59 protein-coding genes (2 of these 59 running past the window's edge) are annotated in these 57,671 nt (G+C 33.9%); 35 read left to right on the plus strand and 24 right to left on the minus strand.

Features of this window, described 5'->3' with window-relative positions:
• The 3 genes in view from ACFSJT_RS09815 to ACFSJT_RS09825 are tightly spaced (each overlapping or abutting the next) and all read right to left on the minus strand, a layout consistent with a single transcriptional unit that may run on beyond the window.
• On the minus strand, positions 1–110 hold the beginning of the coding sequence (locus ACFSJT_RS09815) for a carboxymuconolactone decarboxylase family protein (RefSeq protein WP_378320080.1). The gene continues 241 nt to the left of window position 1, outside the view; only the first 110 of its 351 coding nucleotides appear in the window; the start codon lies at positions 108–110; the stop codon falls past the left edge of the window.
• Positions 107–943 (minus strand): twin-arginine translocase subunit TatC, encoded by an 837-nt coding sequence (tatC, locus tag ACFSJT_RS09820; RefSeq protein WP_378320081.1) that lies wholly within the window; start codon positions 941–943, stop codon positions 107–109. The genes ACFSJT_RS09815 and tatC overlap by 4 nt, the downstream gene beginning before the upstream one ends.
• A complete protein-coding gene (locus tag ACFSJT_RS09825; RefSeq protein ID WP_378320082.1) occupies positions 943–1,926 on the minus strand; it encodes a KpsF/GutQ family sugar-phosphate isomerase in 984 nt (327 codons plus the stop codon). Before ACFSJT_RS09825 ends, tatC begins: the two co-directional genes overlap by 1 nt.
• Before the next feature lie 216 nt (positions 1,927–2,142).
• Between ACFSJT_RS09825 and ACFSJT_RS09830 the strand changes: the two genes are divergently transcribed.
• On the plus strand, positions 2,143–4,347 hold the full coding sequence (locus tag ACFSJT_RS09830; protein ID WP_378320083.1) for a RecQ family ATP-dependent DNA helicase: 2,205 nt from the start codon (positions 2,143–2,145) through the stop codon (positions 4,345–4,347).
• Between the two features lie 64 nt (positions 4,348–4,411).
• Here the strand turns inward: ACFSJT_RS09830 and ACFSJT_RS09835 are convergent, their stop codons facing one another.
• From ACFSJT_RS09835 to ACFSJT_RS09855, 5 genes are all read right to left on the minus strand, one after another.
• Complete coding sequence (locus ACFSJT_RS09835) at positions 4,412–4,594, minus strand: hypothetical protein (protein WP_378320084.1); 183 nt, start codon at positions 4,592–4,594, stop codon at positions 4,412–4,414.
• Between the two features lie 102 nt (positions 4,595–4,696).
• Entirely contained in the window at positions 4,697–4,912 is a 216-nt protein-coding gene (locus tag ACFSJT_RS09840; RefSeq protein ID WP_378320085.1) for a hypothetical protein, read from the minus strand.
• Positions 4,913–4,989: 77 nt separating this feature from the next.
• Positions 4,990–5,232, minus strand: coding sequence for a class I lanthipeptide (locus ACFSJT_RS09845; RefSeq protein ID WP_378320086.1), 243 nt, complete (start codon positions 5,230–5,232; stop codon positions 4,990–4,992).
• Between the two features lie 196 nt (positions 5,233–5,428).
• Entirely contained in the window at positions 5,429–8,116 is a 2,688-nt protein-coding gene (locus ACFSJT_RS09850) for a CHAT domain-containing protein (protein WP_378320087.1), read from the minus strand.
• 121 nt (positions 8,117–8,237) lie between these two features.
• Positions 8,238–8,783 (minus strand): hypothetical protein, encoded by a 546-nt coding sequence (locus ACFSJT_RS09855; RefSeq protein ID WP_378320088.1) that lies wholly within the window; start codon positions 8,781–8,783, stop codon positions 8,238–8,240.
• Positions 8,784–8,884: 101 nt separating this feature from the next.
• Between ACFSJT_RS09855 and ACFSJT_RS09860 the strand changes: the two genes are divergently transcribed.
• From ACFSJT_RS09860 to ACFSJT_RS09880, 5 genes are all read left to right on the plus strand, one after another.
• Positions 8,885–9,451: an RNA polymerase sigma factor gene (locus ACFSJT_RS09860; RefSeq protein ID WP_378320089.1), complete on the plus strand. Its 567-nt coding sequence runs from the start codon at positions 8,885–8,887 to the stop codon at positions 9,449–9,451.
• Complete coding sequence (locus tag ACFSJT_RS09865; RefSeq protein WP_378320090.1) at positions 9,448–10,257, plus strand: tetratricopeptide repeat protein; 810 nt, start codon at positions 9,448–9,450, stop codon at positions 10,255–10,257. The genes ACFSJT_RS09860 and ACFSJT_RS09865 overlap by 4 nt, the downstream gene beginning before the upstream one ends.
• Positions 10,258–10,342: 85 nt before the next feature.
• Positions 10,343–11,275: a peptidylprolyl isomerase gene (locus ACFSJT_RS09870; RefSeq protein ID WP_378320091.1), complete on the plus strand. Its 933-nt coding sequence runs from the start codon at positions 10,343–10,345 to the stop codon at positions 11,273–11,275.
• 242 nt (positions 11,276–11,517) lie between these two features.
• A complete protein-coding gene (locus ACFSJT_RS09875; protein ID WP_378320092.1) occupies positions 11,518–12,315 on the plus strand; it encodes a hypothetical protein in 798 nt (265 codons plus the stop codon).
• Positions 12,316–12,317: 2 nt separating this feature from the next.
• On the plus strand, positions 12,318–12,833 hold the full coding sequence (locus ACFSJT_RS09880; protein WP_378320093.1) for a YfiT family bacillithiol transferase: 516 nt from the start codon (positions 12,318–12,320) through the stop codon (positions 12,831–12,833).
• Here ACFSJT_RS09880 and ACFSJT_RS09885 read toward each other — a convergent pair.
• Positions 12,830–13,357: a GNAT family N-acetyltransferase gene (locus tag ACFSJT_RS09885; protein ID WP_378320094.1), complete on the minus strand. Its 528-nt coding sequence runs from the start codon at positions 13,355–13,357 to the stop codon at positions 12,830–12,832. The genes ACFSJT_RS09880 and ACFSJT_RS09885 overlap by 4 nt on opposite strands.
• A 3-nt stretch (positions 13,358–13,360) precedes the next feature.
• Entirely contained in the window at positions 13,361–13,918 is a 558-nt protein-coding gene (locus tag ACFSJT_RS09890) for a thioredoxin family protein (protein ID WP_378320095.1), read from the minus strand.
• A 93-nt stretch (positions 13,919–14,011) separates the two neighbouring features.
• Between ACFSJT_RS09890 and ACFSJT_RS09895 the strand changes: the two genes are divergently transcribed.
• Both ACFSJT_RS09895 and ACFSJT_RS09900 read left to right on the plus strand, forming a co-directional pair.
• Positions 14,012–14,476 (plus strand): Mpo1 family 2-hydroxy fatty acid dioxygenase, encoded by a 465-nt coding sequence (locus ACFSJT_RS09895; protein ID WP_378320096.1) that lies wholly within the window; start codon positions 14,012–14,014, stop codon positions 14,474–14,476.
• 144 nt (positions 14,477–14,620) lie between these two features.
• A complete protein-coding gene (locus ACFSJT_RS09900) occupies positions 14,621–15,367 on the plus strand; it encodes an alpha/beta fold hydrolase (protein WP_378320097.1) in 747 nt (248 codons plus the stop codon).
• A 107-nt stretch (positions 15,368–15,474) separates the two neighbouring features.
• Here the strand turns inward: ACFSJT_RS09900 and ACFSJT_RS09905 are convergent, their stop codons facing one another.
• The 3 genes from ACFSJT_RS09905 to ACFSJT_RS09915 all read right to left on the minus strand — a co-directional run bounded on the left by ACFSJT_RS09905 (position 15,475) and on the right by ACFSJT_RS09915 (position 20,305).
• Entirely contained in the window at positions 15,475–17,988 is a 2,514-nt protein-coding gene (locus ACFSJT_RS09905; RefSeq protein ID WP_378320098.1) for a M14 family metallopeptidase, read from the minus strand.
• A gap of 96 nt (positions 17,989–18,084) precedes the next feature.
• Positions 18,085–18,468: a PUR family DNA/RNA-binding protein gene (locus tag ACFSJT_RS09910; protein WP_378320099.1), complete on the minus strand. Its 384-nt coding sequence runs from the start codon at positions 18,466–18,468 to the stop codon at positions 18,085–18,087.
• A gap of 79 nt (positions 18,469–18,547) precedes the next feature.
• A complete protein-coding gene (locus ACFSJT_RS09915) occupies positions 18,548–20,305 on the minus strand; it encodes an ABC transporter ATP-binding protein (protein WP_378320100.1) in 1,758 nt (585 codons plus the stop codon).
• A 141-nt stretch (positions 20,306–20,446) separates the two neighbouring features.
• Between ACFSJT_RS09915 and ACFSJT_RS09920 the strand changes: the two genes are divergently transcribed.
• From ACFSJT_RS09920 to yajC, 4 genes are all read left to right on the plus strand, one after another.
• On the plus strand, positions 20,447–21,544 hold the full coding sequence (locus ACFSJT_RS09920; RefSeq protein WP_378320101.1) for a Glu/Leu/Phe/Val family dehydrogenase: 1,098 nt from the start codon (positions 20,447–20,449) through the stop codon (positions 21,542–21,544).
• Between the two features lie 117 nt (positions 21,545–21,661).
• Positions 21,662–22,606 (plus strand): transcription antitermination factor NusB, encoded by a 945-nt coding sequence (gene nusB, locus ACFSJT_RS09925; protein WP_378320102.1) that lies wholly within the window; start codon positions 21,662–21,664, stop codon positions 22,604–22,606.
• Positions 22,607–22,654: 48 nt separating this feature from the next.
• Entirely contained in the window at positions 22,655–23,134 is a 480-nt protein-coding gene (locus tag ACFSJT_RS09930; protein WP_378320103.1) for a DUF1573 domain-containing protein, read from the plus strand.
• Between the two features lie 6 nt (positions 23,135–23,140).
• Positions 23,141–23,440 carry a preprotein translocase subunit YajC gene (gene yajC, locus ACFSJT_RS09935; RefSeq protein ID WP_378320104.1) on the plus strand — a complete coding sequence of 100 codons (300 nt, stop codon included), beginning with the start codon at positions 23,141–23,143 and terminating at the stop codon, positions 23,438–23,440.
• 90 nt (positions 23,441–23,530) lie between these two features.
• Here yajC and pepT read toward each other — a convergent pair whose 3' ends face one another.
• Positions 23,531–24,778, minus strand: a complete 1,248-nt coding sequence (gene pepT, locus ACFSJT_RS09940) for a peptidase T (RefSeq protein ID WP_378320105.1) — start codon at positions 24,776–24,778, stop codon at positions 23,531–23,533.
• Positions 24,779–25,079: 301 nt separating this feature from the next.
• Here pepT and ACFSJT_RS09945 point away from each other — a divergent pair, with 301 nt between their 5' ends.
• The 3 genes from ACFSJT_RS09945 (at position 25,080) to ACFSJT_RS09955 (ending at position 29,745) form a co-directional block, all read left to right on the plus strand.
• A complete protein-coding gene (locus tag ACFSJT_RS09945) occupies positions 25,080–27,959 on the plus strand; it encodes a TonB-dependent receptor (RefSeq protein WP_378320106.1) in 2,880 nt (959 codons plus the stop codon).
• Positions 27,960–28,083: 124 nt separating this feature from the next.
• Positions 28,084–29,106, plus strand: a complete 1,023-nt coding sequence (locus ACFSJT_RS09950) for a quinone-dependent dihydroorotate dehydrogenase (protein ID WP_378320107.1) — start codon at positions 28,084–28,086, stop codon at positions 29,104–29,106.
• 6 nt (positions 29,107–29,112) lie between these two features.
• Complete coding sequence (locus ACFSJT_RS09955) at positions 29,113–29,745, plus strand: LysE family translocator (RefSeq protein WP_378320108.1); 633 nt, start codon at positions 29,113–29,115, stop codon at positions 29,743–29,745.
• Between the two features lie 102 nt (positions 29,746–29,847).
• Here the strand turns inward: ACFSJT_RS09955 and ACFSJT_RS09960 are convergent, their stop codons facing one another.
• On the minus strand, positions 29,848–30,672 hold the full coding sequence (locus ACFSJT_RS09960; protein WP_378320109.1) for a TerC family protein: 825 nt from the start codon (positions 30,670–30,672) through the stop codon (positions 29,848–29,850).
• Positions 30,673–30,809: 137 nt separating this feature from the next.
• Positions 30,810–30,995 carry a CsbD family protein gene (locus ACFSJT_RS09965; protein ID WP_378320110.1) on the minus strand — a complete coding sequence of 62 codons (186 nt, stop codon included), beginning with the start codon at positions 30,993–30,995 and terminating at the stop codon, positions 30,810–30,812.
• 226 nt (positions 30,996–31,221) lie between these two features.
• Here ACFSJT_RS09965 and ACFSJT_RS09970 point away from each other — a divergent pair, with 226 nt between their 5' ends.
• From ACFSJT_RS09970 to ACFSJT_RS10060, 19 genes are all read left to right on the plus strand, one after another.
• Positions 31,222–32,088 carry a hydroxymethylglutaryl-CoA lyase gene (locus ACFSJT_RS09970; protein ID WP_378320111.1) on the plus strand — a complete coding sequence of 289 codons (867 nt, stop codon included), beginning with the start codon at positions 31,222–31,224 and terminating at the stop codon, positions 32,086–32,088.
• A gap of 14 nt (positions 32,089–32,102) precedes the next feature.
• Positions 32,103–32,564, plus strand: a complete 462-nt coding sequence (locus ACFSJT_RS09975) for a heme-binding domain-containing protein (protein WP_378320112.1) — start codon at positions 32,103–32,105, stop codon at positions 32,562–32,564.
• A 162-nt stretch (positions 32,565–32,726) separates the two neighbouring features.
• Positions 32,727–33,971 carry a DUF4856 domain-containing protein gene (locus ACFSJT_RS09980; RefSeq protein ID WP_378320113.1) on the plus strand — a complete coding sequence of 415 codons (1,245 nt, stop codon included), beginning with the start codon at positions 32,727–32,729 and terminating at the stop codon, positions 33,969–33,971.
• Positions 33,972–34,077: 106 nt separating this feature from the next.
• Complete coding sequence (locus ACFSJT_RS09985; RefSeq protein WP_378320114.1) at positions 34,078–35,193, plus strand: imelysin family protein; 1,116 nt, start codon at positions 34,078–34,080, stop codon at positions 35,191–35,193.
• A gap of 14 nt (positions 35,194–35,207) precedes the next feature.
• The gene (locus ACFSJT_RS09990; protein ID WP_378320115.1) at positions 35,208–36,569 is read left to right on the plus strand and encodes an HTTM domain-containing protein; all 1,362 of its coding nucleotides are present in this window, start codon (positions 35,208–35,210) and stop codon (positions 36,567–36,569) included.
• Entirely contained in the window at positions 36,550–39,018 is a 2,469-nt protein-coding gene (locus tag ACFSJT_RS09995) for a TonB-dependent receptor domain-containing protein (protein WP_378320116.1), read from the plus strand. Before ACFSJT_RS09990 ends, ACFSJT_RS09995 begins: the two co-directional genes overlap by 20 nt.
• Before the next feature lie 96 nt (positions 39,019–39,114).
• Complete coding sequence (locus ACFSJT_RS10000; RefSeq protein ID WP_378320117.1) at positions 39,115–39,627, plus strand: PAS domain-containing protein; 513 nt, start codon at positions 39,115–39,117, stop codon at positions 39,625–39,627.
• A 141-nt stretch (positions 39,628–39,768) separates the two neighbouring features.
• Positions 39,769–40,272, plus strand: a complete 504-nt coding sequence (locus ACFSJT_RS10005) for a ferritin (protein WP_378320118.1) — start codon at positions 39,769–39,771, stop codon at positions 40,270–40,272.
• Between the two features lie 447 nt (positions 40,273–40,719).
• Entirely contained in the window at positions 40,720–41,160 is a 441-nt protein-coding gene (locus tag ACFSJT_RS10010) for a thioredoxin family protein (protein ID WP_378320119.1), read from the plus strand.
• 7 nt (positions 41,161–41,167) lie between these two features.
• Positions 41,168–41,377, plus strand: a complete 210-nt coding sequence (locus ACFSJT_RS10015) for a DUF4266 domain-containing protein (protein ID WP_378320120.1) — start codon at positions 41,168–41,170, stop codon at positions 41,375–41,377.
• Positions 41,378–41,389: 12 nt separating this feature from the next.
• Positions 41,390–42,634, plus strand: a complete 1,245-nt coding sequence (locus ACFSJT_RS10020) for a DUF3570 domain-containing protein (RefSeq protein WP_378320121.1) — start codon at positions 41,390–41,392, stop codon at positions 42,632–42,634.
• An 88-nt stretch (positions 42,635–42,722) separates the two neighbouring features.
• The gene (locus ACFSJT_RS10025) at positions 42,723–43,568 is read left to right on the plus strand and encodes a bifunctional helix-turn-helix domain-containing protein/methylated-DNA--[protein]-cysteine S-methyltransferase (protein ID WP_378320122.1); all 846 of its coding nucleotides are present in this window, start codon (positions 42,723–42,725) and stop codon (positions 43,566–43,568) included.
• Positions 43,569–43,635: 67 nt separating this feature from the next.
• Positions 43,636–44,124: a DUF1203 domain-containing protein gene (locus ACFSJT_RS10030; RefSeq protein ID WP_378320123.1), complete on the plus strand. Its 489-nt coding sequence runs from the start codon at positions 43,636–43,638 to the stop codon at positions 44,122–44,124.
• Between the two features lie 378 nt (positions 44,125–44,502).
• Positions 44,503–44,931: a nuclear transport factor 2 family protein gene (locus tag ACFSJT_RS10035; RefSeq protein ID WP_378320124.1), complete on the plus strand. Its 429-nt coding sequence runs from the start codon at positions 44,503–44,505 to the stop codon at positions 44,929–44,931.
• Positions 44,928–45,827, plus strand: coding sequence for a TolB-like translocation protein (locus tag ACFSJT_RS10040; RefSeq protein ID WP_378320125.1), 900 nt, complete (start codon positions 44,928–44,930; stop codon positions 45,825–45,827). Before ACFSJT_RS10035 ends, ACFSJT_RS10040 begins: the two co-directional genes overlap by 4 nt.
• 176 nt (positions 45,828–46,003) lie before the next feature.
• The gene (locus ACFSJT_RS10045) at positions 46,004–46,348 is read left to right on the plus strand and encodes a YciI family protein (RefSeq protein WP_378320126.1); all 345 of its coding nucleotides are present in this window, start codon (positions 46,004–46,006) and stop codon (positions 46,346–46,348) included.
• 16 nt (positions 46,349–46,364) lie between these two features.
• Positions 46,365–46,706 (plus strand): YciI family protein, encoded by a 342-nt coding sequence (locus ACFSJT_RS10050; protein ID WP_378320127.1) that lies wholly within the window; start codon positions 46,365–46,367, stop codon positions 46,704–46,706.
• A 9-nt stretch (positions 46,707–46,715) separates the two neighbouring features.
• Positions 46,716–47,990 (plus strand): RNA polymerase sigma factor, encoded by a 1,275-nt coding sequence (locus ACFSJT_RS10055; RefSeq protein WP_378320128.1) that lies wholly within the window; start codon positions 46,716–46,718, stop codon positions 47,988–47,990.
• A 243-nt stretch (positions 47,991–48,233) separates the two neighbouring features.
• Positions 48,234–48,713 carry a hypothetical protein gene (locus ACFSJT_RS10060; RefSeq protein ID WP_378320129.1) on the plus strand — a complete coding sequence of 160 codons (480 nt, stop codon included), beginning with the start codon at positions 48,234–48,236 and terminating at the stop codon, positions 48,711–48,713.
• A gap of 463 nt (positions 48,714–49,176) precedes the next feature.
• On the opposite strand, the gene ACFSJT_RS10065 is transcribed toward ACFSJT_RS10060, so the two are convergent.
• From ACFSJT_RS10065 to ACFSJT_RS10080, 4 genes are all read right to left on the minus strand, one after another.
• The gene (locus ACFSJT_RS10065) at positions 49,177–50,250 is read right to left on the minus strand and encodes an acyloxyacyl hydrolase (protein ID WP_378320130.1); all 1,074 of its coding nucleotides are present in this window, start codon (positions 50,248–50,250) and stop codon (positions 49,177–49,179) included.
• Positions 50,251–50,660: 410 nt separating this feature from the next.
• Positions 50,661–51,515 carry a LamG domain-containing protein gene (locus ACFSJT_RS10070; RefSeq protein WP_378320131.1) on the minus strand — a complete coding sequence of 285 codons (855 nt, stop codon included), beginning with the start codon at positions 51,513–51,515 and terminating at the stop codon, positions 50,661–50,663.
• 122 nt (positions 51,516–51,637) lie between these two features.
• Positions 51,638–53,551: a basic secretory protein-like protein gene (locus ACFSJT_RS10075; protein WP_378320132.1), complete on the minus strand. Its 1,914-nt coding sequence runs from the start codon at positions 53,549–53,551 to the stop codon at positions 51,638–51,640.
• A 446-nt stretch (positions 53,552–53,997) separates the two neighbouring features.
• Positions 53,998–54,333 (minus strand): hypothetical protein, encoded by a 336-nt coding sequence (locus ACFSJT_RS10080; RefSeq protein ID WP_378320133.1) that lies wholly within the window; start codon positions 54,331–54,333, stop codon positions 53,998–54,000.
• A gap of 225 nt (positions 54,334–54,558) precedes the next feature.
• Here ACFSJT_RS10080 and guaB point away from each other — a divergent pair, with 225 nt between their 5' ends.
• Complete coding sequence (gene guaB, locus ACFSJT_RS10085) at positions 54,559–56,034, plus strand: IMP dehydrogenase (RefSeq protein ID WP_378320134.1); 1,476 nt, start codon at positions 54,559–54,561, stop codon at positions 56,032–56,034.
• Between the two features lie 118 nt (positions 56,035–56,152).
• Here guaB and ACFSJT_RS10090 read toward each other — a convergent pair whose 3' ends face one another.
• The 4 genes from ACFSJT_RS10090 to ACFSJT_RS10105 all read right to left on the minus strand — a co-directional run.
• On the minus strand, positions 56,153–56,668 hold the full coding sequence (locus tag ACFSJT_RS10090) for an OmpH/Skp family outer membrane protein (protein WP_378320135.1): 516 nt from the start codon (positions 56,666–56,668) through the stop codon (positions 56,153–56,155).
• Positions 56,669–56,755: 87 nt separating this feature from the next.
• Positions 56,756–56,995, minus strand: a complete 240-nt coding sequence (locus ACFSJT_RS10095) for a hypothetical protein (protein WP_378320136.1) — start codon at positions 56,993–56,995, stop codon at positions 56,756–56,758.
• Entirely contained in the window at positions 56,995–57,399 is a 405-nt protein-coding gene (locus ACFSJT_RS10100; RefSeq protein ID WP_378320137.1) for a GNAT family N-acetyltransferase, read from the minus strand. Before ACFSJT_RS10100 ends, ACFSJT_RS10095 begins: the two co-directional genes overlap by 1 nt.
• A 63-nt stretch (positions 57,400–57,462) precedes the next feature.
• Positions 57,463–57,671, minus strand: partial view of an SRPBCC family protein gene (locus tag ACFSJT_RS10105; protein WP_378320138.1) — the 3' end only. 244 nt of this gene lie beyond the right edge of the window; 209 of the gene's 453 nt are visible here — the last part of the coding sequence; the start codon falls outside the window, past its right edge — the gene reads right to left on this strand; the stop codon is at positions 57,463–57,465.

Consider the following 57,671-nt stretch of genomic DNA (forward strand, 5'->3'; position numbering starts at 1 on the left):
GCATTAGTATCGAGATTAAAAATTCGCTTTATGACCTTATTATTATCCTCTAGAATTCTTGAGTTCATCCTTTCTCTATAAGCATTGAACTCTTCCACTATATTACTCATTTAGTTTGTTTTTGTAGTTTTTTGTTTTCTTTTTTAATGACCATTTTAGAAATGAAAATACTTACTTCGTATAATACTAAAATAGGAATAGCAACTATTACCTGACTGGCAATGTCTGGAGGAGTAATGATAGCAGAAAGTATCAGTACTATTACCAGTGCAAATTTGCGATATTTCTTTAAGAATTCTGGAGTAACCAATCCTACTTTGGTAAGAAAAAACATGATTACAGGTAGTTCAAAAATTAATCCGCATGCTATAACAGACGCTCGTAGCAGTCCAATATAACTATCGATATCAAATTCATTAAGCACTTCTTTACTAACTTGATATCCCCCTAAAAAATTAATTGATAATGGGGTGATAACGTAGTATCCAAAAAGTACGCCTAAAAAGAAGAGGCAAGAGCATATAATGATAAAACCTTTAGAATATTTCTTTTCTTTGTCATACATAGCAGGAGCAATAAACTTCCAGAATTCATATAGAACATACGGAAATGCCAGAATAAAACCGGCCGTTATCGAGGTCCAAATATGAACAGAAAATTGCCCGGCTACTTTTCTACTTTGTACACTAAAAGGCAATTCCTTAAAGCATAAACTTTCATCTAAACCCATAAGCTTAGATAAGTTACACAGACCTTTATACGTTGGAAAGTCTGGTTTTTTTGGGCCAAATATGATTACATCAAAAATAAATTCTTTTGCAATAAATGCAACGATACCAGCGATAAGTATAGCCATGGTGGACCTTATCAGATGCCAGCGAAGCTCTTCTAGATGATCCAGAAAAGACATAGATTGAGGGTTCCTTTTAGTGCTTTTTGCCATTATAAAATACCTTCTCTTATTAGATCATGAATGTGTATTAGACCAGTGTATTGACCGTCTTTTTCTGCAAGTAACTGTGAAATTGAGTTTTCCTCTAATTTTTCTAAAGCGTCAACAGCCATAGCATCATCGTCGATACGTTTGGGGTCGGTAGACATAATATCCTTTGCTGTTAATCCTTCAAAAGAAGTATTTGTGGTAAGCATCCTGCGCAAATCCCCATCTGTAATGATCCCCAGAATAGTGCCATTATCGGTTACTGCGGTAGCGCCTAGTCTTTTTTCGGTCATTTCAACAATCACGGTATTGATATTAGAATCAGGGGACACCTGAGGTTTTTCGTTTCGGGAAGTAATATCACTCACACGCAGGTATAATTTCTTGCCTAGTGCACCTCCAGGGTGATATTTGGCAAAATCGTGACTAGAAAAACCTTGAAGGTGTAATAAACAAACCGCCAAGGCATCACCGATAACCATTTGTGCTGTGGTGCTCGTGGTCGGTGCTAAATTATTGGGACATGCTTCTTTTTCTACAAAAGCGTGCAATATATAATCTGCTTCTTTTCCTAAAAACGACTCTTTATTTGCGGTAATGCCAATAATTGTATTTTTAAAACTCTTAATTAAAGGGACCAATACTTTTATTTCAGGAGTATTTCCACTTTTAGATATACAAATAACAATATCATCTTCGAGGATATTTCCTAAATCCCCATGAATGGCATCTGCGGCATGCATAAAGACCGCTGGAGTACCGGTTGAGTTCATAGTCGCCACAATTTTGGTAGCGATAATGGCACTTTTACCTATTCCGGTTATAATAACTCTGCCTTTCGAATGATGTATGGTTTCTACTGCATTAGAAAATTCTTCATCAATTAACTCTTCTAAATAAGCAATTGCTTTGGCTTCTTCGGCAATGGTTTTTTTTGCGTAAGAGATTATAGTATCTTGGGTATTCAAAATTTGAAAAATTTGCATGTTATAACTAAAGATTTTATTATCTTTAATTTACGCAAAGGTATACAATACCTTATTAATTTTAAATACTGTCAAAAAAAAGCATATTAATTTAAGCTTTATTATCTTTGTCAGGCTAAAATTGAAACTGAAAACTTCCACTTAATCTGTATTGGGGAAACAGATTGTAGTGCTGGTGAATCTTTATTTAATTGGTATATAAAAGTTAAATATTTAATGAGTTTGAATGAAACTGACTTGCAAAGTGCTTTAAAGAAGCATTTTGGGTTTAGTCAATTTAGAGGACTACAGGAAAAGGTGATACAAAGTATTCTCGAGAAACAAAATACTTTTGTAATAATGCCTACAGGTGGAGGAAAATCCCTATGTTACCAACTACCTGCTTTAATGTGTGAAGGAACTGCTATCGTAGTATCTCCATTAATTGCATTAATGAAAAATCAAGTTGATGCCATACGCAGTATTTCTTCAGAAGAGGGAATTGCGCATGTATTGAATTCGTCTTTGAATAAATCGGAAGTAAAAAAAGTAAAAGGTGATATCACTAGCGGTATTACTAAACTTCTATATGTTGCTCCAGAATCCTTGACCAAGGAAGAATACGTCGATTTCTTAAAATCGCAAAAAATATCATTTCTTGCTGTAGATGAGGCACATTGTATTAGCGAATGGGGACATGATTTTAGACCCGAATATCGTAATCTAAGGAATATAATTAAAAGAATAGGCGAAGATATTCCGATTATAGGGCTTACCGCAACCGCAACCCCTAAGGTACAAGAGGATATACTTAAGAATTTAGGAATGAACGATGCAAGAACCTTTAAAGCATCTTTTAATCGTCCTAATTTATTCTATGAAATAAGACCCAAAACTAAAAATGTCGATGCAGATATTACCCGTTTCGTGAAACAAAATAGTGGTAAAAGTGGTATTATTTATTGTTTGAGTAGAAAGAGAGTCGAAGAACTTGCTCAAACTTTAGAGGTTAATGGCGTAAAGGCGGTACCTTACCATGCTGGATTAGATGCTAAGACAAGAGCAAAGCATCAAGACATGTTTTTGATGGAGGATGTCGATGTGGTGGTAGCTACCATAGCCTTTGGAATGGGAATTGATAAACCCGATGTGCGATTCGTGATCCATCATGACATGCCAAAAAGTATAGAGAGCTATTATCAAGAAACAGGTCGTGCTGGTCGTGATGGAGGAGAAGGGCACTGTTTGGCATATTATGCCTATAAGGATATCGAAAAACTCGAAAAATTCATGAGTGGGAAACCTGTCGCAGAACAGGAGATAGGTCATGCATTATTGCAAGAAGTTGTAGCCTTTGCTGAAACTTCAATATCAAGACGAAAATTTATTCTACATTATTTTGGAGAGGAGTTTGACGAGGTAAATGGTGAAGGAGCAGATATGGACGATAACGTTCGAAATCCTAAGAAAAAACATGAAGCCAAAGATGAAGTAAAGCTTTTGCTTGAAGTAGTAAGTAAAACAGGAGAGATTTATAAGTCAAAAGATCTGGTTAATACGCTTATAGGTAAGAGTAATGCGCTGATCATTTCGCATAAAACGCATCTACAATCTTTTTTTGGAAGTGGAAAATCAAAAGATGCTAAATACTGGATGGCTTTGGTGCGTCAAGTTCTGGTGGCCGGATATCTGCGTAAGGATATCGAAACGTACGGTGTTATCAGGATTACTGAAGAGGGAAAAAAGTTCATTAAAAACCCTGTAAGTTTTATGATGACCGAGGATCATGTATACAACGAGATTCGTGATGATTCTATTGTGACAGCAACAAAAAGCGGAGCTAAAGGAGGGGGCGATGATAAGTTGGCCGGAATGTTAAAAGATTTACGAAAAACAGTAGCTAAGAAGTTAGGAGTTCCTCCATTTGTAGTATTTCAGGATCCTTCTATCGATGATATGGCCTTAAAATATCCAATTACAATAGAAGAGCTTGGCAACGTACATGGAGTTGGAGAAGGGAAGGCAAAGAAATATGGAAAAGAATTTGTTGAGCTCATCGCAAACTATGTAGAGGAGAATAATATTATGCGTCCAGATGACTTTGTGGTGAAGAGCACCGGGGCTAATAGCGGGCTTAAATTGTATATCATACAAAATGTAGATCGTAAATTACCACTCGATGATATTGCTTCGGCAAAAGGCATGGATATGCCTGATTTTATTAAAGAGATGGAAGCAATAGTGTATAGTGGTACCAAACTGAATATCGCCTATTGGATTGATGAAATTCTGGATGAAGACCAACAAGAAGAGATTCATGAGTATTTCTTAGAGGCCGAAAGTGATAAAATTGATACTGCTATTGAAGAGTTCGATGGAGATTATGACGATGAAGAGTTACGTTTATATCGAATTAAGTTTATTAGTGAAGTGGCAAATTAAAACTTTATACTTTTAATAAAACAAGACACGGCTATCTTTTAAGATAGCCGTGTCTTGTTTGAAATTAATCTGGAAGATCTATCGGATCACAAATTGGTAAATGGTGAATGTTACAATAGAAAGGTCCTGTGAAGCATCCTGTTGGAGATGATGGCGCACATTCTGGTGGAGTTCCTCCATTAAGTAGTATTTGATCACTTTTTCTTAGCGAGTGCACTCCTTCTAGATTTAAAATGTTGTATAACATAGTATTAGTTTTAAGAATCAAATTTTATAAAGTACAGCATTATAATTTATCTAAGTTGTAAAAAATAAGCTGCATTAGAGCAGCTTATCTAACAATAGCATTCTAGTAACAAAAGCATAAAGGATTTCCTTGGTAATATCCTTCATGGTGTCCTCCGCTAGATGGACCTACTCCACATTGCCATTGTGCTGTTCCGCAACAGATAGGATCACCTAGTGCACAAGTAGGGCCTAACACAGGTCCTCCTCCTGTCACTTTTTTTTGCGCAGATTTTTCAATGATTAAAGAACCTTCTAATTTTAAAATGTTTTTTAACATATTTTTTATTTAAAGATTAATTGTTCCTGATCGTTTAAAGACACTCAGGGTTATGTCATTTAATTATGCGATCTGTATTATAAGCAGTGCACATGAATAGAATCACAACTTTGTTCTGTAAGCCCACATTCTCCCGTTTGAACTATACATTCTCTTGAAAAGCATGGTGTTGCAGCGGAAGCCGTGGGGCAATTTCGGGTTCCTCCTGGAGGTGGGCAATTTGTGGTAGTCCCTAGGTTTCCTCCTTTAATTATAGAACTATTTAACCTAGAGATTGTGCTCTTGTTTAATGATAAGCTGTCTAATTTTTTTTTCTTCATGATTTTTACGATTTAAAAATGATAAGATCTTGAACATTTAAAGACACTCAAGATATATGTCTTTATCATAATGTTCTCTAATCATAAAAATGTTACTATTAAAAACTGATTTTTTAATTTAATTTAAATAAAGAGCGAATTTCTGTAACACAAAAACTGGGAATAAACTGATTTTTTCCTTATGATAAAGGAATGGCTAGAAAGATTTATTATTTCTTTTAGAAATGAAGAAATAGAGTGCTAAAAGGAGTAAAATAAGAATAATACTAGCATTTAAAATATCTAATCGATTGGATTCAGGTAACAAGATTCCTGTATCTCCAATTAATATCAAAGGTGCCCAATAATATGGTGATGCCTCTGCATCTACGTTGGCATGTAAATAATTTAGTTTGGCAATTCGTAGTGCTTCAGATTTGGATTTTCCTTGACTAAGATTTTTATAAAAATCAGAAGTAATAATAGCTGTTGCTTTATCATTAGTTTGCCATAAAGATGGGATAACTGTATTAGCTCCAGATTTAAAAAAACCTCTTGCCAAACTCATTACACCTTCTCCACGTCTTATTTCCCCCAGTGAAGTGTTACACGCACTAAGCACCACTAATTCTGCATTATTCTTTAGTGTATTAAGTTCGTCAATTGTTAATTTTGATTTACGGAACGCAATCCAGGGGGCAATAGAATCTGACGCGTCTGCATGTGTTGCTAAGTGCAAAATCTTATATTGGTTAGAATTTTGTATGAAGGTTTCCTTAAGAGCTTGGTCTTTAACTAATAAAGAACCGTCATAATATACATTGGCTTTATTAATTTCTTGCTCACTTTTTGTTAAGGAAGAAAGCCCATTTGAAAACCGAACTGGTGCTACGCCCAAAAATTCTTTATCTGCTTTTTTGAGTATACTGGAATTCTCTTGTTGAAAAGATAAAGAATATGTATAGTTGATTTCATTACTCTCGATCATATATTTGCCAGATTCTAAATCTGTGATCAACGCATCAAAAGGCACGAAACTAAGAAAATGATCTGCAACAATAGTGATCTTTTTATTTTTCATTTCATCCCTAATTGTTTTCGGAAAAAGCTCAATATAAAGTTGATGTGCTATTTTTTTATATGAGTTAATATCTTCGGTAGTTTTGAAAGGAGTGTTTAGTTTTTCTCTTAGAAGGGAAATTTTGTCTAGTAAACTTTTAATTTTTTTGAGTTTGAATAGTTTACGGTGATTGCAAGATATAACCATTCCATAGGCATCTGGTAAAACACGAGCAACCGTCTCTGCCATTGTATATTGTATGATGATTTTGTCATCTTCTACTTCTAGTTCCGAATAAGGTAAGATTTTAGGACTATTAATCGATGAAAAATACACAGGGTATAGAGCCGAGAGAGAGTCCTTAAATTGTTGAATTTCATTTTTTTGAGCTAAAATAATTTCAGAGATTGAATCTTTCTGAGTCAGTAGTGCTTTTTGAAATAACTTCTGAAGGTGAAAAATTTCATTTTCAATTTCTGTTTCTTTCTCCAGAACTTCATTAGGAATTGTAGCCTTTTTTTTAATAACCTCTAGAGTGAGCAATAATGCTTTATTCTTTTCCATAAAGTAGAAAGCTTCTTCAAGGTTGTTTAACCTGTAACAAGCTTCCAATCCTATAATATAAATTTGCGAAGCCAGACTTCTCCATAAAAGTTTGGATCTATGAGAAAGATTCTCATTCATCATGGAATCAACCAACTCGTCACTAGTTTTTACAGTTCTTATGACATTCACATATGAAATGGTATCGTTTTCTTTTTCAGCATTAGCCAAGTATGCTTGAATTTTCCTCTTTAATAACTCTAGGAAAACGGCTTTGTCGTTAATTAGAGTGAGCTCTTTTTTTGATGGAAGCCAGTGTACATCTTTAATTTCTTTGCTGAAATAATTTTCAAACGCTTTTTTGTAATATATCTGAGCTTTTAGGTATTCCTTTTCTGTAAAAGAAGATAAACCAAATCCCATATAGATTTTGGGAATCAAATAACCGGCATCTTTAGTATTAGTATAGGATAAAGCTCTATTAAAATATTCTTTTGCAAGTGAAGAATTCGTTTTGCTATAGATAATGCCTAGGTTTAAATTAATTTGCGCTAAGTTCTTATCAATTTTCATTTTTTTAGCGATCTCAAGAGCTTTTTCAAAATATGCTATAGATTTATGCATATTTTCAACACCAATTTTTTTAAAATACATATCACCCAAGTTATTATTAATGGCATATAGATCATGTATTCTTGGTTCTTTTATCGTTTGAATTATGGAATCAGCAATTTGTAGATGCGAAATGGCTGTGTTAATACTTTTTTGATTTCTGATGTTCTTGTAAGCGATTGCAATATTGATATGATTCGAAATAATGAATATCTTGTCTTTTATTGGATCAAAATATTTAAATGCTTGAGATTGATTTTCTACGGCCTGATACAAATCTCCGAGTTTCCTGTAACAATCTCCGATAAGCGCATACGCTTTTCCGTTAAAAAAGATAGATTCTTTGACCTCAAGCATTTTTCTAAAATAACGAATTGCGATAGCATAATTTCTCCTGCTTTTATTAAAATTTGCGTAGTTATAGTAACTTCTTTTAAGTTGTTCAGGGTTGAAAGGAACTGCTTTTTCTTTAGCCTCATAGGCTATTTTGGTAATTTTTATCGCTTCACTCCATTTTTTTTCTTTATAAAATAGCCATCTGCCTAATTGGTGCGCATCAAGTCCTAATTGGGTATAATCGCCGTTTTTTTTGTGGGAGCCAAGAAGTTGCTCATATAACGATAATTTTTCATAATCAGAACCACTTAATCTGTGAATCGAATCTAGCTCAAAAGATATTTTCTGACCCATTACTGAGTGGATCAGGAAATATATACATATAAATTTATATGACTTACAAAATCTCATATGTTCTTAACATTGAGTTATGTAGTTATTAGAATTATTAAATTGAAAAATAATAAAATTTTAATTAGGGAATATTTGTGATGGGCAAATTATCATCGTCTGGATGATCAGGATCTATTGGATTGATATCAGGATCATCTCCTGTTGTCTCTTGACAGAGGGAATAATCAAAAGAATTACCTGTCTGGTACACTGGGGAAGAATCAACGTGTGGTGGTATTGGCGCACCACCTTCACCTATAGTCAAACTCTCTTCCGCATCAATAACAATATCTTCTTCCTCTTCGTTTTTTGTATAATATACCATATCACAAGGAACTTTCCAAATTTCAATAGATGGACATAAAGATTTTAATTCAAAAACGGAATTACTAAACCATGCTTCCGCTGCAAGTAATTTGAAGAGCCTTCTATTGCCTAGAGACATGTTTCCGTAATCTATATAAATTATTTTATAACAAGTAGAAGGAACCATTGAGACATTTTTATCTTTTCCTTCTTTGACTACAGAAAAATCCTGTGATATAATTTCCTCCTGTTCGTCAAGGGTGCAACTTTGTATACCCAGTGTCAAAATTGCAGCTAAAAATAATATAACTGTTTTTTTCATATTTAAAATATTTTTTTTGTTTTCTAATTTATTAGTATGTTTCCCAAGTATTAAAATGTTACCTATCAAAAATAGAAAAAATAATAAGTAAAGATTTTTTAATGCTTAAAGAAGAAAAAGATCTTTTAAAAGAACTAGCCCTAGGAAATAAAAAGGTAATACAAAAATTGTATACTTTAGTTTTTCCAAAGATTAAGAATTATGTTCTAAAAAACAATGGGGGCTCTGTAGATGCAGAAGATATTTTTCAAAAAGCATTGCTTCAGTTAATCGCACGATATAAAACCAGGTCTTTTACTATAGAAAGCTCTATTGAAGCTTATGTTTTTGGTGCTTGTAGAAATTTATGGCTTAGAGAATTGAAAATAAAAAGTAGAATAGTAACAAAAGATGAAATAGTTGCACTGGTAAGCGAAGAGGATAATATGACAATGGCTATTTTAGAACAAGAGAAACGGGAGTTATTTCAAGAGAAATTACATGATTTATCAGATAACTGTAAACAGTTACTTGAGCTTTTTTTTCAAAAAGTACCTTATAAGGTTATCGCCGAGAAATTAGGGTATAATTCGGATAATGTTGTAAGACAACGAATTCATAACTGTAAATCACAATTAACAAAATTAATAAAAAATGACCCTAGATACAAGAAAATAAAGGATGTATGAGTGATTTTTTGACGGAAATAGATAAATATTTAGATGATACTATGTCTTCAGAAGAAAAAAAAGCTTTTGAGGATAGGTTACGTACAGATTCATTTCTTGCCGAAGAATTAAAACTTCAAAAGGATATACGATTAATATATGAAGATAAGGAATGGATCCAAGGCAATAAATCTGTTTTAAGAAGTAAGCATGCAAAAGAGTTGAACTCCTTTCTCAAGAGTGAAGAGGCTTTTTCTTTACAAAAAACTATAAAGGAAGTAATCCTTGAACAGCAAGATACAAATTCAAGGAACCGAACGTTTTATTTTGTTGGAATAGCTGCTGTACTTGTAGTTTTAATCGTTATATCCTTTTTTATCAACTCAGAAAATAAATATGATCAATTATATTCGCAATATATTCAATTAGATTCTCTTCCTTCTTTGGTAACGCGAGGAGAACAGGATACACAACTTATTATAAAAGGTCAAATGTATTTTGAAGATCAAAAATATGAAGAAGCAATAAGGGCATTTTCTGAGTATCGAAATAGTATTACATCAAAATCTATAGAACCTTCAGTTTATGTATACACCGGGATTTCGTATATAGAACTCAGAGATTTTGAAAATGCCTTAAAACAATTCGAACTTCTGTCCAAATCTAATACGTTACATAGTAAAAAGGCAAATTGGTATAGAGCTATGGTTTATTTAAAACAAAATAACGATAAAGAACTTAGAAATACACTACAATTAATTTTAAGTAATGTTGAAAATTATAATTTTCAGGAAGCCTTAGAACTTGTAAATAAAATAGATAAATAATTTTTAAGGTTATTTGGTATAACTGACCATTATCATTTACTTATCTTTGCAACTTAAAAATTAAAACGCTTAAAACAAAGTTGCTATGCAAGACGGATTATACGCAAAATTTAATACAACCAAAGGAGAAATCCTTATCAATTTAGAATATAAAAAAACACCAGGAACAGTAGGAAACTTTGTTGGCCTTGCTGAAGGAAACATTGAAAATGAAGCTAAACCCCAAGGGAAACCTTATTATGATGGTTTAAAATTTCATAGAGTAATTGCTGATTTTATGATTCAGGGAGGAGATCCACAGGGAACAGGTGTTGGAGGACCGGGATATCAATTCGATGATGAAATACATCCCGAACTTAAGCATGATGGCCCTGGAGTATTATCTATGGCTAATGCAGGACCTGGAACTAACGGGAGTCAGTTTTTTATTACGCATGTAGAAACCTCGTGGTTAGATGGTAATCATACTGTTTTTGGAAAAGTAGTAGAAGGACAAAAAGTAGTAAATGAGATTGCTCAAGGCGATGTCATAAACGAAGTAGAAATAGTAAGAGTGGGAGAAGAAGCCAAAAATTTTAATGCGGTTGAGAGTTTTAGACAATTTAATGGAGCTAAGGCAGAGCGAGAAGCTGCTGCAAAAAAGAAATCAGAAGAATTGCTTGAAGAACTAGCTAATGGATTTGATAAAACAGATAGTGGCTTGCGATACAAAATCATCGAGAATGGAAGCGGGCAAAATGCAGAAAAAGGAAAAACTGTTTCGGTACACTATAAAGGGAGTTTAACCGATGGCACAATATTTGATTCTTCATACAAACGCAATCAACCTATTGATTTTCCGTTAGGTATGGGGCAAGTGATTTCCGGATGGGATGAAGGAATTGCATTGCTTAAAGTAGGTGATAAAGCTCGTTTTGTAATTCCACCCAATTTGGGATATGGTGAAAGAGGTGCGGGTGGCGTTATTCCTCCTAATGCGACATTAATTTTTGATGTTGAATTGGTTGATGTTAAATAGTAGAGTTTTTTTATTGAACTTATATAGAAAATCCCTCTTTACAGTAGGGATTTTTCTTTTTTTAAAGAGACCTACGATAGGATTTTATGAAATATGTTAAACAAGTTTTTTGTGTTATGTCTTTTATTTTTAATATTTTAACGCTAGTTTTTTTCTTTTGTTAAAAATCATTTAGTTAAAAATAGTAGGTAAACCATACTTTTATTAATACTTTAACCCAAAATAGCTTTACCCCCTAGATTATGAAAAAACTGTTATTAACCTTATTTATTCTTTGTAATATTTCTTTTTCCTTGGCACAGGATGAAAAAGATATTCTTAGTACTATAAAGGATCAATTGGAAATTATCGATAGCTATATTGAATTTGATACCTTTTACCTTGATCCAGAAGAATTTTTGGATAAAATGGCTGATCATGGAGCAGAACTTAATGGTTATTATGAACATGAGCGGCTCAAAAAGATGGTAAGAAAAGTCGGTACCCGAAAAGCAGATGTAGTGACTACATTTTATTTTTGGAATGACCAACTAATTTATGTGAATTATAAACAAAGACCATATTTGACGACGACTAATTCTAATGGACAAAAAGCCTTAGACTACTCAAAAGCATATACTAAATATGAGTCGAAACATTTTTTTAATGGTGGAGAAGAAGTGAAAAAAGAAGAAACCGGTAGTCCAATGGGCGAAATAACTCCGGAAGAAAACTTTGTTGAGTATGCAAATAAAATGAAAGGCTTATTAGATAATAAATTCTATAACAGGGATACATACGAAGCTCTGCAAGGAAAATGGCTCTTTGTGCAGAATACAGATGATTATATTATTTTCGAGGGAACAATACGATTTAATTTTTATGACGGAAAGTTTGCCAATCGTTTAAAAACAAGGATAGATGATGGCGTATTAGAATGTTTTTTTCCTATGGATGATCGTTTGTATAGATATAAGATCCTCGATTTAAATAGTAACATTCTCACCCTTGTAGATCTTTTTTCTAAAGAAGAGTTTGTATACGCAAAAGTAGATCAGTAGTTATGAATCTTAGGTATCCAATCGGAAAGTTTGAATGTCCGGAAACTATAACTCCTGAACATCTTAGTAAATGGATATCGGATATAGAAAAGTTGCCATCAAAAATATCTGATTTGGTTTCAGATTTTTCACGCGGGCAGTTAGAAACTCCATATCGTGATGGTGGCTGGACAGCAAGACAAGTGATACACCATATTCATGATAGTCATCATCATGGATATATTAGGTTTAAATGGGCAATGACCGAAGAAAAGCCATTAATTAAAGCATATAATGAGCAGCTATGGGCTGAATTATTTGATACCAAATCAGCTCCAGTTAGTTTATCCTTAGATCTTATAAAAGCCTTACATGCCAAATGGGTGTTTTTTTTGAAGGGATTATCGCCTATTGATCTTAAAAGAGAGTTTATTCACCCCGAAGGGAATATTACCATTTCTTTAGCTGAAGATATAGGGATTTATGCATGGCATGGAAATCATCATTTGGCTCATTTAAAAATTATTTCAGAGCTCTAAATGAACAAAATCATTCTTTGCATTTCTCTATACCCATCTTTTAAGCCAGGGTATTCTAACTCATAAAAAGAAACTGTTTTAAAACCAATTTTTTTATAGAAAGTAAGCGCTGGACTTGTGGTCATTACATCTAGCCAAATTATTTTCTTATTCAGGTGTATTGCAAAGTTTTTTATAAAATCAATCCCTTTTTTACCAATGCCTAAACCTATTGATTCTTTTAACAGGTAGATTTTTTCCAGCTGTAGTGCTTCAATTTTTGTATGCTCCATGATTTCCTGATGCTGCCGTATTTTTAACAGACCTAAGTTTTTGGTGTCTTTTTCAACTAAGAAATAAATTATATTACTACTTGTAAAGTCTTTAGTAAAAGCCTTTTCAGTAAAACTCAGGTTGATATAATAGCTCGGGTCATCGTTTTTCCAAATGTGGGTATAATGTTCTGGGTAGAATTGCTGACTTATTGCTACCAAATCATTAATATCACCTTTTGAACATTTCTTGAATATGATTTCAGAATTCATATACTACTCTTTCCACTTAATGTTACAACCAATACTTGGCTTTTGATCTACAGAAACAGTTGTATTACGAAGTACAGCGTCTAATGCTTGTCTTAGATCGCGGCCGTTCACCGGAATTCCGTTGCCCGGTCTCGAATCATCCAGTTGTCCCCTATAGATAAGCTTTAGTTCTGCATCAAACAAATAAAAATCTGGAGTGCAGGCAGCATCATAAGCCTTTGCCACATCTTGAGTTTCATCATAGAGATATGGAAAAGTATACTTATTTTTTTGGGCCGTTTTCCACATTTTTTCTGGCGAATCCTGGGGGTATTTTTCAACATCGTTACTGCTAATAGCAACAAAACTAAATCCCTGAGCTCTATAATCATTAGCTACCCTAACGATTTCTTCGTTTGTGTGAATCACAAAAGGGCAATGATTACAAATAAACATAATTACAGTTCCTCTTTCTCCTTTTACGTCTTTTAAAGATACTTTGTTTTTAGTAATCGTATCAATCAGAGTAAATTCGGGTGCAACGGTGCCTAAAGGCAGCATATTTGATAGTGTACGAGCCATAACTACTTTTGTTTTTCTTAAGTTCTAAATTACAATTTTCTCTATTAATGAGTCTAAAAAATATTATCTTAGTTACATCAAAAATTAATAATTATGAAAACGTTGGATGTTTGGTTCAAGGAGTATGCAGTAAGTCATCAAAACAAAACTAATATCGTAATTCATTTTATTTGTGTTCCTGCAATATTTTTTTCTATTGTGGGGCTTTTAATGAGCATTCCAAATGGTTTTTTAACTTCTATTATACCAGGGGATAATGCTTTTATAGAGAACTGGGCTTTTGTAGTATTGTTATTTGTTCTTTTCTTTTATGTGAGGTTATCAGTAAAGATGGCACTACAAATTTTGGTTTTTTCTGCTTTTTGCATTATTGCTAACTATTTTATTAGTTTATATGCGCCTTTATGGATAGTTTCAAGTGCTATTTTTATTGCCGCATGGATCGGACAGTTTTATGGGCATAAAATCGAAGGTCAGAAACCTTCATTTTTAAAAGATCTACAGTTTTTGCTCATAGGCCCTGCATGGGTGATTCAAAAAATGTTTGGAAAAGAGTAATATGACCTTAGAAAATTGGAAAAATTCAGGTTCTTATTTTGAATATAAAGATAGTTATCAAATATTTTATAAAGAGTCGGGTAGTGGTGAACCTCTCATTTTAGTGCACGGATTTCCTACAGCATCTTGGGACTGGTGTAAGATATGGAATTCTCTTACAGAAAAATATCAGGTGTATACACTAGACATGATGTGGGATACGGTTTTTCGTCTAAACCATCAAATTTTAAATATACTATTGCAGCCCAGGCTGACTTATGGGAGGCTTTTCTAAAAGAAAAAAAACTGTCTTCGTTTCATATTCTTGCTCATGATTATGGAGACACTGTTGTACAAGAAATGCTGGCAAGATCAAGAGAGAATTCTAAATATGAATTTAAGATTAAATCGGTTTGTTTTTTGAACGGCGGCATGTTTCCGGAAACCAACTTTCCCACGGTTACTCAGAAACTTTTGTTAACCCCCTTGGGTAATGTCTTGAAACATTTTATGGGAAGAAATACCTTGGCGAAGAACTTTAAAAATATCTTTGGGAAAAACACCCGGCCAAGTGAGCAGGAAATAGATGAATTTTGGGAGTTAGTTGAGTATAATTCCGGAAAGAATGTTATCCCAAAACTTATTAAATATCTTACCGAAAGAGATACGTATAAAATTAGATGGAGAGAGGCAATACAATACGCAGATGTACCCAAACGATTGATTGATGGAGGCATTGATCCAATTTCAGGAAAACATATGGCAGAATTTTATAAAAAAATCATACCTAAGGCTGATGTTGTTATTCTAGAAGAAATTGGTCACTATCCCCAGGTAGAAGCACCTAAGCAGGTGTTATTTCATTATAATGAGTTTAGGGCCAGGATCAACTCTCAAAAACCTCAAATATAATCGTAGAATTATAAAAAATAATTTGTGTTACTTAACCACTAACCACTAACCACTAACCACTAACCACTAACCACTAACCACTAACCACTAACCACTAACCACTATATCTACATTTCGTCACTGAAGAAAATAGCATTCATTAACAATTTGTTTGTTCCATACCAAAAAGCTCTGAAGTTGGTGTTGTCAGTAAATAAAATTATGTTTCCCTTTCCTAAGTCATTATGTCTAAATGGTACAGTGCCAGATAATGAGTCAAGATTCTTTTTACTTATATAACCACTTAACAATGGGTTTTTGGTATAGGTAATAGGGTTATTATAGCTTTGTTTGTCTGGTTTTATAAAAAATGTGGTGTTTCTAAATAAAGAGATTCTATCATTTTTATAGCCAAAATTAACAGGGTGTGAGCGATCAATAGCAGCTTCAAAGATAGCGCCTCCTATCACCTGTGCTCCCGAAAAATCTCGTTTTTGTTCAAATGATATGTTTGTAGCGTCGTTTTCTGGCTTTGCAAATTCGATTTTCATGAATTCGTTATTTTTAAAAAAATCGGCAGCATTTCTATAGCCAATTAGGGTACCGCCATTACGAATCCATGTTTTCAGCCTTTCTTCTTGACCTTTTTTGAAACTATGACCCCGATGATTAGGTAAAATGATATGCGTATATCTTGACAGATCAAATCTGTTAAAATTTTCTATATTTAGTTTCGTAATAGGGATGTCATAGCGTTGATCCATTAAATGCCAGATCTCACCTGCATCATAGGGAGTAATTCCGTCACCTGTAAATAAACCAATTTGTGGAAGCGACAATGCTCTAAATTGATTGCTGCCCAGATCGATACCTTCAGTAAGACCTGTTGACACGCCTGTAATGTCCACATGATTTTCTGAAGCAAGTTTTTTAAGGAATTCGTATAGCTCTTTCGTGGCAAGCTTTTGATTTTGAACAGGAATCATAATAGTTCCGTAGTCATATTCATTTTGCTCAAGAGTAAATGGCTTCATTCCTACTTTGGCACGTAATCCTTTATTAAGAATCTGGTATAGTGCCCTTGGACTATAATACTCATGCCATTCCATGAGATATGCATAATTACTTTGGGATACTGGCTTGGACTCTCTATGTTTTAAGTCGGATACTTCACTTCCTATATTTGATGACGACACTTGATCTGCATAATCTAGATTAAAAGAAAGCGGGAATGTCCATGCTGATATATCATAAAAGAGGCTATCCTGAAATTTTGTTCTTTTTTCAAAAATAGCTTTGATCAACCTGCTTTGTTTTTGGTTTTTTGGGACTATGAAACTATATCCTTTTTTAAAATTTTTACCCTTGATGGATATATCTTGTACCGGATTGTATAATTTTATTTTGTGTCTATTCAGAATCTCGGCCAAATGATATGCAGAAGCCGCGTCTTTTTCATTTCCGAAAATATAGGCATCTTTCGTAATTTCTTTTCTGGCGTTATTGTAAAAGTTTCGCTTGTACTGAAGCAATTCTTTACGCATGGATTTTGCTGCTTCAAGGGTTGATAGAGCAGCAGTAAACTGGTTTCTTATGGTAAAAGGAAATGTAAGTATACCATTATCAGTTTCTTGAGCGTGACCCCTGGAACTTCCTTGCTCAAATAAAATACCAATTCCACCATTTATATCAGGAAAAGTAGAACCTTTTCCATAATAAAAATCATCAAAATTTTCTTCAGTGTAATATAAGGATCCAATATTGTCTAATGCTTTTGCATGGTAATTGGCAATTTTTTTGGTGAGTTCCTGATTTAATTTGGGAGTTAACGGGTGGGTTCTTGATTGTATCCCTGGTTGAAAAAAGAAAGTACTGTTAGATCCCATCTCATGATGATCGGTCAAAACATTCGGGTACCATTTATGAAAAGTTGAAATTCGAGCCTTTGATTCTGGTAATTGTACCGGTAACCAATCACGATTCATGTCAAACCAATAATGATTGGTTCTTCCACCCGGCCATACTTCTCTATATTCTCTATCCTGAGGATCGGGATTAATATTTTTGCTTTTATTCGTATTGGCCCAATAGGCAAAACGCTGTAATCCATCGGGATTAAAAGAAGGGTCAAATAAAATTATGGTATTGTTAAGCAGTTCTTCTATTTCCTGACCTTGTGCAGCTGCCAGATGATATGCAGCTATCAGTCCTGCATTCGCACCACTAGGTTCGTTACCGTGAATAGAGAAGCCTTGATAAACGACCGCCGGCAAGGTTTCAATATCGACGAGACCAGAATTAATTTCGGTTAGCTGAATATGCTGCTCTCTAATTTTTTTTAAGTTTTGATGATTTTTTTCTGAAGTTATGGTAAGTAATAGAAGGGGACGGTCTTCAAAAGTTTTTCCTCTATCTTCAATAGTAATTCTGGGAGATGAATCGGCTAGCGCCATCATATAGGTAACTAACTTATCATGAGTTACATGCCATTTTCCTGGTACAAAACCTAACACACTTTGTGGGGTAGGAATGGCAGAATTATAGGTGACATTTTTTGGGAGATAATATTCTAAAGAAAGATCATTTTGTGAGTAGGTGATAAGACTAAAGAGTCCTAGAATGACTGTAAAAATATATTTCATTTCAGTTTGGTTGTATTATATAATCGGTGAATATAAAAAAAACCGTTTCAGAGAATGAAACGGTTTGCATAACTTTAACTTACGTTAAAAATTCTTTTATATATCGTCGAAGCTTACATCGGTAAAACTTTCTGCAGATACTTTTTCATCTTTTTCTACGGATGAATCAGTATCATACGATTTTTGATAATCTTTTTGATGTCTTTCGCTGATTACTTCTTCACCTTTTTCATCTACAATATAGCTGGTCATCTCATTTAAGATATCAGTAAATCCAGCAAAATCTTCTTTATAAAGATAGATTTTATGTTTTTTGTAGTGAAAAGATCCATCGTCGTTAGTAAATTTTTTACTTTCTGTTATGGTCAAGTAGTAGTCGCCCGCCTTAGTAGCTCTTACATCAAAGAAATATGTTCTTCTTCCTGCTCTTAAAACTTTTGAGAAAATTTCTTCTTTCTCCATCATTTCATGGTCGCTCATAATACCTATTTCTTAAATTAATTAATATGCTATGATCGTTTCAAAAATCTAAAAAAAATGTTAATCGGGCAAAAAAAACTCATATTTCTTTTTCGCTAAGCTGTTTTAAATAGAGCTCTTTGTAGTATCCTTCTTTGCTTAATAGTTGATTATGAGTGCCTTGCTGGATTATTTCGCCATTTTCTAAAACAATAATTTTATCGGCATTTTTGGTTGTAGAAACCCGATGACTAACGATAAAAGTAGTTTTATTCCTAGATATTTTGTTAATATTGTGTAAAATCTCTTCTTCAGTTTCTGTATCAACCGCAGATAAACAATCATCAAAAAGAAGTATCGAAGGATTTTTAATAATAGCTCTTGCAATAGAAACCCTTTGTTTTTGACCACCAGAGAGTGTAATACCGCGTTCTCCTAGAATTGTCTCATATTGTTTACTAAAGCCCACTATATTTTCGTGTACTACGGCATCTTTTGCAGCTTGATATACCTCTTCGTCAGAAGCTTTTTCTTTACCAAATTTTATATTGTTTTTGATGCTGTCACTAAACAAAAATGCATCTTGTGGCACATAACCAATACACTCTCTTAAATTGATGAGGTTCAATTCCTTTATAGGGGTACCATCAATTCGTATTTCTCCAGAAGAAACATCATATAGCCTTCCTATAAGATCTAGTATTGTAGATTTTCCAGAACCAGTTTTACCAATAATCCCAATAGTTTCACCATTTTTTACTTCAAAACTCACATTGCGTAAAGCAGTTATGTCAGTATCATCATATGTAAAAGAGACATTTTTAAAGCTAATATTCCCTATTATCGGCGTTTCTTGAGTAACAGTGTTGGTAATTTCGGGTTCCTGGCTTAAAAATTCATTAATTCTCACCTGAGAAGCTTCAGCTTGTTGCACGATAGAGCTTACCCAACCTACAGTAGCTACGGGCCATGTAAGCATATTGACGTACAATATAAATTGGACTATGATCCCTAGATCTTCAATTGTACCATCCAGAAATTGTTTTCCACCAATATAGATCACCAAAATGTTACTAAAACCGATTAACAATACCATTAATGGAAAAAATAAGGCTTGTACTTTGGCTAGATCTAGATTTTTATCTCTGCTAATATTAGATAATTCTGTAAAATTTTGGTGAGTTTGTGGTTCTATACCATATGCTTTGATTACAGTAATACCACTAAAAGACTCTTGGGTGAATGTGGTTAGTTTTGATAAAAACTCTTGTACAATACTACTTCGTTTGTGAATTGCTACACTAAGTTTGTAAATTGATATAGATAATACAGGTAGAGGGGCTACTGTGTATAGCGTAAGCTCTGGTGCAATGCTTATCATATATCCGATCACAATAACAAAAAGTGTGATTGTATTGACGCTATACATAATAGCAGGACCTACATACATTCTCACTTTGGATACATCCTCACTAATTCGATTCATAAGATCACCGGTTCGGTTTTTCTTATAAAAGTTTAAAGATAATCTTTGGTAGTGCTGATAGACTTCGTTTTTTAAATCAAATTCTATAAATCTTGAAACTACAATAAAAGTCTGACGCATTAAAAAAGTAAATAATGCCGATATAAGTACAGCACCCAGAATAAGTAAAATATTTAAGACTAATCCACTTCTTACTTCGGCAAGACTTGTGATTTCATTATCTAAATATTGCTGTACTACATCAACAGAGTCTCCAACAAAAGAAGGCACCAAAGTCGCAAATATTCTAGCAACGATAGTAATTACCAACCCAACAAGGAGTCTGTATTTATATTTTAAAAAGTACTTATTTAAATGGCGTAATGCACGCATATAGTATTGAAGTTTAAGTGTCTATTTATTAAGGAATTCGTAAAATTTAACAGCTTTTTTGTCTAAATTCACAAAATTAATTTATTTTAGCATCTTGATTTTGAGTATTATATAATCTTTAACGTTTTAAATTTTCATAACATGATAACCGAAGTGCTTACTGCAAATCAATTAAAAAAAGAAGCCCCTGTCTTTGGACAACTTTCTTTCGACAATCATGAACAAGTTGTTTTTTGTCAGGACAAAGATACAGGTTTGAAGGCAATAATTGGTGTGCATAACACAATTTTGGGACCTGCACTGGGAGGTACCAGAATGTATGATTATAAAACCGAATGGGATGCACTTAACGATGTTTTAAGATTGTCTCGAGGAATGACTTATAAGGCTGCGATAACAGGATTAAACCTCGGAGGTGGAAAAGCAGTAATTATAGGAGATCCTAAAAAAATCAAAACCCCAGAATTGATGACACGTTTTGGTAAGTTTGTGCATACATTAGGAGGTAAGTATTATACCGCTGAAGACGTGGGTATGGAAACATCTGATATGGATATTGTAAGAGAAGTAACACCTTATGTGACCGGAATTTCAGAATCTAAAGGTGGTGCAGGTAATCCTTCTCCTGTTACTGCATATGGAGTATATATGGGAATGAAAGCTGCTACCAAATTTGCCTGCGGAAATGATACTTTAGAAGGAAAACGAATTTTGGTACAAGGTATTGGACATGTGGGTGAAGAGCTTGTTCGCTTGACTTCTGAAGAAGGAGCTAAAGTCATTATTAGTGATATCAATGAAGAAAGACTTCAGGAAGTTAGCTTAAAATATGGGGTGGATATCTATAGAGGTAATGATTTGTATACCGAAACGGCAGACATTTATGCTCCTTGTGCTTTGGGCGCTACTGTTAATGATGAAACGATTAATAAATTAAAAGTAAAAGTGATAGCTGGAGCTGCAAATAACCAACTTGCAGATGAAAATATTCATGGCCCATTACTGCAAAGTAAAGGGATAGTTTATGCTCCGGATTTTTTAATCAATGCTGGAGGAATTATAAATGTATACGCTGAAATTGAAGGATATGGCAGAGATCAAATTATAGCAAAAACACAAAACATTTATGATACTACCCTTGATATTTTAAATAAGGCGAAAGCTACTAATGTCACTACTAATGCGGCAGCATTAAGTATTGCAGAAGATAGAATTACCACTAGAAAAAATGAGCTGTAATTTATTGTATAAAAAAAAGTATTTAGCATAGCTAGATTAAAAATAATAGTATTTTTGCAGGGTAAAAGTTAAAATGACTTTTACCCTTTTTTAATGTAAAGTTCTTTGTAATTTTCTATGTTAACCAGAAGACATATTAGAGTAAAAGTGATGCAGTCTCTCTATTCGATGGAGCAGACTCAAAGTGATAACCTCGATAAAGAAGAAAAATTTCTTCTTTTTAGTATAAATCAGATGTACGATTTGTTTCTCATAAATCTTCAGCTTTTGGTAGAAATAAAAAAACAGGCTACCGATTTTTTGACTAAGAGTCAAAAAAAACATTTGGCTACTTCCGATGAAAAAAATCCAAATACAAAATTTATCAATAACGAGATTTTATCGTTGTTAGAAAGCAACATTCAGCTTAAAACCGAAATTGAAAAGAAAAAACTTAATTGTTGGCAGTTAGATGATGAATATGTAAAAATATTGTGGAACGAAATTAGAGAGAGTGAGTTATATAAGGATTATATGAGTACAAAATTGAGCTCTTTTAGGGAGGATAAAGATTTTGTACTAGACATCTTTAAGGAAATTATAGCTCCCAATGATAAGCTTTATGAGTATATAGAGGATAAAAATCTTACCTGGATAGACGATTTGCCAATAGTCAATACGGCCATTATCAAAATGTTACGTAAGAGTAAGGCTTCTAATGATGAAAATAAGTCGTTGCCCAAATTATATAAAGATGCCGATGATAAGAAGTTTGCCGTTGATATTTTTAGAAAAACAGCTCTTAACGCGGTAGAGTTTACTAAAGAAATTGACGACAGAACCCCAAATTGGGATCAAGATCGTATCGCCGAGCTCGATAAAGCTATTATTAAAATGGCAATTTGCGAGTTTGTCAAGTTTCCCTCAATACCTGTAAAAGTAACAATTAACGAATATTTAGAAATTGCAAAAGAGTATAGTACTCCTAAAAGTAGTATTTTTATCAACGGTATTCTTGATAAAATATCCAAGGAGTACCAGGAAAACGGCAAATTAAATAAAGTAGGCCGAGGACTTATGTAGTTCAAAAAAAAATGTATTTTTAACCTCAAATAATTAAAAACCCAAGTAATGAAAAAAGGAATCTTAATTTTAGCAGGAATTTTTGCTATGACATTTGTGTCTTGTAAGGATGATGCTACAAAGAAAGTTAAAGAAGAAAATGTAGAAATTGCTTCAGAACGTGATGCAAAGAATACAGATTTCCCTGTAATGACTTTTGCTGAGACAGAGCACGATTTCGGAACTATTAATGAAGGAGATGTAGTAGAGCATAAATTTACGTTTACCAATACTGGTAAGGCACCTCTTGTAATAGTAAATGCAAAAGGAAGTTGCGGTTGTACTGTACCACAATGGACAAAAGAACCAATCGCTCCAGGAGATTCTGGAGAAATGTTAGTAAAGTTTAACTCAAACGGGAAGCCAAATCAGCAAACCAAGCAGGTAACTATTACTACGAACACAGAAGCAGGAAAGGAAATTCTTAAGATCAAAGCACTGGTAACTCCAAAGGCTAAGGCTGTAAGTGGAACTCCAGTAAGCGAATAATATTTTATGGAAGGATTCGGAGGACAGTTACCTTTTATACTATTGATATTTGTGGTGATGTATTTTTTTATGATACGGCCCCAGATGCAAAAAGCAAAAAAGGAGAAAAAATTTGCTGAAGAGCTTAAAAAAGGAGATCGTGTTGTTACAAAAAGTGGTCTTCATGGAAAAGTTTTTGATTTCAGCGAAAAAAATAATGCGGTTATAATTGAAACAGGAGCTGGTAAATTAACTTTTGATAAATCTGCTATTTCGTTAGAGATGAGTCAGAAATTAAATGCGCCACCTGCTGAAAAAAAGAAATAATAGCTACTTAATCTAAAAAAAGTGCAATGTTTAAAACATTGCACTTTTTTTATACTGTATTCTAAACTGAACGAGTAATTTACTGGAATTTTAACTTGTCTTTTGCTTTACAGCGGTCAACTCGACAATCTTAACAATTACCTCAACGGCTTTGATCATACTCTCTACAGGAACATATTCGTAACGGCCGTGAAAATTATGCCCTCCAGCAAAAATGTTGGGGCAGGGCAGTCCCATATAGCTTAACTGAGATCCATCGGTGCCACCACGAATAGGTTTTATAATAGGCGTTATGTTAAGAGATTTCATCGCTTCTTCGGCTATATCAACAATATGCATTACTGGTTCTACCTTTTCTCGCATGTTGTAATACTGATCTTTAATCTCAATTTTAATTACTTCTCTTTTGTGCTGTGCATTAATTTCTTCAGTCAACTTTTTCATAACTTCTTTTCGTGCTTGGAAATGTTCTTTATCATGATCTCTTATGATATATTGAAGTTGAGTTTCTTCGACATCACCCTTTATAGTATGTAGATGAAAAAAACCTTCACGTCCACTAGTATGTTCTGGTGTTTCCATTCTAGGTAAAGAATTAATGAAATCCTGTGCGATATAAATGCTATTGATCATCTTTCCTTTTGCGTATCCAGGATGCACTATTTTTCCTTTTATCGTTACAACCGCTCCCGCAGCATTAAAATTTTCATATTCTAACTCACCTATTTCGCTTCCGTCCATCGTATAGGCCCAATCGGCTCCAAATTTTTTTACATCAAATTTATGGGCTCCTCTACCAATTTCTTCATCGGGAGTAAATCCAATACGAACTTTTCCATGTTTAATTTCCGGATGCTGTATCATGTATTCCATAGCAGTGACTATTTCTGTAATTCCTGCTTTATCATCGGCTCCTAATAATGTAGTACCATCTGTGGTGATGAGAGTTTGACCTTTGTATAGTTTTAGATCTTCGAAGTAATCAGGAGATAACACTATATTTTCTTCTTGATTAAGAATTATATCTTCACCATCATAGTTTTCAATAATTTGGGGCTTAACATGAGCACCAGTAAAATCAGGACTAGTATCAAAATGAGATATAAAACCAATAGTAGGCACCTCTTTATCTATATTTGAAGGTAAGGTTGCCATGATGTAAGCATTTTCATCAATCGTTACATCTTTCAGACCTATGTCCTTCAATTCTTCAACCAATTTATTGGCAAGATCCCATTGTTTTTCTGTACTCGGAGTGGTATTACTGTCAGGGTCACTTTCTGTGTCTATGGTTACATAGCTAATAAATCGATCTGTAATCTGTTTTTTTGAAATCATTTCTTAAGGAATACTATTTATTTCTTTACTAAAATTATTTGTCTTCTACTTTACATTCTAATAGAAAGGTACGTATGGTTGTTATGTTAAAAATTTGTTTTTTAAAATTGAGGAAAATCTACACTACAAAAAACTATAAATTAACATCGAAATAAAATCAATAATTTAAGTTTATTAATAGGTGTTTTCTAATAAAAATTTTAATGAAAACTTTAATTAAATCGAAAAAAAGTTAATATAATGTGAAATTTAAATTACATTTAAGTACACAATCATTCAATTATTAATCAAAAATATAATTATGTTTAAACTTTACGTAATGGTATTGTTGTTTTCTTTGGGGTTTACAACTATTTCCACAGCACAAGAAGTAACAGGGACGGTTTTAGATGATCAATCGCAACCTCTTCCTGGTGTTTCAGTAGTCATAAAAGGAACCGATACAGGTACGATAACAGATTTTGATGGTAAATATTCAATCGCTGCAGATGTAGGTCAAATATTGGTTTTTTCTTATGTCGGATTTGAAAAGCAAGAAGTAACCGTTTCAGGACCCACTCTTGATGTAACCATGCAGTCAGGAGTATCATTAGATGAAGTAATATTGGTAGGAACTCGAAACGTAAACAGAACGGTAACAGAGACTCCTGTTCCAATAGATGTTTTGGATATTAAGCAACTTGCAAGCGCCTCTCCGCAGGTAAATTTGAATCAGATTCTTAACTACGTTGCTCCTTCTTTTTCTTCAAATACCCAAACCATATCTGATGGTACAGACCATATAGATCCTGCTTCCTTACGAGGTCTGGGACCTGATCAGGTACTTGTTCTAATCAACGGGAAAAGACGTCATACTACCTCTCTAATTAATGTTAATGGAACATTTGGAAGAGGTAGTGTAGGTACAGACCTTAATGCAATTCCAGCAGCTGCAATACAGCGTATCGAAGTACTAAGAGACGGTGCAGCAGCACAATATGGATCTGATGCTATTGCAGGGGTGATTAATATCGTTCTTAATAAAAGTGTAAATGAACTAAGTTTATCAGTAACCGGAGGAGCGAATGTTTCTAGAAATGCAGAAGAGCAAACAGGTGGTATCGATGGAGAAACTGTAAATGTTGCAGCCAGTTATGGATTGCCTCTTGGTGATAAAGGTGGTTTTATCAATTTTAGTGGTGATTTTGATTATCGTGACTTTTATAGTCGTATGAAGGAATGGGAAGGAAGTATATTTAATGCATATAATGCGATAGAATATCAGGCTTCTTTGTTAGGAAATGATCTTTCGGAGTTAGAAACTGACTTACCTGCAATTCAGAGTTTTGCTTTAAGTGTTCCTCATTTCTCTACTCAATTACAAAATGACATTCAGTCGGCAACTACTTTGAATGAATTGCAGACCATATTAGATGTAGACGTAACCGAGGCTGAACTTGCTACCCGAGGGCAGAACAGAACTGATTATAATATGAGAGTAGGACAATCAGAACTTAGAGGAGGACGTTTCTTTGCTAATTTCTCCTTACCCTTAGATGATAATGGCACAGAACTATACTCTTTTGCCGGTATTAGTACCAGAAAGGGTAATTCTGCAGGATTTTATCGACTTCCTAATCAAAGTAGGACGTATACGCCTGCTTATGTTAATGGATTTCTACCTGAAATAAATTCTAAAATTTCTGATCAATCCGTCGCCGCAGGTATTAAAGGAAAAATAGGGGATTGGGATGTTGATTTTAGTAATACATATGGTAAAAACAGTTTTTTATATACGATTTCTAACACATCAAATGCCTCACTTCTTAAAGCGACACCCACTACATTTGATGCTGGAGGGTTTTCTTTCCTGCAAAATACCACAAATTTGGATATAACGAGATACTATGAAGACGTATTTGCAGGATTTAATGTTGCTTTTGGAGCAGAACATCGATTAGAAACCTATGAAATTATCGCTGGCGAAGAAGAATCCTATGCTCAATATGATATTGATGGGCAACCTATCACTGCATCAACACAGACACCACCCACAGACTTTTTTGGAAGAACAAGACCCGGTGGATCACAGGTGTTTCCTGGATTTGGCCCTGCCAATGAGCTATCACGCGATAGGACTAGTATTGCGGGATATTTGGATCTGGAAGCAGACTTTACAGAAAGGTTTTTGTTGAGTTTTGCTTCACGTTTTGAAGACTATAGCGATTTTGGATCTACTATAAATTTTAAATTGGCTACGCGTTACAAATTGACCAATGATATAAATATTAGAGCGGCTGCAAATACTGGGTTTAGAGCACCGTCGTTACATCAGCTCAATTTTAATTCTACCTCTACAATTTTTGACAATTTTGGAGAACCACAAGAGGTAGGTACATTTGCGAACGACAGTAGGGTGGCTGCTCTGCTAGGGATTCCTCAACTAAAAGAAGAAACCTCACGGAGTATTAGTTTGGGAGCAACAGCAAAAATACCATCAATTAATCTTTCTATTACCATCGATGGTTATTTTGTTGCCATTGATGATAGAGTAGTGTATACAGGACAGTTTGAAGGACCGGGAACAGGAACTGAATTAGACAATTTATTAGATCAGGCAAATGCTACCGCAGCTTCATTTTTTGCTAACGCGATTGATACTGAGTCTAAGGGTTTGGATATAGTATTGACACATAAAACAGGAATTGGGTCAAAAATGGAATTGAAATCAGATTTAGCGGCAACCTTTTCTCAAACCAGAAAAGTAGGAGATATTCAAGCCTCTCAGGTTCTGGAGGATGCAGGTTTGATAGATACCTATTTTCCTGAAGATAGTAGAGTTTATTTGGAAGAAGCGGTGCCCAGAACCAAAATTAACTTATCAAACAACTTTACTACAGATAAATTTAATGTTTTTCTAAGAAATGTATATTTTGGCGAGGTGACAGAGGCTACAACTACTGTTGCAAATCAACAAGTATTCAGCGCAAAAGTAGTAACAGACCTTTCTTTTGGATATAAAGTAACAGAGGCTTTAACTGCCACTGTGGGTGCTAATAATCTGTTCGATATTTATCCTGATAGGGCAGAAGAAGAATTTGGTAACAGGAGTAGTGGTCGATTCGACTGGTCACGAAGATCGCAACAATTTGGTATAGGAGGGCGATTCGTATTTGCAAGACTAAGTATTTTACTCAAATAGTATTTAAGTATTAATAATATAAATGACCTGATCTAAAATACTTTAGATCAGGTTTTATTCTTCTAATTTTTTTTTCTCAGTTCATAAGTAATCATCTATTTTTGCGCTAGCTAATCTTGATGCCATGTATAAACTGTTAGTACGCCCATTATTATTTAATTATGATCCAGAGCGAGTACATCATTTTACCTTTAAAATGATCAAAATACTTTCTAAAATTCCACTGATTTCTGACTTGTTTAAAAGTTTATACAGCGTTGATGATCCTAGGTTAGAAAGAGAAGTATTTGGATTAAAATTTAAAAACCCGGTTGGACTAGCGGCAGGATTTGATAAGGATGCAAAATTATTTAATGAGTTACATGATTTTGGTTTCGGTTTTATAGAAATAGGAACCTTAACTCCCAAGCCGCAAGATGGAAATCCTAAAAAAAGGCTTTTTAGACTAAAAAAAGATAGTGCAATCATTAATCGTATGGGATTTAATAATGGTGGAGTAGAAGAGGCGGTTAAACGACTAAAAAAGAATAAAGGAGTTTTGATTGGCGGTAATATTGGTAAGAATAAAATTACACCAAACGAGAATGCCGTAGAGGACTATAAAATATGTTTTGATGCACTTTTTGATTATGTGGACTACTTCGTGGTGAATGTAAGTTCTCCAAACACACCTAATCTTAGGGCATTGCAAGATAAGGAACCACTTACCAAACTTTTGAATACCCTGCAAGATAAGAATCAAAAGAAATCTTTGCAAAAACCAATTTTACTAAAGATTGCTCCAGATCTTACAGATGATCAGCTATTAGATATCATTGATATTGTTAAGGAAACAAAAATAGCTGGAGTTATTGCAACTAATACGACTATCTCTAGAAAAGGATTAAGATCTGAGATTGCTTTGATAAATGAAAAAGGAGGACTTAGTGGTAAACCATTAGCAGATAGGTCTACCGAGGTAATTCGATTTTTATCAGAAAAAAGTAATAGGGCGTTTCCAATTATTGGTGTTGGCGGGATACATTCTGCCAAAGATGCTTTAGAAAAATTAGAAGCTGGTGCAAGCTTGGTGCAATTGTATACAGGTTTCATTTATGAGGGTCCTAGACTAGTTAAGGATATTAATAAAGCATTACTTCACCAATAAGTATTGATGGACATAAACTACGAAATTTTATATACCTTTATTATTGCATCTACTGCATTGGCTATTTCTCCTGGTCCAGATAATATTTATGTGCTAACACAAAGTATCGTAAATGGTAAAAAATATGGTTTGGCTACTGTGGCAGGATTGATGACCGGATGTTTTGTACATACAACTTTGGTAGCATTTGGAGTATCGGCAATAATCAAACAAAGTGATACGCTATTTTTTATAATCAAGCTTTTTGGAGCCTTATATTTAATTTTTCTGGCATATAAGGTGTTTCGAAGTGATGGTGCTTTACAACTGGAATCCAGAACTATTGAAAAAAAGAGCCTGGGACAACTCTTTCGACAGGGGTTTATAATGAATGTGCTCAATCCTAAAGTTTCTATCTTTTTTTTAGCGTTTTTCCCTGGGTTTTTATTTAGTAAAACGTTAAGTAATATTTTACAGTTTTATGCGCTTGGGGTATTATTTGTGATCACAGGAGTTGTTGTTTTTGGATCAATAGCCATTTTGGCTGGGACAATATCCAGTTATTTAAAGAAAAACTCAAAAGCAGGTATATTTTTGAAATGGTTACAAATAATTGTATTTATTGGTATTGCAATTTTTATCCTCTTTTCTGAGAAGTAAACTACCCTGGGGTAAGCCCACGAGACATCGGGTGGAAATTAATTTTGATTTCGTGGCAAGCCAGTGCATTTAAATCTCGATTATCGAGTAAATATATCTTTATTACTTCTCATTTAGTTCTGGCGTTTCCTCTTCAACGTAATTGATTTTCTTCTTAAGTTTCATATTAAGAAATTCAATAAATAGCGAAAAAGCAATGGCAAAATATAAGTATCCTTTTGGAATAGCACCAATTTCCTGCCCAAAAATAACCGTTTCAGAAAGATGAGCAGATTCTGTGATCAACATGAAACCTATCAGTATCAAAAAGGATAAAGCTAATAATTGCATCGAAGGGTGATTGTTAATAAATTGTCGGATCGCATTAGCAAAAATCATCATGATTAGAATTGAAATTACTACCGCTATGACCATTAATATTAGTGCGTCCTCAGGTTTTTCGCCAATTCCATTAGTCATCCCAATCGCGGTAAGTATAGAATCAATAGAAAAAATGAAATCTATAATCAAGATTTGAACCAATGCTCTTGAAAGCGTGGTAAGGTTTTTCTGCTTTATCTTTGTTTCGTCATGTTTTGGAATTTCAACCTTTTCATGAATCTCGGATGTACTTTTATATAATAAAAATAGCCCGCCAAAAAATAAAATTAAGCTTTGCCAACTAAGACCTACAGTAAGCCATGATGTATTTATAGTATAGAAAGGTTCTTTTAGGGCGATCAGAAAAGAAACACCTATCAGCAATAGTATTCTTTGTATCATTGCTAGTGCCAGGCCCCAATTAGTCGCTTTTTTTTGTTGTTTGGCAGGAAGCTTACTTGCTGCAATGGAGATAAATACAATGTTATCAATTCCTAAAATAATTTCTAGAAAAGTAAGGGTTATTAATGCAACCCAGGCGTCTGTACTGGCAAATATTTCAAACATGATTATAGCCTTATTATTAGATAAGAAAGCATAAAAGTAGTTAATGCTTCAGTTTTAACAAAAAAAGAAGCATCAAAAAGAATTCTTTAATAGATTCCTTTTGATACTTTTCAACGGGGGACAAAAAAAGTTTTCTCTTACAATTTTTCAATCTCTTTTTTGAGTTCCTCTTTTGTTTTCCCTGTTTTTTCTTGTAATCTCCCCAACATTTCATCAAATTTTCCTTCTGCGTAAGAAGTATCATTGTCGGTAACTTTTCCGTATTTCTGTTTGAATTGGCCTTTTACCTGTTTCCACTTGCCTTCTAATTGATCATTATTCATAATATTTATTTTTTCAAATTATATACATAAAAGTAAATGTTACTACCGATTTTAATTAACGCATACAATCAAAATGTTTATTCATTTAAAATAAAAGAGAAGGAGGTTGGGTTAAAAAAACACTGTTATGAATTTCAAAAAAAGAGATCTTGAAAACTAATAATTTCTGAAAAATAATTATACTTTTATACTCTTCATTGAACATCTTCTGGTTTGATACACTGAAATGATCGAAAAAGTAAAAATTATTGAATGTCCAAGGGATGCCATGCAAGGTATAAAGGAGTTTATTCCTACCGACAAAAAGGTTCAATACATTCAATCTTTATTACGTTGTGGTTTCGATACTATAGATTTTGGGAGTTTCGTTTCGCCAAAGGCCATACCACAAATGACAGACACTGCAGAGGTGTTATCACAGTTGGATTTGTCAAATACCGAGAGTAAATTGTTGGCAATTATAGCGAATGTTCGTGGTGCGCATGATGCAGCTCAACATGAAGCAATCGACTATCTTGGATATCCCTTTTCTATTTCTGAAAATTTTCAGATGCGTAATACCCACAAAACAATAGAGCAATCGATAGAAATACTTCAAGAGATCCTTAATATTGCAGATAGAGTAGATAAAGAGGTTGTTGCGTATCTCTCAATGGGTTTTGGTAATCCTTATGGTGATCCATGGGATGTAGATATTGTAGGACAATGGACGGAAAAGCTGAGTAAAATGGGAGTGAAAATTCTCTCGCTATCAGATACTATAGGCACTTCAACACCAAAGATTATTGACTATCTTTTTGCTAATTTGATCCCAAAATATCCTGAAATAGAATTTGGAGCACACTTGCATACTACGCCTACCACCTGGTATGAAAAAGTGGATGCGGCCTACAAAGCTGGTTGTAGAAGATTTGATGGAGCTATTCAAGGGTTTGGTGGTTGTCCAATGGCAAAAGATGAATTGACGGGAAATATGCCTACAGAACGAATGGTTTCCTATTTCACTTCGGTAAAGGCAGATACCAACATAAGACCTTTAAGTTTTGAATCTTCATATAACGAAGCCACAAAAATTTTTAGTTATTATCATTAAACATAAATAAAAAAATGAAGAAGATTTTCAAAATTATTGCGCTCACGCTTCTGGCAGCATTATTAATAATACAATTTATCAGACCTGATAAAAATGAATCAGGATATGAATCAATTGCTTATTTTGAAAATGAAACAAAACCTAATGACCAAATAAAAGCAATTTTAAAAAGCAATTGTTATGATTGCCATAGCAATCAAACTATATATCCCTGGTATGCCGAAATTGCTCCAGTTTCGTATTGGTTGGCAGACCATATTGAGCATGGTAGAGAACACTTTAATGTTTCTGATTGGGAACAATATTCTAATAAAAAGAAAGATCATAAGTTAGAAGAACTTGTAGAAGAGGTAGAAGAAGGTGAAATGCCACTAAACTCATATACCTGGACACATGGAAGTCTGAATGATCAAGATAAAGAAGTATTAATACAGTGGGCCAAAGATCTTAGAACGAAATATTCTGCAAGTCAATAATCGTCGTATTTTTTTGGAAATTAAAGAATTAAAGTTTATCTCAAAGTTAAGGTTTTAATTTTATTTAGATTTATTACAAATAAAGTTTGACAAATTCATTTTGATCAATATATTTGCATCTTAATTAATCAATTATTTATATTAAGTCTAAATAAAAGGATAATGAAAATCAACAAATTCTTAAATCTCATTTGTTTGTCGGGACTACTTATTTTTGCATCATGTTCAGATGACGATGATACTACCTTTAATCAAATAGAAGAACCAGCAACTTATGTTTTTGAACGTAATGGAGAAAGTACAGTTAGTTTTGGTGGACAGACTACCAGGATTGCTATGTCTGAAGAAATTATAAGCGCGCTCATGAATAGTATGTTAACTGATGCAGAGGCGACTATCGATGCCATGTTCGCACATGTAGAAGGAGAAAATAACTTTTCTAATGCCGATCTTAATGCCTCAGATAAAAGCGTAAGGAGTAAGACAGCGGCGTCCAGGGATTATTTTTCTGCAAATACTACAGAAGCTATTGCAATTAGATCAGAATTTGATGGTTGGATCAAAAGTCAGGTAGATGAGGTGTTTCCAAACTGGACTGTAACAGCAACAGCGGGTACTGCAGGCGTGTTACAAGAAGCCGGTGGTGGATCCAATAGATACGTAAATGCTCGGGGACTTGAATACAATCAAGCATTTGGCAAGAGTTTGATCGGTGCTTTGATGACAGACCAGGCGTTAAACAACTATCTAAGTACTTCGGTATTAGATGAAGCAGATAATGTCGAGAATAATAATAATGAAGTAGTAGCAGAAGGTAAAAACTATACGACCATGGAACATAAATGGGATGAAGCCTATGGTTATTTATACGGAGCTTCAGAAACTCCAGCTACCCCAAATGTAAATATTATTGGAACTGATAAGGAGGGCGATGACAGTTTCTTGAGCAAATATATTAGCAGAGTAGAAAATGATTCAGATTTTGCCGGAATCGCTGCCGATATTTTTAATGCCTTTAAGCTTGGAAGGGCAGCGATTGTTGCCAAAGAATATACTGTAAGAGATCAACAGGCTGCTATTATCAGAAAAAAAGTGTCTGAAGTAATTGCAATAAGGGCCGTATATTATCTACAGCAAGGAAAGAGTCTTCTTGAAGCCTCTACAGTCGATACTGCTGCTGCCTTTCACGATTTATCTGAAGGATACGGCTTCATATACAGCTTACAATTTACTAGAAACCCGGATACCAACGCGCCATATTTCACACGAGCCGAGGTTCGAGCACTAATAGAACAATTAATAGGGGGAGCCAATGGTTTCTGGGATGTAACTCCAGAGACTTTACAAACAATCTCTGAAGCTATTGCAGCGAAGTTTGATTTTACTGTAGAGCAGGCAGGAAGCTAAAAGATTAAACAAATTATAAAATGTAAAAAAAGAGGAATAAAAGTCATAAGATTTCAACCTCTTTTTTTACATTTGCACATCTTTATTAAGAATAAATAAAAATAACATGAAGAAGTTTTTGATTTCATTATTTATTACATCCATGTTTTTATCTGCTTGTTCAAGCAGTGATGATTCGGGAGAAACAAGTTCAGATGGTTTTGATAGAAAAGCAATGTTAGAAAATCTGGCAGATAATATCGTTATACCATCATATCAAAGCTTTTCTAGTGATATGAATGCTTTAAAAGACGCTACTTCAAATTTTATAACCAATACAAATGATAACAACCTTGTAACATTAAGAGAAGTTTGGTCTGGTGCTTATATTGCTTGGCAATCGGTGAGTATGTTTGAGATTGGCAAGGCAGAAGAACTTTCTTTTAGGAACTACATGAATGTTTATCCAGTCAATACTACAGAAATAGAAGCAAATATTAATTCAGGCCAATATGATCTTACCCGAGTTTCTCTGCAAGACGAACAAGGATTTGCAGCGCTAGATTATTTGATCAATGGTTTATCTGATACAGATGCACAAATAGTGGCTTTATATACCAATGATACCAACGGCTCTAAATACAAAAACTACATTAGTGCATTGGTGGATAGAATGGATACTCTTACAAAAGAGGTAGTGTCTGATTGGACTAGTGGCTATCGAGATACTTTTGTAAATAATAGTGGTGCATCTGCTACAAGTTCTGTTGATAAAATCGTAAACGATTTTATTTTTCACTATGAGAAACATCTAAGAGCTGGAAAAATAGGAATCCCGGCTGGCGTTTTTGCTACTCAGACTTTTGATGATAAAGTTGAGGCATTTTATAAAGGTGATTTATCCAAATCATTATTCAATGCAAATTTAACCGCAATGCAAGACTTTTTTAATGGAAAACACTTTGATAGTAATACGAGAGGAGAAAGCTTTAGTACCTATCTTAATTTCTTAAATACCATTAAAGAAGGTGAAGACTTAGTAGAAATTATAAATAATCAATTTAACGAATCAAGAACTACAGCTTCAAATTTGAATAACAGCTTTTCTACTCAGGTAAAAACTAATAATAATCTGATGCTTAATACTTATGATGAGCTTCAAAAGAATGTTGTGCATTTAAAAGTAGACATGTTACAAGCATTTTCCGTTAGTGTAGATTTTCAAGATGCTGATGGTGATTAAGTAGCTATTACTCTATGAATGATTCCCTGAAACAATATTTTAGAGCATATACAGAGGCTGCACCACTTGCAGTCTTTCGTATTTTTTTTGGGATCATGATGTTGCTCAGTATTATTCGCTTCTGGAGTTATGGCTGGATCGATAAATTATACATACAACCCAAGTTTTTCTTTTCATACTATGGTTTCGAATTTGTGAAGCCTATAGGCCAGTACACCTACCTTATTTTTGCGCTTTGCGGTCTTTCAGCAATTTTTGTAGCAATCGGGTATAAATACAGAATAGCGATCATTGCTTTCTTTCTTAGTTTTACCTATATAGAATTAATGGATAAAACTACGTATCTAAATCATTATTATTTCATAAGCATTTTAAGTTTTTTAATGATTTTTTTGCCTGCAAATGCTTACTTTTCTGTAGATGCGAAGAAGAAAGGAATCTCATTTCAACAAATTCCAAGATGGGCTATTGACGCTGTTAAATTACTGCTTGGTATTGTCTATTTTTATGCAGGTTTAGCAAAGCTTAACTCAGATTGGTTAGTAAGAGCCATGCCCCTTAAGATTTGGTTGCCATCGAAGTATGATGTCCCATTTATGGGAGATTTAATGCATCAAGAATGGGTGCACTATCTATTTAGTTATACAGGGGCTATTTATGATCTCACCATTCCCTTTTTATTGGTATACAAAAGAACCAGAGTATTTGCATTCGTATTGGTAGTGGTCTTTCATGTACTTACTCGTGTTCTTTTTCCTATCGGAATGTTCCCATACATTATGATCATTAGCACACTCATATTTTTTGATGCGAATCTTCATCATCAGATATTGAATTTTGTAGCAAAGATTTTGAGAATTAACAAAGTCTTCTTTGATACAAATCTACCATTACCACATGTACCAAAGAGGAACAAAATTATATTATCGTTTTTGTCCTTATTCTTTGTAATTCAATTACTTTTGCCGTTTCGTTATTTACTCTATCCCGGAGAGTTGTTTTGGACAGAAGAAGGGTTTCGTTTTTCGTGGCGAGTAATGTTAATGGAAAAAGCCGGGTATGCCAATTTTAAGATTGTTGATAGTAAGACAGATAATAGATTTTATGTAGATAATGATGATTTTCTTACTTCTTTTCAGCAAAAACAAATGGCTACACAACCTGATTTTATTCTACAATATGCTCATTATCTAAAAAAGCATTTTGAGAACAATGGTCATCAAAATGTACAGGTATTTGTTGAGAGTTATGTAGCACTTAACGGTAGATTAAGCACTCAATATATTGATCCAGAAGTGGATTTGGGAAAACAAAAAGAATCGTTTAAACATAAAAATTGGATTATTCCGTTTAAAGATGAAATTAAGGGATTATAAAGTACTATTATTTGTAGTTTTTATTTGGATTTCGGTAGCAGGGCAGCATAAATTGACTGGAACTGTTACTGATCAAAATAATAAACCTATTTATAATGCAGAAGTTTACAACCAGAATACAGGAGAACAAACGACTACTAAACAAGATGGTAGTTTTGAATTTACTGATATAGAAAACGGTGAATACTTGATTACAATTTTTAATTATGATTTTGATATTCTTGAAAAACAAGTTACCGTAGATGGTGATACTCAGATAAACCTTGTTCTTAATCCGCTAGGCGAAGAGCTTTCAGAAGTACTCATTACGCAGCGAAGAGAACGTATTTTTGGACTCAAACAACTAAAACCTGTTGAAGGAACAGCAATTTACGCAGGAAAGAAAAGTGAAGTTGTTTTACTTGAAAATACTATAGGTAACTTAGCATCAAACAATGCACGACAAATTTATGCACAGGTTGTAGGACTTAATATTTATGAGAATAGTATTGGCGGATTGCAGCTTAATATCGGGGGTCGAGGTCTTGATCCTAATAGAACTGCTAATTTTAATACACGTCAAAACGGGTATGATATTAGTGCAGACGTGCTGGGTTATCCCGAAAGTTATTATACACCTCCGGCAGAAGCTTTAAGTGAAATACAAGTGGTGCGCGGTGCAGCTTCGTTACAATACGGCACACAGTTTGGGGGATTGATCAATTTTAAAATGAAGCAACCCAATCCCAATAAAAAGATTGAATTGGTTTCACGACAGTCCCTGGGTTCGTTTAATTTATTTACTAGTTTTAATAGCTTAAGTGGAACGGTAGGTAAATTTAGTTACTACACCTATTTTAATTATAAGCAAGGAGACGGTTTTAGACCGAATTCCGAATTTGATTCTAAGAATTTTTATGCACATCTGGGGTATCAGTTATCTGAAAAAACAAAATTGATAGGGGAGTTCACCTATCTTAATTATCTGGCAAAACAGCCGGGAGGATTAACCGATACACAATTTGAACTGGATCCCGATTTTAGCAATCGTACTAGAAACTGGTTTGAAGTTGACTGGAAATTATACTCATTAAAACTTGAGCATCAGTTTTCTGAAAAAACAGATTTTAGTCTTAATTTTTTTGGTTTGGATGCTTCGCGAAGTGCCTTAGGGTTTAGAGGAATACCTACAGATCTTAATACTAATCCAATTACGGCAGATGACGAAGTAGATGCCAATGGTAATTTTGTAAACCCAAGAGATCTGATCGTTGGAAATTTCAAAAACTGGGGAGCAGAGGCAAGATTATTAAGTAGGTATAATATACTAGGTAAAGAATCAGTTTTTCTTATAGGTTCAAAATATTATCAAGCTAATAATGATGCCAGACAAGGCCCTGGCAGCTTGGGTACAGATGCAGATTTTAGTTTTCAAAATGATAGATTTCCTGATTATGCCAATCAATCTACCTTTGATTTTCCTAATCTTAATATTGCTGTTTTTGGAGAAAATATATTTAATATTTCAGATAAATTTTCGATTACCCCTGGATTCCGTTTCGAGTACATCAAAACAGAGACTGAAGGGATTTATAATAATGTGGTTTTTGATAATGCCGGTAATCCTATCAATAATACGACAGAAACCGATGATGATACTCTAGAAAGGTCTTTTGTGTTATTAGGAATTGGCTCCAGTTATAAAATTAGTCCAGAAATTGAAGCTTATGCCAATGTTTCCCAAAACTATAGATCAGTTACTTTTAGTGATATTCGAATAGTTAATCCCACATTTTCTATTCGGCCGGATATTGGTGATGAAGAAGGCTTTACAGCCGATATTGGGATCAGAGGCAAGATCAATGATGATCTCACTTATGATGCCAGTTTATTTGGTTTATGGTATGATGACCGCATAGGAGAAGTTTTTAATGATAGAGCACAACGGGTACGCGGAAACATAGGAGATGCTTTAATTTATGGAATAGAAAGCTACACAAATTGGAATATTGGTAATACTTTTTTTGTAAATAATACCAATTACGTACTTAATACTTTTGTAAATCTGGCTATAACGGATTCAGAATACACTAGATCAGAGGAGCCTATTGAAGGTAACAAAGTAGAGTTTATACCCTTAATAAATCTAAAAACAGGAATAGGATTTGGTTATAAAAACTTTCTAGGTAATATTCAATTTACCCACCTTTCAGAACAATTTACAGAAGTTACCAATGCCGATAGAGGTCTCACTGGTACCAAGGAAGAGGGAACGTTAGGTAAGATCCCTGCATACTCTATAGTTGATATTTCATTCTCTTACACTTACAGAAAGTTTAAGTTAGAGACGGGGATTAATAATCTTTTGGATGAAAGCTACTTCACACAACGTGCGACAGGCTATCCTGGACCTGGAATTATTCCAGCAGCACCAATATCATGGTATGCAACCCTTCAGTTTACCTTGTAAAAGCAAAAGTTTAACCTTTGTTTAATCAAAGAATTAACTTTTGTTCAATCTTAAGTACAAGTTTAATTCAATAATTTTGATAAAAAATTATGGTTTATGGAAGATTTCAAGGGATATGATCATATGATGGCTGGGTATTATGAGAAAATGTCAAGATATTCTTTGCCTTTATTATCCTGGGAATTTTATGGGGAGCATCATGCAACTCTCGAAATTTTTAAAGAGGATATTGGTGCACTCAAAAAATTGACTCAAAACTGGGATTTCAATAAAGACTATTACAAAGAGCTTTTAGAAGAACAATCGGTTATTGTGATTACAAACCCAAGTTTGAAAATTGTTTATGCATCAAAGAATATAGAAAAGTTGAACGGGTATTCACCAGAAGAAGTTATTGGTAATTCTCCAAAAATGTTTCAAGGAGAAAATACATGCCACGAAACATCAGCAAAAGTGAGAACCGCAATAAATAAAGGAATGCCTTTTGAAGTCTCTATTCTCAATTACAGAAAAGATGATACGCCCTACACTTGTAAGATCAAAGGATTCCCAATCCATGATAAAAAAGGAAAACTCATAAATTATATCGCTTTCGAAAAAGCTGCATAGTTTCTCTTATTTTTTTAAGTACGCTCTTCTAAAAGATTATAAGTAGTCTCATTTTAATTATACAGAAATCATGTCGATGCTATTTAAAGCGCGATAAATTCCTTATTTTAGACGTATACAAAATAATTAGGAGTAAAGCATATGATACCAGAAATTGAGAAATTACTTAATGACCAGATAAAGTACGAAGCAAAAGCTTCTGCACAGTACCTTTCAATGGCTAGTTGGGCTGATACCCGGGGATACAATGGGGTTGCAGACTTTTTTTATACACAATCCGAAGAAGAGCGTGTACACATGACCAAACTGGTTAAATTTATAAATGAACGAAACGGAATAGCAGTTATACCGGCAATAGATAAACCTAGAGATGATTTTAAATCTTTGATGGAACTTTTTGAAATATTTCTGGAAAGTGAAGAATTCGTCACTTCCAAAATCAATAATATTATTTATGAGTGTCTACAGTTTAAAGATTACAACGTACATAATTTTATGCAATGGTATGTAGCAGAACAACTTGAAGAAGAAGCTATTGCCCGTACGTTATTGGATAAATTAAAGATCATTGGTGATGATAAATCCGGACATTATTTGTTTGATCGGGACATTAATACTTTACAAGCTGTAGAAGAAGGTAAATAACTGTTAATAAGTCAGTAAAGAAAATTTAAAGATTCCTTTTTTTGATGTCTTTTTTTTATATTTTTGCTCTTTATTTAGATTTAATAAAAATTAAGATTAGTGCAAAATTTAGGGACACCATCATTATATTCTCCTTGTGTATCTGTAAATTGTGAAGTTGTCTGCGGAGGAAAAAAGAAAAAATGTTGTAAAAAGTATAAAAAGAAAGGGAAATCCAATTGCAAGAGATGTCCCAAATTATAAATTAATTGGTTTTAATTTCTATCATAGAAAAAACGAGCATGTTTTGAAACATGCTCGTTTTTTATTAAGTGATCAAATAAGAATAGATTTTATTAAGTATGATAATTATCATCATTTAGATTGGGTACAAATAATAGTTTTGCTATTATTTTGGTATACTAATCATTTGTAATAGTAGTTAATAGATATTAGATTTATAGTTCTATGAAAAAAATTATTATAGCTGGATTTCTAGTTGTCGCAGGAATAGCTCAAATGAACGCTCAAGAGTGGCTAAACAATTTTGAAGAAGCAAAAAAAATTGCTTCAAAAAATAATAATCCTATTATATTGGTGTTTGCTGGCTCAGATTGGTGCTCACCCTGTATTAAGTTAGAAAAACAAGTGTTTGATACAGAAGAATTTAAAAAGTATGCCCAGGATAATTATGTGCTTGTAAAAGCTGATTTTCCAAGAAGGAAAAAGAACCAATTGTCCCAACAACTACAAGACCAAAATAATGGATTAGCAGACAGGTACAATAAAAGTGGCGGATTTCCTCTCGTAGTGGTTTTAGATAAAACCGGCAAAAAACTTGGTGAAGTCGGGTACAAGAAAGTGACTCCAGGTGCGTATCTTGATATATTGAATAAAATGATCAAATAATATCTGTATGAATAAGCTTATTCTTGTTTTGTGTGTTTTTCTTAGTTTCACTTCCTGTGTTGTAGTCAAAGAATATGAAAAAGTACAACTCAATGATCCGGATATGGAACTTGCTTTAAAAAAATGCGATCGTTTTGAGACCAATTTTCAGGCCTATAGAGAGTCGGCTGCAGGAGCCAATGGTGGAAAGACAGGTGGTGGATGTGGTTGTAACTAAAAAATTATTTTTTTGAAAAAACTCTCCTTAATACTATTATTATTATCGACAGCACTAGCTGCACAGGAATCACAACAAGAAACTTCAACCACCTATAAGAAAAGGGTGCTAGAGTCTACAGAGATTGATTTTTTAGCAAGTTATTATACTCAGGAAGGCGATAACGCTGCTGTAACTGGTGGTATTGGGACAGAAGAGCTTACAGACCTTACCCCTACAATCTTAGTTTCTATCCCGTTAAATGATGACGATGTATTAACAATTGACGCAAGTATATCGGCATATACATCGGCATCCTCAAGTAATGTAGGACCTTTTGATGGAAATGGTCCTGCGAATCCTTTTGTCGCATCATCAGGGGCATCAAGGCAAGATGTTTTAACAACAGTTTCTGGTAACTATAGTCATAGTAGTGACGATCGTAACGATATATGGTCGGCCAACGTAGCTGTGGCAACAGAGTATGATTATTTCTCAGTAGGTTTTGGAGGCAGTTATACCAAGTTATTCAATGAAAAAAACACAGAAATAAGTGTAAAGGCTAATGTTTTTTTGGATACCTGGAATGCTATTTATCCTACAGAATTAAGAGATCAGCCCTCTTTTATTAAGTTTGATGATGAATCTCGAAATTCATATTCACTCGGGATCGGATTTTCGCAAATATTGTCAAAAAGAATGCAGGGGTCGTTGTCTTTGGATGTGATTCAGCAAGAAGGCTTACTGTCAACACCTTTTCAAAGAGTTCAATTTGCTGATGTGACCGATGTGATTGTTCAGGAGTTCACCCTTGGTGATGATGTCGAGCGCTTACCCGATTCTAGAGTTAAGATTGCCGCAGGCGGAAGGTTACATTATTACATCAATGAGATTTTTACAGTGCGAACCTTTTATAGATATTATATAGATGATTGGGGAATTAATTCACATACAGCCAGTATAGAAATACCTATTAAAATTACAGATAAATTCACACTGTATCCAAGCTATCGTTTTTATACCCAAACTGCTGCCGATTATTTTGCACCCTTTAACGAGCATTTGTCTACGCAGGATTTTTATACATCAGATTATGATTTGTCTGATTTTGATGCAAATCAATACGGTTTTGGAGTCAGTTATACAGACATCTTTGCAAAAATGCATATCTGGAAACTTGGCTTAAAGACCATCGATTTGAGGTTTAGGCAGTATGAACGTAATTCTGGGCTTAAAGCAAGTTTATTTTCGGGAGGATTTAATTTTGTTATGGATTAAAGCCCTTTAAAATTTATTGCGCAAGTTTTGGGTTTTATCAGGATTCGTTGTAATCTATTTTTGTATCGTTTTTAAAAAAAGAATAAAGATGATAGAACAAAGCCAGATTGACTATAATCGTATTGCTGAAGCGATAACTTACATTAAGCAAAATTTTAGGACCCAACCTAATTTGGATGAAATAGCAGAAAAAGTGCATATTAGTCCTTATCATTTTCAACGTCTTTTTACCAATTGGGTAGGTGTAAGTCCAAAAAAATTCTTACAATATATCAGCATTGAGTATGCCAAGCAAATTCTACAAAATCAAAAAGCCACTCTTTTTGATACCGCTCACCAAACCGGACTCTCAGGAACGGGAAGACTACATGATCTTTTTGTAAGGATAGAGGGCATGACCCCTGGTGAATATAAAAATGGAGGAGAAAATCTGTTGGTGAATTATAGTTATGCCGAAACACCTTTTGGCCAAATACTAGTGGCATCTACCCATAAAGGTATTTGTCACATGGGATTCGTTGATAACGAAGAATTAGCTTTTCAAGAGCTAAAAAAGCCGTTTCCAAATGCAACTTTCAATCAGGTTGTAGATAGAATACAACAGAATGCACTATTCATTTTTACAAAGGACTGGAAAGATTTGGATCAAATAAAGCTTCACTTGAAAGGTACCGATTTTCAGTTGAAGGTATGGGACACACTACTCAAAATTCCTCAAGGGGGGCTAACTACATATGGAACTATTGCATCGCATATAGATAAACCCAAAGCTTCTAGGGCAGTTGGAACAGCAATAGGTAACAATCCTGTGGCTTTTTTGATTCCTTGTCATAGAGTGATTCAATCTTCAGGAGAATTTGGACAATACCATTGGGGAGATGTTCGGAAAACTGCTATGATTGGTTGGGAAGCTGTAAAATTAATAAGAAATTGAGCAAAATACGGGTGGTACAGATTTTAAATTGAACTCATCTTTGTGTAGGACATTAAAAAAATAAAAAATGAGTCAGTTTAAAATTATTCCTTTGACCAAAAGGTATGCTTCAAAAATCCGAAAATCTAGAAAAGATGATTTTGAATATCAGGTTATCGAACAAGTTGCTAGTGGGTTTGGGCCATGTAGAGTTTCTCTAAAACCATTCAAACCTGGAAAAGATAAACGACTTTTATTACATCATAATCCCTTCGAAATCAATAATGCTTTTGCACAATCAGGGCCAATATTCATTCATGCAAAAGAAATTGAATCGTATTCAGACATCCATAAATTTCCTTCAGAAATCAAAGCTGATAAACAAAATTTTCCGTTGACCTTAATTGGATATAGTAAGGATCAACAAATGACATACACCAAACTGGTTGGAGATTCTGATATAGATGTTTTGATTTCAGAAATATTTAAAGAAAATGATGAGGTCTCTTATTTACACGCAAGAAATTCTGAAGCAGGTTGTTTTATTTGTAAAATCGAAAGAATTGATGCATTTTGATATATTTACAAATGAGACTTCAAAAGGGAATTCTATATGATGGAGTTCTCTTTTGCCATAATGTAAATTAATAGATAAGCTACAAGCATTTTCAATTGTAAAACCTTCAAAATAAACGCATATCGTACTTGAAGTTGGTTGTTTAAAATAGACAAAAACTAGTATTAGGTTTTTTTTATGAATAGGTTCAAAAATGTTTTTCTACTTTAGATCAACAATCTTTTTTACTCGATAATCGAGATTTTAAATGTACCGAGGCTTGCCTCGAAATCAAAATTATTTTCCAAACGATGCCGTGTAGGCTTGCCGCAAGGTAGTTTACTGGATACAGTATCAATATTTAGAAATAAATCAATGTCCAATATAAAATATTATCAAATGAAACTATTGTTCGCCTTATCACTATTGCTGACTATTACCATGTCCATAAAAGCCCAGGAATCTGATTACACATTGGTTGAAAAAACTGTACAATATTATCTTGACGGAGGTACAAATAATGATTATGAGACTCTAAAAAAGGCTTTTCATGAGACGGCTATAATGAGATATTTAAAAAACGGCGAGTATAAAGAAGTTAATGCTTTAGAATTCTTTAAAAAAGGAATGAAACCAGGACCAAAACAAAATAGGAAAACAAAGATTGACTATATTAATATTACCGGTCATGCTGCAAATGCCAAACTCGAAATTGAATACCCCACCTTTACATTTATCGATTATATGAATCTGCTTAAGATTAACGGTGAATGGAAAGTGGTAAGTAAGATTTTCTATAAAAAAATGAATGAAGCCGCTGAAAAATGATTTCTAGAATACTATTTACTAAAAATATCTATTTAACTCTTGTGTTTTTCATTGTGTTGAATCTGATTCAGGCACAACAAACTCATTTGTATTTAGACCAACAATTACCTTCTAGGACTCCCGAAATCTTTGCTCCAGAAGTTATTTCTAAAGAGAACGAATATGAGTTTGGATCTGTGTTTTCAAAAGACGGGACAGAATTTTTTTATGGAGTTGATGTAGGAGAAAGGTCAGAAATACGATATACAAGATTAGATAAAAACAAATGGACAATCCCAAAGACTATAATATCACATGCGGTATATGGTTATAATGATCCTTTTCTGTCGCCAGATGAGTATAGGTTGTATTATATCTCTGATATGCCTTTAGATGGCCGCGGAAATAGAAAAGATCACGATATATGGTATTCAGAAAAAAGACCCTATGGCTGGTCAAAACCAATAAATGTAGGTGAAAATATTAACACAAATAAAAACGAGTATTATATTTCTTTTACGAATAACGGTACCATGTATTTTTCTTCTAATAGAGGCAAAAACAATAACTTCGATATTTATGCATCGAAAATGGAGCAAAATAGATTTCAAGAACCTACTAAATTATCGGATGCCATAAATACTGCGGCTTATGAGGCTGATGTATTTGTGTCTCCAGATGAATCGTTTGTCATTTTTTGTGCAACAAGGAGTGAGGGATTAGGTAGAGGTGATCTGTATATTAGTTTTAAACAAGAGGATGGCACTTGGACAACTTCAAAAAATATGGGGCCGCTCATTAATACCAAAAATCATGAATTATGCCCGTTTGTAACCAAAGATGGCAAGTATTTTTTCTATACCAGCAATAAAGACATTTATTGGGTAGATGCTAAGATTCTAGACCAATTTAAATAAAGCTTGTAAAAGAAAAATGTTTAAGCTGAAAAGCATCTTCTTTAATTCTTTAAATTGAATGTTGTTGTGATCGATGTCCGGAATTTTCTTTTTAGAGTTATAGGGTATGTCCAAATCTTAAAAATACTTTCGTCATATTGGTATAAAAAATATTATAACCATAAAAAAACAAACGTATGAAAGAATTTATGTTTCTTTTTAAAGGAGGAGATGAAGTTTGGGATTCAAAATCTCCAGAAGAACAACAAAAACACATGCAACATTGGCAACAATGGATTGATGAGATGGGCCAACAGGAAAAATTTGTAGGAGGTGAACGATTATATCCTCATGGAAACACAATACATCCTGGTAGCATGAAAGTAACCGATAGACCCCTTACTGAAAGTAAAGAGTTAGTAGGAGGATATCTAGTTGTGAAAGCAGATACCCTGGACGAAGCTACTCAAATGGCTAAAGGATGTCCGGGATTGCTGTGGGAATCTCATGTAGAAGTACGCGAAATTTGGCCAGAAGATTAATATAAAAACTATCATAATGAAAGAGTTCTTATTAATTATTCGAGGAGGTGACGACGAATCGGGACATAGATCTCCGGAAGAAATGCAAAAGCACATGCAACATTGGCAGCGATGGATGAGTGGTTTAGCAGAAGAAGGTAAATTTGTTGGTGGGCAGCCACTTAAAAGTGAAGGAAAAACAATCGTAGAAGGAGGATCTAGGGTCATAGATCGGCCACTGGCAGAAGGTAAAGAATTAGTAGGGGGCTATCTTCTTATACATGCAGATTCATTGGAAGATGCAACAAATATTTCAAAAGATTGTCCTGGGTTTGAGTACAATTGTAGTGTCGAGGTACGTGAAATTAGTCCTATGTAATTATTTCTTTTGGAGAATAACGATAATATAGATGCAACTTTGAACCATCTTTTCAGACAAGAGTCAGGAAAGATGGTCGCTGTGTTGATAAAAATTTTTGGAACAGAAAATATCGAAATTGCAGAAGATGTCGTGCAGGACGCATTAGTGAGTGCTCTTGAAACCTGGAAATTTAGAGGAATGCCAGATAATCCTAAAGCATGGCTTTATCGCGTAGCACGCAACAGGGCGATTGATATTATCAGAAGAAAAAAACACAGTAAAACTATCGATTTTTCAGATCCAAAAAAACAATTATTAACCTCAGAATATACGCTTAAGACTACAATGGATGATTTTTGGGAAGAAAATCAGATACAGGATGATTTTTTGGGGATGATGTATTCATGTTGTCATCCTGATATTTCTCAGGAGAATCAGATTACCTTTATTCTTAAATCACTTTGTGGGTTTAGTACAAAAGAAGTGGCAAAATCTTTTTTAACTTCAGAGGATACAATTTCTAAACGCTTGTACCGAACCAAAGAATATTTTCGAAAACATAAAATTCGACCCGAAATCCCATCTCAATCTGCAATTAATCAGCGAACCAGTTCTGTATTAAGCGCAATCTACCTGATGTTTAATGAAGGGTATAATTCAACACATACCAATCAGCTTATTCGTAAAGATTTGATTCGTCAAGCGATATTACTATGTCAATCACTTTTATCCTCAGAACAAACCCAGTTACCAGAAGTATATGCGTTAATGGCCTTAATGTGTTTTCATTCTGCACGATTAGATAGTCGTGTTACAGCTGAAGGATCTATCATTCTATTGTCAGCGCAAGATAGAACCAAATGGGATCATGAACTTATACATTCTGGTCAAGATTATCTTAACAAAGCATCTTTTGGAAGTAGACTTACAACCTATCATCTTGAAGCTGCTATCGCTTATCAGCATTGTTGTGCAGAGTATTATGAAAATACAGATTGGAATAAGATTTTAGAATATTATAACTTACTATTGGATATTGCAGACGATCCCATTGTATTTTTAAACAAGTGCCTTGTTATTTTGGAGCTTCAGGGACCAAGAGAAGCATTACTCGCCCTAGAAGGAATAAAAAATGATAAGTTATTAGAGAAGTATTACTTATATCATGCTACCTTGGGAGAGATTCATCAACGATTATCAAATCATTCCCTTTCTTTGGCTCATTATGACAAAGCTATTCGGCTTACTCAATCAAAATCAGAAAAACGATTTCTTAAAGATAAAATTTCTTCGTATAAATAAAGATTTAGCAAATTTATGACATATAAAGTTAACAACTTCATTCAATTCTATTAAAAGGGGTGTTTACCCCTTTATTAAAGGGATAAAAGCCCAATTATATTTTATTTTCTATTATTTAAGTTTGTAGTTTTTCCAACTATTCAAGATATAATTTTTGAACGTATAATTAAAAGAGATACTATTTATCAGAATGTTTAGTTGTTAATAGAATAAATAATAAAATAAAACCCCAAAGCTCCCTAAATGAAGACCTTAATTTTATCCATTATCAATGGATTGTTTACTAAAGAAGTAAGAGAACCCAAAAAACTACATGGCAATAGTGTTTTTATTACTGCTACAGAACCAATTATTGGAAGAACTATAATTATAGAACAAGATAGCTATAGTATTTGGGTATATTTATTAACTCCTAATAAGTTAGAGATTGATTTTGACGGTTTTTTATGTTCTGTGGTTACTCCAGTTAAACCAAATGGTACTTTAAAAGATTTTACTATAAAAGAGCAGCCATTACCAATCGAATTTTCGAATAAGTACAGTTTCATTAAAAATCTCAACAAAGAGGATATTAAGATAGATTGGCAAGAAAATCAAGTAATACTATCCATAAAAGAGGAAGTGTTTCTTATCATGAATATGGAGACAAAAACAAGTTACTCAAAAAGTCTTTCATGTAACTGCCCCTATGGAAAGAGCTTAACAAAAGAAATGCTGACTTAATTTTCGTTATATCATTAATAAACAAAACAGTCACAGGCTTTGAAGTTTGTGACTGTTTTGTATCTTCATTTTTATTATATCTTATCTGTGGATGGCATAACTGCTTGATGCAGGAAGCTCTTTTAGAAAATTAATAAAAGGTTGAAGATTTAATCCGAATTTAAAGTATAAAGTTTTCATAAGCCTTGATTTTTAAATTATTTGTTTCTTAGTGTAGTATTTTCAATTGTCGTGCCAAAATTTTAAAAAACTAATTTTCAATAACTTACACTTATATTTGTTGATCTTTTAAAAGTGATCAATTAGTTTTCTTACTCGATTATTCTATAAAAGGTTATATTTGCCCCTTCGTTATAATTGTATTTTATATAACGAGACGTAAACCATTTTAAAACGGGGGGAGTGAATAACAAACTCCGTTTTTTTAACGTGAGTAATAGATAAGCATTTTTGATCGATTGATTTACTTTATAATATAAATTAATCTGCCATCCATATGGTCAGCTCTTCTGCCATACGCAATTAATGAAGCTCCTATTGTCCAATTATTTTTGATACGATACCAAAAAGAATATCGTTGGTACATCCAATTGGATTGAATATTTTTTGGTCGCGTGATATAAAGACCAAATTGTTGCAAAAAATAAAAATTACCTACTGTAAAATGATGCCCTAAGGTAGCAGCAGAAGAGAAAGACGAATCGTTGAGCTCTTGAACTTTTGCAATTTTTTCATCAGACCAATCATACCAAAATTCTACCCCCAAATTGAAACCGTTAATAGCAGATAGAGGCTTTAGTGCGCCACCAAGTACCCCAATTAAAGGATGATTTGTTGATTCAGCATCTCGATCTGCAGATCTAAGACTAGCAAAAGATCCAAGGTAATAACTCCATGCACGATTATATTGCTTAAGCTCATGTGGTTTGGGTTTTAAGGGAACGTTATCAATGATTTTATCGAACCCTATGGACAGCGTAGGAAAATTCATTCCTTTATTGGGCTGCTTCTGACCTCCATTAGAAATATGATTATAATTGGCAGAGAGATTAATGGCATACTTATCACTAATATGATAATTGAGGTTAAGGGATAAGGCTAAGTAAAAACTAAGATTTGTGCTAAAAAGTACGTTCTCTGGATTAGTCTCTTCATCAAAAATAGTATCAAGATAGGTAGCGCCTATAGAACCTCTAAGCGAAAATTTCAAAGGTCCTTGATAAGTGAAATAAGGTTCAACAAAATAGATCAGGTTATAAGAACTACCGAGTATATTTGGATTTGCATAATTGAAGTATGAGAATGCAAAACCTGATCGGCCATAACAGAAACAAGTTTTCCAGGCTTTATCACTTGTTCTTAGTTTACTCATTTCAATTTGAAAACCATATGGATTTGTTTGAGATATAGGTTCTAAATCTGGAGTGTGAGCAATAATAAAACCATAGTGAGATTTTAAACCATAATATTTTGCGGTTGTCTGGGCATATACGATAGTACACAGATGAAGCGTTATTAAAAATCCTATGGTTCTCATTAATATAGCATTAAACTTATATCCTAATATATTGAAAATTAATTGGCGTCGAAGTTTATTAAGGGAAATATAACAGAGTGAAAGTATTACCACCGATCTTTAGAGTATGGTTTGTGTTTTACAATGAAAAGATGAATAGCCTTAAATGAAGGATTTTGTATGAAATGTATAATCACCTTTCTAGTGCTCAACTCTTGGAAACATGATGAGTATAAGACATAATCAAATTGTTTATCAAAAGACCTGAAAAAGACATAGTTGCCATCATGGGTCTTGAAGCACTTCCACTGTTGTCAAAAACAATGTTTCCTGCATTTTGTTACAGGTGCGTATATGATTCATTGTTTTGACTGGCCCATGCAATAAGAGGCTAAAAGTATGATTTTATCAAGTTTTCAGGTCTTTTTTGACTAATATTTGTGTTTTCTACTAACATTTATCCAGTCAACAAGCATATAAGTATTACCACTTGGTCCGTAGTTTCCAGATGACCCCTCCATTTGTAGGTTTAAAATAATGTTCATGTTTTTATTGGCGAAATTGGTACCCCTGTGTTGAGCTTTCCAGATTCCATCGATATAATAATGAATATCAACATCGTTTCCCTCTTTGGTGATCCAAACCTTATAAGTGTGCCACCTGGCGGGATTAGAAACTTTGGTCAGGGTTTCTTCCCAGTTTAGATCCCAGGTATTTTGCCAGCAAACTTTAGATCCTTTATACTCCATAATATCACTTTCAGCATTCCAGGGGCCATCGTGAGTGATCCAAAAGGCAGGCCATGTGCCATATGATGAAGGCGCTTTGATACGAGCTTCTAATGACCATTCTGGGTATTGTTCGTTAATATTTACTTTTTGTTTTGCATGAATAGCTCCAGAATGATATCGAATCGGAAGCCATGGATCATGACTGCTATTACCTTCATTCCAATTTATTTTGGATGCTTTAATAACGAGGTAGCCATATCCGCTTTTATAAACGTGATTGTGATCATATGTACTACCATACATACGGGCAGAGCCATTATGATCACTTCCCCAGGGATATAAATAATTCCATATATTATTGAAATCATTATATGAAGTACCACTAAATTGATCTGTAAATATATTTTGCCATGTACCGGGATGAATAGTAGATTTGGCGATAGAATTTTCTTGAGAATCGGCATCTACAGTAAAAAGAGATAATTCTTCCTCTTCACACGAATATAATGTTGTCAAGATTAGAAGGATATGTAGCAAGTTAATTGTTTTTTTCATCAGTAAGTAATTTAAGCTTACTATCATAAAAGGCGTCTAGTGGTAGGGGATACTTTTCAGTACTTGTGATTTAAAAAATATGCAGACGCCTATCATGATAGTCTCAAAAACAACTATTTTGGTTATTGTTTTACGATTCTTTTTTTCGTTATATGTTCACTATTTTTTATGGTAACGATATAGATTCCTGATGGTAGATCAGACATGTCGATAGCCTGATTGCTTCCATCAAATACTATGTTTTTAACTAACATGCCTGAAAGATTATGTATTTCAATTGTATTGGATTCACTACGTAGTGTACCTGTAACTTCAAAATGTAATAATGAGTGAACAGGATTGGGATATAATTTTGAATCCATTGTGATATGATTGTGAACAGAATTTATTTTCATATCACAGTCCAGCTGTTGATCGTACTCAGCTTCTTTAGCCGTTATTTCATTAATTGTTTTAGATGAACTAGAACGCTGCAAACTGTTTTGATATTGATTCCATAGTGATTGCACGGTTTCACCAACTATATTTCTACAGGCAGTGTCCCAGGACCAAGTTCTGTAGGTTCTCGCACTATGATTGAATTTAATTGCAAATTCTGAATCTTTGTTATTTACTATCCAATTGATAAAGAATCCAGTAGTAGTGTATCCACTAGTCCAGCTACCGCCTCTTCTGGGAGAGCGGTCTGGATGTCTACCCAGAGAGATTCTTACATAATCAGCCAATCCTTCTATATAGCCGTAAAATTCGGTTCCTTGTTGATAACTTCCTGCATTTCTTGGCCCCCATTGATAGGCATGCGTACATTCGTGAGATAAAATTCCTTCAATATCTTCCTTTACCGCGCGAAGATTTCCTCCTCGACTGTTGTATATATTTTCAATATGACGAACACTAATTTTAATGCTAATTTCTGGGGGGCTTCCCCATTTTGCCGCAATTCCACCTTCATCTCGCAAATAGAGATTTAATTTGTTAAATCTTAATAGATTATCATTGTCATTATAATATATTTTTTTACATACCTCTAAAATAAGTTGCTTAATGATTTCTTCGGCATTAGGAAATGCATCCCAAAATATTTTAGAACCATTATGGTAAGATGCTTGATCTACTAGATTTATAACAGGATAAGGGAAATTATCCCAATCCCCATCACTATTATTTTTTTCAATTTTAAATGAAGAAATGACATCATTATAACCTTCATTCACGAAACAATCATCATCACCAGCATATGTTATTGAATTTCCGGTAAAATTATCCCCCCTGTATACTGTTATCTGATATCCTTCAGCTATTTTTATCGAGGAGGCATCGTTTGGTCTTCCACCAGTAGCCCATATAGCACCACTAGTAAAGTTTCCTATACCAAATTTTGCTTCCCATCCACCATAATTACAATGTTGAAATAGTGAAACCACATTTTGCGCTTCTACTTTTTCAACTTTAAATGAAGAAATAACATCATTATAGCCTTCATTCACAAAACAGTCATCATCACCAGCATATGTTATTGAATTTCCTGTAAAGTTATCCCCTCTATATACTGTTATCTGATATCCTTCAGCTATTTTTATCGAGGAGGCATCATTGGGTCTTCCACCAGCAGCCCGTATAGCATCACTAGTAAAGTTTCCAACACCAAATTGAGCATCCCATCCACTATAACCGCAATGTTGAAACAAAGTTAAGACATTTAATGAAGTAACTCTTATGGAAGATACGACATCATTAAAACTTTCATTAACTAGACAATCATCGTTACTAGAATATGTTATCGAATTTCCTGTAAAATTGTCTCCGCTAAATAAAGTTACGGTATAACCCGGGGATATTTTAATAGAGGATGCATCATTAGGGAGCCCTCCGGCTCCCCTGATGTCGTTACTATTGAAGTTTCCAGCATCTAGCTGCATAGTCCATCCTGTAAAATTGCAATGTTGATGAACAGTAACTTGCGCATTAAGAGAAGAGGAGCAAAAAAACAAGAATATTGCCAGAAGCAATGTAAAGCTAAGTTGGTTAGGTTTCATGGGGTAATTTCTTTCTTATGTTAGGTTTTGTTATTCTAAAAGTATAAGAATCAGTTTCTTTTTGAAAAGAAATTAGCTATTCGGGAAAGAAATATAGCTCAATGACGTTAAACAAACGCTGTTTGAGAAATTGAAGGTAAGAAACAACTTTCATTATAAGTGTTTTAAAGTCTTAAGATTCTTGTAATAAGGAAGATACTAAATGCCAAATGAATTCTAAGCTTAAATGAATTTGATGTTTTTTTAAGAAAAAACTTTTCAGTATTGTGAATGTCAAAAAGACCTAAAAAGACTACGGTTACCATTGATTTAGCGCACTTCCACTGTTGCTGGATTGTGAACCAATTACATTTTCACAAGTATTATTTTTCGTACTCCCTTTTCCAGCTGGCCCATGAGCTAAGTGAGAGTAATAGTAGCACTTGTCTTTTTAGATCTTTTGATCACTATGCAGCAAGCTCCCCATTGCCTGCATGTTCTTTGCTCGTACTGATTGATGCCCATTTAGAACTGGGATTAAATTCAAGAGATACAAAGGTTTCATTTCTAAGGGTATCAAGAATAGATTGTAATTCGGTTTCATGATAATAAATATGCAAAACTCCACGAGCATCCTGTCTGTTTTGTGGTAATGATTGCCCATTTTTGATTATACCTAGATATCCTAAATATTTTAAGTTCTCTCCATATAAATACACAAATCCCATCTGATATCCACCTCCACCAGTATAATTACTAACAATTTGAATACTATAACTTTCTATTTTTTGAGAAACGATCATGTTGCTTAAATTTTAATATGAGTTAGCGTTGTTGTTTGTTTTGTCAAATGTACTATTCATTATAGTGATAGGGTAGAGGGAAAACACGGAAATTAAATAGGGGTATTTCCCTTTTAAGTTTTTAGTCCTTCCAAGCAATTTGATTGCATACTTAAAAAGAAAAGATAACATCTCAATATTCCTCAAAAAAGACGTATATTTGCACGCAATTAAATTTTAATTGCAATGATAGCACATGATTCCAAAATCGTTGGAGAGGGTCTTACCTATGACGACGTACTTTTAGTTCCCGCATTTTCTGAAGTACTACCTCGCGAGGTAAGTATTCAGACAAAATTCACAAAAAATATTACACTTAATGTTCCAATTGTTTCGGCAGCCATGGATACAGTTACAGAGAGTCGTATGGCTATCGCGATGGCACAAGAAGGTGGTATAGGTGTATTGCATAAGAACATGACCATAGAGGAACAGGCCATAAAAGTACGTAAAGTAAAACGTGCTGAGAGTGGAATGATTATCGATCCGGTTACGTTACCAAGAGATGCCAAAGTAATTGATGCTAAGAATAACATGCGAGAACATAGTATCGGTGGTATTCCTATTGTTGATGATAATCATAAACTGATAGGTATTGTAACCAATAGGGATCTGCGTTTCGAAAAAAATGATGATCGAGCAATATCTGAAGTAATGACAAGCGAGAACCTGGTTACAGTTGGTGAAGGAACGTCATTGCAACAGGCTGAAGTTATTCTTCAAAATAATAAAATTGAAAAACTTCCTGTTGTCGATAAAGAAAATACGTTAGTTGGATTAATTACATTTAGAGATATTACTAAGCTTACTTTAAAGCCAATGGCAAATAAAGATAAGCTTGGTCGCTTGAGAGTTGCCGCTGCAATAGGAGTGACAGGGGATGCAGTAGAACGTGCGGAAGCTTTAGTGAAATCTGGTGTTGATGCCGTTGTTATTGATACTGCACACGGGCATACCAAGGGTGTTGTAACTGTTTTAAAACAAGTGAAGGCAAAGTTTCCTAACTTAGAAGTTATAGTAGGTAATATAGCTACTGGCGAAGCTGCAAAATACTTAGTAGAAGCGGGAGCCGATGCTGTAAAAGTTGGAATTGGTCCGGGATCTATTTGTACTACCAGGGTGGTAGCGGGTGTTGGATTCCCTCAGTTTTCTGCGGTTCTAGAGGTTGCTAATGCAATCAAAGGATCCGGGGTTCCTGTAATTGCTGATGGAGGAATTAGATACACAGGTGATATACCAAAAGCAATTGCTGCCGGAGCAGATACTGTAATGTTAGGTTCTCTCTTGGCAGGTACTAAAGAATCTCCAGGCGAAACGGTTATCTATGAGGGAAGAAAGTATAAAACGTATCGGGGTATGGGATCTGTTGAAGCAATGAAAAAAGGATCTAAAGATCGATATTTCCAGGATGTAGAGGATGACATCAAAAAACTGGTTCCAGAAGGAATTGTTGGTCGAGTTGCCTATAAAGGAGACTTGATAGAGAGTATTCATCAGTTTATTGGTGGTCTAAGAGCGGGTATGGGATACTGCGGAGCAAAAGATATCAATACGCTTCAAAAAACAGGACGCTTTGTAAAGATTACGGCAAGCGGGATTCATGAGAGTCATCCTCACGATGTAACAATTATAAAAGAGTCTCCGAATTACAGTAGAAGGTAATTTTTCGAATATGATTTCTATTTTGCATATCGAGGACAAACTACAAGAAATTGACTTTAAATACAATACCATCTTCAATTTGAAGATGGTATTGTATTTACACTTTTGCAAAGAAGACTTATTTACCTTCTTCTGACTTAATTCCCAGCTTAGCCATTACCTTTTTGGTAAGGTCATACTGTGGATCAATGTATGCTAGACCACTAGTGGTAATAGTAAAAACCTGAGTGTACTTTTCTGCTTTTGCTATTTCTTCTAATGCTTTACCGATTTTCTCATATAATGGCTGTAATAATTTGTTTTGTTCTAACTGCACTAATTGAGAACCGTTCTGGCGAAATTTTGCAATATCATTTTCAAGATTAATAATTTCTTCTTGCTTGGTTTTTTTCATAGGTTCTGTAAAAGAAGCTACTTTTTCTTGGTAGTCTTTTACTTTGGCCTGATACTCATCAACCTTTACCTTTAAATCAGCTTCTAGTTTACCATTGTAGGCCTTTAGATCTTCTTGAACTTTTGTAAGTTCGGGCATTTTAGAAAGAACAAAATCTGTATCTATTGTTCCTGTTTTAGATTGTGCACTTAGTTGAAAACTCGCTGCAAATACTAAGATCGATACTATTAACTTTTTCATCCGTTTTTTTGTTTACTAAATTTTAAATTTTTGCAAATATATAAGGTCTAGGGCAATATCTGTACCAATCCCATTTTTTTTGAAGATTTATTCTTCATATAACTGTCCGCGATGTGGTTTTAAAGCATCTCTAACAGGTTTCATCTCTGACTCGGTCACTACCAAATATGCCATACTATGCAAATCATTTATATCCAAACAACCCGTGATGTTAACGGTCAAATTCTTTGCCATGATATATTCTTTGAGATGAATTTCATGGTGTTGGGCCGTTTTTTGTGCTGCAGGTCCTCTAAAATCCCAAATTAATTTTAGTTTTTTTTCCATTAGATACCTTTTGTTATTTTTAGGTTATACAGTCGACTGCTGCTTTGCTTAAATCCTAATTTTGAATATAAACTTATAGCAGCTTTTTTTTCATCTTCTGTAAATAAATTAATTTCTGAAAGGTTCTTTTCTTTAGCCAAATTAATTAGTTTTTGAATAAGTTTCTTACCAATCCCTTCACCTCTATGATTAAAATCAACTACTACATCTTCTATCCAGCCTTTATGTCCAGAAATCACTTTGTATAGACACATCGAAGCAATTCCAGTAATTTTTTCATCAGATTTATGATAGATAAAAATAAGAGGATTATATTGGTTTGATAATAATTCGTTTAACGGAATTTGTTTTTTATTTGGACTTAATTGCTTAAATAGATTTTGAATAGCAATCTCTTTATCCACAGTTAGCGATTCAGTATTTAAAATTTTAATCACAGAGGTATAAAATATAAATTCAAAAAATAGTTAATTATCTAATACACTTTTCCCTTTTTCGGCAAAGGCCTTAAAATTTTCCATATAAGAACAAGATTGTTTTTTAAATGCTCCGGGCATAAGAAACCCCATAAGTTTCATGAAACCATTAAATTTGAATTCATTTTTAGAAATCCATTTTGTGTTTCCGTTAGGGAGTTCTTCGAAATAATTTTCCTGAATGTTATAAACATTTTTTG

This window comes from Aquimarina celericrescens (assembly GCF_042682765.1).
GTDB classification, from domain to species: domain Bacteria; phylum Bacteroidota; class Bacteroidia; order Flavobacteriales; family Flavobacteriaceae; genus Aquimarina; species Aquimarina celericrescens.

Bases quoted from the DNA above. Each gene is read 5' to 3' on its own strand.
- tatC (WP_378320081.1), bottom strand. From the start codon at position 943: ATGGCAAAAAGCACTAAAAGGAACCCTCAATCTATGTCTTTTCTGGAT.
- ACFSJT_RS09825 (WP_378320082.1), bottom strand. From the start codon at position 1,926: ATGCAAATTTTTCAAATTTTGAATACCCAAGATACTATAATCTCTTAC.
- ACFSJT_RS09830 (WP_378320083.1), top strand. From the start codon at position 2,143: ATGAGTTTGAATGAAACTGACTTGCAAAGTGCTTTAAAGAAGCATTTT.
- ACFSJT_RS09835 (WP_378320084.1), bottom strand. From the start codon at position 4,594: ATGTTATACAACATTTTAAATCTAGAAGGAGTGCACTCGCTAAGAAAA.
- ACFSJT_RS09840 (WP_378320085.1), bottom strand. From the start codon at position 4,912: ATGTTAAAAAACATTTTAAAATTAGAAGGTTCTTTAATCATTGAAAAA.
- ACFSJT_RS09845 (WP_378320086.1), bottom strand. From the start codon at position 5,232: ATGAAGAAAAAAAAATTAGACAGCTTATCATTAAACAAGAGCACAATC.
- ACFSJT_RS09850 (WP_378320087.1), bottom strand. From the start codon at position 8,116: ATGGGTCAGAAAATATCTTTTGAGCTAGATTCGATTCACAGATTAAGT.
- ACFSJT_RS09855 (WP_378320088.1), bottom strand. From the start codon at position 8,783: ATGAAAAAAACAGTTATATTATTTTTAGCTGCAATTTTGACACTGGGT.
- ACFSJT_RS09860 (WP_378320089.1), top strand. From the start codon at position 8,885: ATGCTTAAAGAAGAAAAAGATCTTTTAAAAGAACTAGCCCTAGGAAAT.
- ACFSJT_RS09865 (WP_378320090.1), top strand. From the start codon at position 9,448: ATGAGTGATTTTTTGACGGAAATAGATAAATATTTAGATGATACTATG.
- ACFSJT_RS09870 (WP_378320091.1), top strand. From the start codon at position 10,343: ATGCAAGACGGATTATACGCAAAATTTAATACAACCAAAGGAGAAATC.
- ACFSJT_RS09875 (WP_378320092.1), top strand. From the start codon at position 11,518: ATGAAAAAACTGTTATTAACCTTATTTATTCTTTGTAATATTTCTTTT.
- ACFSJT_RS09880 (WP_378320093.1), top strand. From the start codon at position 12,318: ATGAATCTTAGGTATCCAATCGGAAAGTTTGAATGTCCGGAAACTATA.
- ACFSJT_RS09885 (WP_378320094.1), bottom strand. From the start codon at position 13,357: ATGAATTCTGAAATCATATTCAAGAAATGTTCAAAAGGTGATATTAAT.
- ACFSJT_RS09890 (WP_378320095.1), bottom strand. From the start codon at position 13,918: ATGGCTCGTACACTATCAAATATGCTGCCTTTAGGCACCGTTGCACCC.
- ACFSJT_RS09895 (WP_378320096.1), top strand. From the start codon at position 14,012: ATGAAAACGTTGGATGTTTGGTTCAAGGAGTATGCAGTAAGTCATCAA.
- ACFSJT_RS09900 (WP_378320097.1), top strand. From the start codon at position 14,621: ATGGAATTCTCTTACAGAAAAATATCAGGTGTATACACTAGACATGAT.
- ACFSJT_RS09905 (WP_378320098.1), bottom strand. From the start codon at position 17,988: ATGAAATATATTTTTACAGTCATTCTAGGACTCTTTAGTCTTATCACC.
- ACFSJT_RS09910 (WP_378320099.1), bottom strand. From the start codon at position 18,468: ATGAGCGACCATGAAATGATGGAGAAAGAAGAAATTTTCTCAAAAGTT.
- ACFSJT_RS09915 (WP_378320100.1), bottom strand. From the start codon at position 20,305: ATGCGTGCATTACGCCATTTAAATAAGTACTTTTTAAAATATAAATAC.
- ACFSJT_RS09920 (WP_378320101.1), top strand. From the start codon at position 20,447: ATGATAACCGAAGTGCTTACTGCAAATCAATTAAAAAAAGAAGCCCCT.
- nusB (WP_378320102.1), top strand. From the start codon at position 21,662: ATGTTAACCAGAAGACATATTAGAGTAAAAGTGATGCAGTCTCTCTAT.
- ACFSJT_RS09930 (WP_378320103.1), top strand. From the start codon at position 22,655: ATGAAAAAAGGAATCTTAATTTTAGCAGGAATTTTTGCTATGACATTT.
- yajC (WP_378320104.1), top strand. From the start codon at position 23,141: ATGGAAGGATTCGGAGGACAGTTACCTTTTATACTATTGATATTTGTG.
- pepT (WP_378320105.1), bottom strand. From the start codon at position 24,778: ATGATTTCAAAAAAACAGATTACAGATCGATTTATTAGCTATGTAACC.
- ACFSJT_RS09945 (WP_378320106.1), top strand. From the start codon at position 25,080: ATGTTTAAACTTTACGTAATGGTATTGTTGTTTTCTTTGGGGTTTACA.
- ACFSJT_RS09950 (WP_378320107.1), top strand. From the start codon at position 28,084: ATGTATAAACTGTTAGTACGCCCATTATTATTTAATTATGATCCAGAG.
- ACFSJT_RS09955 (WP_378320108.1), top strand. From the start codon at position 29,113: ATGGACATAAACTACGAAATTTTATATACCTTTATTATTGCATCTACT.
- ACFSJT_RS09960 (WP_378320109.1), bottom strand. From the start codon at position 30,672: ATGTTTGAAATATTTGCCAGTACAGACGCCTGGGTTGCATTAATAACC.
- ACFSJT_RS09965 (WP_378320110.1), bottom strand. From the start codon at position 30,995: ATGAATAATGATCAATTAGAAGGCAAGTGGAAACAGGTAAAAGGCCAA.
- ACFSJT_RS09970 (WP_378320111.1), top strand. From the start codon at position 31,222: ATGATCGAAAAAGTAAAAATTATTGAATGTCCAAGGGATGCCATGCAA.
- ACFSJT_RS09975 (WP_378320112.1), top strand. From the start codon at position 32,103: ATGAAGAAGATTTTCAAAATTATTGCGCTCACGCTTCTGGCAGCATTA.
- ACFSJT_RS09980 (WP_378320113.1), top strand. From the start codon at position 32,727: ATGAAAATCAACAAATTCTTAAATCTCATTTGTTTGTCGGGACTACTT.
- ACFSJT_RS09985 (WP_378320114.1), top strand. From the start codon at position 34,078: ATGAAGAAGTTTTTGATTTCATTATTTATTACATCCATGTTTTTATCT.
- ACFSJT_RS09990 (WP_378320115.1), top strand. From the start codon at position 35,208: ATGAATGATTCCCTGAAACAATATTTTAGAGCATATACAGAGGCTGCA.
- ACFSJT_RS09995 (WP_378320116.1), top strand. From the start codon at position 36,550: ATGAAATTAAGGGATTATAAAGTACTATTATTTGTAGTTTTTATTTGG.
- ACFSJT_RS10000 (WP_378320117.1), top strand. From the start codon at position 39,115: ATGGAAGATTTCAAGGGATATGATCATATGATGGCTGGGTATTATGAG.
- ACFSJT_RS10005 (WP_378320118.1), top strand. From the start codon at position 39,769: ATGATACCAGAAATTGAGAAATTACTTAATGACCAGATAAAGTACGAA.
- ACFSJT_RS10010 (WP_378320119.1), top strand. From the start codon at position 40,720: ATGAAAAAAATTATTATAGCTGGATTTCTAGTTGTCGCAGGAATAGCT.
- ACFSJT_RS10015 (WP_378320120.1), top strand. From the start codon at position 41,168: ATGAATAAGCTTATTCTTGTTTTGTGTGTTTTTCTTAGTTTCACTTCC.
- ACFSJT_RS10025 (WP_378320122.1), top strand. From the start codon at position 42,723: ATGATAGAACAAAGCCAGATTGACTATAATCGTATTGCTGAAGCGATA.
- ACFSJT_RS10030 (WP_378320123.1), top strand. From the start codon at position 43,636: ATGAGTCAGTTTAAAATTATTCCTTTGACCAAAAGGTATGCTTCAAAA.
- ACFSJT_RS10035 (WP_378320124.1), top strand. From the start codon at position 44,503: ATGAAACTATTGTTCGCCTTATCACTATTGCTGACTATTACCATGTCC.
- ACFSJT_RS10040 (WP_378320125.1), top strand. From the start codon at position 44,928: ATGATTTCTAGAATACTATTTACTAAAAATATCTATTTAACTCTTGTG.
- ACFSJT_RS10045 (WP_378320126.1), top strand. From the start codon at position 46,004: ATGAAAGAATTTATGTTTCTTTTTAAAGGAGGAGATGAAGTTTGGGAT.
- ACFSJT_RS10050 (WP_378320127.1), top strand. From the start codon at position 46,365: ATGAAAGAGTTCTTATTAATTATTCGAGGAGGTGACGACGAATCGGGA.
- ACFSJT_RS10060 (WP_378320129.1), top strand. From the start codon at position 48,234: ATGAAGACCTTAATTTTATCCATTATCAATGGATTGTTTACTAAAGAA.
- ACFSJT_RS10065 (WP_378320130.1), bottom strand. From the start codon at position 50,250: ATGAGAACCATAGGATTTTTAATAACGCTTCATCTGTGTACTATCGTA.
- ACFSJT_RS10070 (WP_378320131.1), bottom strand. From the start codon at position 51,515: ATGAAAAAAACAATTAACTTGCTACATATCCTTCTAATCTTGACAACA.
- ACFSJT_RS10075 (WP_378320132.1), bottom strand. From the start codon at position 53,551: ATGAAACCTAACCAACTTAGCTTTACATTGCTTCTGGCAATATTCTTG.
- ACFSJT_RS10080 (WP_378320133.1), bottom strand. From the start codon at position 54,333: ATGATCGTTTCTCAAAAAATAGAAAGTTATAGTATTCAAATTGTTAGT.
- guaB (WP_378320134.1), top strand. From the start codon at position 54,559: ATGATAGCACATGATTCCAAAATCGTTGGAGAGGGTCTTACCTATGAC.
- ACFSJT_RS10090 (WP_378320135.1), bottom strand. From the start codon at position 56,668: ATGAAAAAGTTAATAGTATCGATCTTAGTATTTGCAGCGAGTTTTCAA.
- ACFSJT_RS10095 (WP_378320136.1), bottom strand. From the start codon at position 56,995: ATGGAAAAAAAACTAAAATTAATTTGGGATTTTAGAGGACCTGCAGCA.